Genomic DNA, 55,080 nt, shown 5'->3' on the forward strand with positions numbered 1-55,080 from the left:
TCGAACGCTACAGCATCTCGCAGAAACAGTGGCGCGCGAACGTCGGCGACGACGAGTTGGCGAGCGTCGTCGTCGAGCGATAGTCCGGACGACGTTGTAACCCGGACGACGTTACTCGTCGGACGCGCCCGGAACCGCACCGGCGACGACCTCGCCGCCCTTCAGGACGGCCGTCGGATTGTTGAGCAGCGTCAGGTCGTCGGTCACGTCGCCCTCGACGAGGAGCAGGTCGGCGTAGGTTCCCGCTTCGAGGGTCCCCGAGCCGTCCAGGCCGACGACCGCGGCGGCCGTCTCGGTCATCGCGCGGATGGCTTCGGCGGGGGCCATCCCGTAGTTAGCCATGAACTCGACCTCGGAGGCGTTCGCGCCGTGGTAGTTGAACGGCGTCCCGGCGTCGGTGCCTCCGGCGATACGGACCCCTGCGTCGAGTGCTTTCTCGAACGACTGGATGTGCCGCTCGTAGACGTGGCGGGTCTTTCGCGCGCTCTCCTCGGTCGCCATCTCCATGTTGCGGACGATGTAGTACGGCGCGGAGAGCGTCGGGACGAGCGTCACGTCGTGCTCCAAGAACAGTTCGACGGCCTCGTCGTCAAGGAAGGTGCCGTGTTCGACGGTGTCGACTCCGGCTCGAATCGCGGCTTTCGCCCCCTCGGCACCGTGGACGTGGGTCGCCGCGTGGACGCCTTGGCGGTGGGCCTCGTCGACGAGCGCGTCGATTTCGGCGTAGGTCATCGCGACCGCGTCCGGGTCGGTCCCGGGCGTCGTCACCCCGCCGGTCGTCATGAACTTGATGAACTCCGCCCCCCGTTTGGTCTGCTCGCGGACCGCCCGGCGGGCGTCGTTCGGGCCGGTGATCTCCCGGCCGAGATGGTGGCCGTGGCCCCCGGTGATGGTGATCGAGCGGCAGTTGGCGACCGTCCGCGGGCCGGGAATATCCCCCGCCTCGATGGCGTCTCTGACGTGCGGGTCGACGTCGCGGGCACCCATCGCCCGGACGCCGGTGATACCGGCTTCGAGCGTCTTGCGGGCGTTGCGAGCCTCGGCGAGCGCGAGTTCGGCGTCCGTCATGCCGACGACGTCTTCGACACTGCGCTCGCCGGAGAGCGAGTAGTGGATGTGGGCGTCGACGAGTCCCGGCAGAACAGAGTAGCCCGGCAGAGAGACAGCAGGCCCGTCCGCAGCAGCAGTCACGTCGTCGGCGTCGCCGACGGCCGTAATCGTTCCCGACTCCGTGTCGACGGCGACCGCACCCCTGTGTGCCTCGCCGCCGTCGACCAGCGTCACGTCACGGAGAATCATGGTCGCGTTTTCCACCGCGCGGGCTTGAATCTGTCCGAACGCCCCGAGACGTGTCGGCGAGACGGCCAACGCTTATTTCCACCTGCGCCGACCAACATGAAACATGGCACGCACCGGCAACTCACTCGGCAAGCGGCTCGGAACGGGTGCTGTCGGCGGTATCGCATCGTACGTCGCAGGCTATCTCGTCGTCTACCTGCTGACGGCCAGTGACATCCAGAACTCCTTCGTCGGTCGGCTGTTGGACGCCACCACCGAAGGTTCGGCAGCCTGGAAGGTCGTCGGCTGGGTGTTCTACAACGGCCACTTCGTCAACACGAACGTCCCCGGCATCTTCGGCGGTACGTCCTCCGTGAACCTCATCGCCGAGGTCGACGCGTTCTCGGCGATCATCTACGTCGTCCCGCCGGTCATGCTCCTGCTCGCAGGACTCGCGGCGGCGTGGGTCGCCGACGGTGACGGCCCGGTCGAGGGCGCGAAGACCGGCGCGGGCGTCGCGGTCGGCTACGCCGTCCTCGCCGTCGTCGGGACGTTCCTCTTCGCCATCAGCACGGGCGACGCCGCAATCGCCCCGGACACGGTGACCGGCATCCTCCTCGCCGGACTCGTCTATCCGCTCGTCTTCGGCGCGGTCGGTGGCGCGCTCTCGGGCGTCGTCGGCGACAGCGAGAGCGGGGCAGTCACTGCGTAGAAAACTAACTCAGAGGTCGCGGGCGACTAGCTCGCCCCAGTGTTCGAAGCCGTAGCGGTCGTAGAACGCCTGCGCCCGGTCGTTTTCTCTATCCACGTCGAGTACCAGCCGGTCCAGCGGTAGCTCCATGTCGCGAGCGAGTGCCAATGCCGACTCCATCAGGTCGTCGGCGACGCCGGTCCCGCGGTAGTCGGGCGCGACGTAGACCTCGTTAAGCACGGCTGCATCCCAGATGAACGCCATCGAGGCGGGCAGCACGAAGACGTAGCCGACGAGTTGGCCTTCCTCCCCACCGTCGTCCACCGCGACGGTGACACACCGCTCGTCGTCGGCGACACAGTCGTCGACCCACGCGAGCCACTTCGACCGATACTCGTCGGTCAGCTTCGCCTCGTATTTCGCCTGCTTCTCCTCGCCCCCGGTGCCCGCCCCAAGTCCGAGTTCGAAGCCGCGCTTCAGTTGCCAGAGATCCTCGGCATCGGCGGTGGTGTACGGTCGAACGTCCATGCTCGCTGTTCGACGACAGCCAGTTTCAGTGGTTCGACTCCGACGACCAAAAGAGCCAATACCGAGCCGTGAGCCGAGTCGGCCGTGTCCCTCCGACCCGCCCTCTCGGCCCTCCTCGACCTCGTCCTCGCCACCTTCGGCTACTTCATCGTCCTGTTCGGTCCGGCCGCGGTGGTCGCGTCAGTCACGATGCCACCCGCCCCGTCTGCGCAACGGCCCGTCCTCGCCGTCGTCGGCGTCGCCGCACTCGCGGCCGCCGTGTGGCACGTCCGCGCCGGGAAGTCGCTCGCGCCGCTCGGCGAGTTCTTCTTCACGGTGATGGCACTGCAGGTGCTCTCGATGGTTCCCTTGATTCCGGCCTTTTACCTGTTGCGCTGGCAAGGCGTGTCGGTCGAGCTTCCGACAGAGCTCGGTGCTCTGTACGTCCTCGCGGTCTACGGCGTCACGTACGTCCACGTCTACCGTGACGGCTGGGAGCGACTCAAGACGCGCGTCGCCGGGTCGTAGTCGGATCGCTCGCTCAACTACGGTAGAACTCCCAGAGCCGACTTCCCATCACGACCCCGCCCAGTGTGATGAGCATCAGCTGCCAGCCTGCCATTGCCAAGGGGAAGACGCGCTCGACGGGACCCTGCTCCGCGCCGTGCTGGGGGTCGACGCCGGTCGAGTAGTGGAGCGTCTCGGTCGTCGGCCGTGGCTCGGCCGGCGCGAGGTCGACGAACGTCTGGACGAAGCCCCGCTGGTTCGAGAGCAGTGCCCGCCCGTTGACGGTGTAGAAGCTGTCGTGCAACGGGTAGAAGGCGTTGACGCCGTTGGTGAAGAGGTCCGGAAAGATGCCGCCGAAGGTCAGCCCCGCGACCGCGACCCACGCGACGCGCACCCCGTGGTCGCCCCAGCGACGGCGGAGGAACGAGGCGTCGCCACGGAGGCGGCTGTCGTAGCCGACGAGCGCGACGAGCAGGAGCGGCAAGAGGAGCGTGTGAAAGAGCGAGCGGTGCGCACCCCCGAGATAGAGCCCGACGAACGCATCCGAGTCGATGAACGCGGCGGCGAAGAGAACGACGGCGAGTGCCCGTGGGGTGAACTCCTCGCGCAGGAGGGCGACCCCGACCAGCCCGGCGACGGCGACGTGGACGAGGGTGGACGGCATATCTCGCCCTTCGTCCCCGTGGATTTGAACCCTTCCCTCGTTTGGACCATCCGCTCGGACAGTCGAGAACCCGAGACAGTTCGGCGTCTGTCGAACCCCGTTTTCGATGCGCTTTTGCACCGCTGGCGACAGGACTGTGACATGGACCACCACGTCGACACGACGGGAGGGGTACGCGCGTGACCGCGACGCCGCGCGAGGACCTCGCCCAGCGCGTCGCTGGCGAGATTACCCTCAGCGACGACCCCGGCGCGACCCTGCGGAAGTGGCGAACCGATTTCGACGTCTCACAGACCGAGTTGGCGGGACAGTTGGACGTCTCCTCCTCAGTGGTCTCGGACTACGAGAGCGGCCGCCGCGAGAGTCCCGGTATCGGCGTCGTCAGCCGTATCGTCGACGCACTGCTCGACATCGACGAATCCCGTGGCGGCGGCCGCATCCGCCAGTACGCGCGCGTCCTCTCGGCCGGCTTCGAGAGCGACATCGTCCACGACCTCCGGGAGTATCCGACGAGCGTCCCGATGGACCGCCTCTACGACGCGATGGACGCGACAGAACTCGTCGAAGGCGACAACGACTACGTCAGCGGCCACACCGTCATCAACAGCATCCAGGCCATCACGCGCCTGTCGAGCGACGAGTTCTACCGCCTCTACGGCCAGAGCACGAACCGCGCGCTCGTCTTCACCGGCGTCACGCGCGGGGAGTCGCCACTCGTCGCGATGCGCGTCGTCAACCCGACGCCGAACGCGGTCGTCCTGCACGGCGTCACGGAAGACGACCTCTGGGAACACGCGCCGGCACTTGCGACCATCGACGGCTTCTCGCTCGCGGTCTCGACACGCGACCTCGACGATATGCTCGACGACCTGCGGGAACTCCCCTGACAGAATAGTCGCCGCGACCTGTGGGTCGTCGTCTACGCCTCCGACCCAGCACTGCACTTCTCTACGCCGTCTGCGCGACCGTCGTCTTCACCTTCCGATAGCCCTCGTAGACCCCGGCGAGCAGCCCGCCGACGACCGACCCGACCGCGATGACGAGTGCGGAAACGATGGCGAAGCCGACGACGAGGTCCACGAGCGACGTGTTGACCGACCCGGTACCAAGCGGGCTGACCCCGAGCACGACGGCGACTGTGAGGAGCAGGGCTTCGACCGCGAGGACGCGAGCGACGACCGGGTGGCCCCGTGCGGCGCGTCTGAGCGCGTCCCGTCCCGTCTCGAGTAGCCCGTCTTCAGCGGTCTCGGTCACTGTCGTGTCTCGTCCCGTCGAGTAACTCATTGTCACCCGTCCGTTTCGCTGTCAGTCACTAAAGCGGACAGCAGGACTGCACGCCTCGAAGCGTCGCCGACAGCCATCCGGGTGGATGCTGTGCGCTCGGCACGGACGCGTGCCGTTCGAATCCCGAGGTCGGCTTCACGGACTGAAGTCGCCGCGAACGCGGTCGAGTGGCCAGCTCTCACCGGTGTCTTCATTGAGTGAAGCGTGGCCGTCGCCGACGTGCTGGCCGGACTGCCTTTAGGGGTCGCGTGCGTCGGAGGGCGTGTGACCACCGAGTGGGAGGCCGGGACGCTGTTCGAACTTCTCGGCGACGAACTGGCGCGGAAGATACTCGCGTTGACCAGCGTCGAGCGGCTGTCGGCCGACGCCATCAGCGACCGCTGTGACTCCTCGCAGCCGACCGTCTACCGACGGCTCGACGAACTGCAGGACTACGACCTGCTCGAAGAGTACACCGAGTACGACGCCGACGGCAACCACTACCAGACCTACGGCTGTCGACTCGACGAGGTCGCCGTCGGTATCGAGGAGGGGACGTTCACCGTCGACGTCCGGCTCAGACGGGAGCTCGTCGACGACGAGACACTGGACGCGGTCGGCGACGCGGCTCCCACCGGGAAGTCGGTCGAGAAAAACAGTCCGTCGGCGGCAGGTGGCGACGGAGACGCCGGTGGGCGGTGACTGTCCCGGCTGTACGGACCCCCCGATTCGAGCTTAGTACGTCAGGTCGAGGTTGCCGGTCGTCCGCATGTCGTGGTACGCGTAGGCGACCAGGAAGCCCGCGAGCACGGTGAAGAACGGGACGTAGCCGTTGGGCATGTTCTGATTGTAGACGAACGCGTGGCCAGCCAAGGCGAGAGCGGCAACGGAACCGAGCAACAGCTTCCACTCGCCCAGCACGTCTCTGGCAACCGTCGCCATGCTGGCACTGCGGATGCCGTCGAACTCCGAGTCGTTGTCGATATCGGTACTCTCGTCGTCGACCTCGGCGGGAGCGGTATCCAGCGGCATGGTGATTCCACCTACCTCACCGTTGCGCCCGAAGACTGGTAAAAAACCGTGAGAGTTTGCAGCGAGTGAAGTCGGCGAGACGTCGCGGGAAGCGGGCGTCGTCGCGGTACGTGATCGAACCTCGCCGCGTCCAACGTCGCTCGCGCGCGACGAGTCGGAGGAGTGCGGCTTCTCGTTATTGCGCGATTTCTCGGTTATTCGATGTACTCGTAGTTGCGCTCGCCCATGCGGCCCCACCCCGAGAAGACGAACTCGTTTTCGGGGGCGGTGAACTCCTCGACGTCGGTCTCCTTCTCGTGGTCGTGGACGTCGTGGACGAGTTCGTACTCGTCGAAGCCCAGGTCGTAGCGTGCGGCGAGCTGCTCGTCGATGTTGAGCTGTTCGAGCTCCTCTTCCCAGCCCTCGACGACGGTCTCGGCGTGGATCTCCGCCTGCGCGCCGGAGCCGTAGGAGCCGACGAGCAGTCGGTCGCCCGCGAGGTCGCGGTCGGACTCCAGGGCGTTCTTCAGCGCGGCGGTGCGGGCGATGTGGACCGAGCCGGTGTACCAGTTGCCGACCTGTCGCGAGAGCGACAGCGTCGGGTCGATGGTCCGACCGTACCAGTCGCGGTACTTTTCGGTTCCTTTGAGCTCGTCCATGTAGGCGCGGACGGCCTCCTCGTAGTCCTCCCAGCTCTCGAACTCCGCTTCGCGGGGCTGACGGCCGATCTCCTCGGCGAGTTCGTCCTCGACTTCGGTGTCACGGATCATGTGCCGGTAGCCGAGCAGGCCCGCCTTGCGGACCATGCCGGGGAACGGGGTGTGGAACGGGATGTACGCGAAGTCGTCGGGATGGGTCTTGCCCGCGACGCTCTCGAAGTCTTCGAGCGCCTCGCGCATCCGAGCCAGATAGACCTGCATCGAGCGCTTGCCGTCGACCGACGGGAACTGCTGGTTCGGCTTCAGAAAGTCCGTCTCGTCGGCACTGCCGTAGCCCTGTTCGGTCGAGAGTTCGACGACCGAGGGGTCCTCGGAGATGAGCATCGCGACGGCACCGGCACCCTGCGTCGCCTCGCCCGGGTCACCGCGCTCGTAGAGTGCCGTGTCGGTGGCGATGACGAGTGCCGAGCGGCCACGGTGTCGGCCCGCCTTGATCCAGTTGTAGGCGTCGTCGATGGACTGCGTCCCGGCGACGCAGGCGAACTTCCGCTCGCCCTTGTTGGCGTGGTGGAAGTTGTCCTCGAATACCTGTTCGAGACAGCCCGCGATGTACGTCGAGACGGGCTTGGAGTTGTCGAAGGAGGACTCCGTCGCGACGTCGATGCGGCCGATGTCCTGCGGGGACAGCCCCTTGCGGTCCATCAGTCGCTTGGCGGCGTTGGCACCCATCGTGACGATGTCCTCGTAGACGTCGGGGAACGACGAGTTCTCCAGGCCGAGACCCTTTCGGTACTTGTCGGGGTCCTCTCCCTTCTTCTCGGCGAAGGTGTTCGGCAGGTCCAGTTTGAGCTTCCCGGTCCAGATCTCGATGGCGTCGATGCCGACGGCAGTCATGGCTATCTGTTATAATCACGCGCTATTTGGGTTTGTCGATGGGATGTTCGTCAGCTGTCGAACTCTCGGGGCTACGACGAGTCGGGCGACGTCACGGTGTCGTAGACGACGGAGTTCGTGGGATCGTGGACGAGGAGGATGCGGACCTCGGTATCGGGGTCGAAATCGCTGCCCGACGCGTCGTCGCGGGCGGCCGAGACGTCGACCGACCACGTCTCACCGGGGCCGAAACTGTCGGGGGTCGACCCCGACAACGAGCCTTCTGACCAATCGATTCCTGTGTCAGCCCCGTTTGCGCGGACGACCACCCGCAGGTTGGCGGTGTCGACGATGTCGCCGCCGTCGTGCGTCAGCCGGATTTCTTCGGCGGTGACGTGGCTGTCGACGTTCGTCGTGGGGCCGGGGTTCTGGTCGATGCTCCCGAGGTAGTAGACACCGAACGTGGAGATCGCGAGCGTGACGACGCCGACGAGGAGGATGACGCCGATGGTTTCGGATTGGGCGCGGGAGTTCACGGTTACGAGGCTACGAGCCGCTGATAGTAGACGTACAGATTCTTGTTGTCATTCGACTTAGTGTAGACGACGTACAACTGCCCGTTGTTCTGCACAGAGTTCGTCGCTTGCGTGTTGAGCGAAATCGACGTGGTTGCCGTCGAACCCGTGGGAGTGAGCGACTGGCTCTGAAGCACCGTGCCAGACGAATCCACGATTTGGAGTGTCGCCGCCTTGGCTCCATTCTCATAACCGTGTCTCACTTCAAGCTCGTAGGTCGTGGCACTCGTGTCGACACCGTTCGTCGCGACACCGATGCTCATTTCTTTGTTCTGACTGCCACCAGGCTGAAGTTGCGCATACTGATTGTTGTCGGTCTGCATCTGGCTGAACGCACTCATGATTCCCTGTGGATTGTTCGGTGGAATTGCTGCATCGCCTCCGTTTTGGTCATCGAACTGATCGGGGTACAACGTCTGTGGGCTGTTGCTTCCGCCAGTATCACGAACCGTCACCTGGACGGTGTCACTACTGGTTGCACCGTCGTTGTCCTCCACAGTGAGTTCGACAGTCACCGGTGTGTCGCTGCCGACGTTCGCACTCGACGCATCGAACACCGGAGTCGCCGTGTTCGCATCTCTGAGCGAGACGGAAGCACCGTTGTCGTCCGTGATTGTCCAACTGTAACTGCTGATACTGCCGTCAGGGTCCGAACTCCCGGTCCCGTCGAGTTCAACGGTTTGTCCCTCGTCAACGCCCGTGTTCGGGCCAGCATTCGCCGTCGGTCCCGTGTTACCTCCGCCGCCACCGCCGCCACCCGCTGTCACCTCGATGAGGCGACTGTACGTGTCGAACTCTCCACCGCTGTCTTCCACAGTCAGATTGACCGCATAGGTACCAGCACTGCTGTAGGTATGGCTCGGCTGTGCGCCGGTAGCAGTGGTGCCGTCACCGAACTCCCACGAGTACGAGCGGCTGTCCGTGTCGTCGTCGGTAGTACTCGTCGCGTCGAAGCTGATAGTCTCACTCGATGCCGGTGACGACGGACTGTAACTGAAGTCCGCGTTGATCGGTTCGTCAGTGTCCGTCGGTGCGACGAAGTACGTCGCTGCATCATCATTGTCGTACAGGACGGTGAAGACGAAGAAGTCGCCCTCTTGGACGTCGTACTCGCCGTTGCGGTTTTGGTCGGTGAAGAACCGAAGCGAGAGCGAGTTTTCGTTGTCTCCTTCGACGATTTCGAAGACGTCCTTGAACGCACCTCTAATGTTCAGTGTAGCTTCGCCGTTGTTGAACTCTGCAGTCGTCGGCGGACTGGTTCCGGCTTGTCCCTGGCTGTCCTCGTAGTAGAAGTTGAGTCGAACCTCGTCGATGATGCGGCGCTCGTCGCCCGTGTTCTCCAACGTGACTAAGACTTGGTTCGTATCGGCGATAACAGCTCCTTTCTGTGTGACTGAACCGGGGTCTCCGGGGTTGATGTTGCTGCCACCGTTGCCCCCGCTTCCAGAGTCGTTCGAGTCCTCGACACGTAGAGAGACAGTCACCTTCTCCTCGTCAATCGAGCCGAACCCGACTTCTACTTCCGCTGTTTGCTCGCCGTCGACGTCGTCCGGGGCCGTGTATTCGACGACGACCTGTCCATCGCTGTTCGTCTCGCTAGCACCGGCGAAAGCGACACTGTCGTTACCAGCCTGTGCACTGTTGGTGATCGTCGGTGAGTTCAGTTCGACGCCGCTGAGAGGGTTGTTGAACTGGTCGCGGACTTCGACGACGAACTGTCGGGTCGTCCCCTCTGGAACGACTTGTTCATCGCCACTGACCGTGGTCGCGTAGGCTGGCTCCGGTTCGTCGACGCCGGTCCCGACACCGACCTTCGCGAGGTTGAGGTTGTACTGGTATCCCGGCTCGAAGACGATTTCAACTGCGTTCCCCCCCGTCGGATTCACTTCAGCGACGTACTTGTCCGGGTCGTCGGGCGTGCTCGGGTCGTCGTACTCGTCTGCAAGAAGCGTGTTCTGCCAAACACTCGCATCGAGTGACGTCGGGACGAGGACCGTCACGGGGTCACCGTCGCCTTCGACTGTCACTGTCCGCTGAGAGACGCTTTTCGGCCGAACGTCGACGGCGACAGCACCCAACTGCGACCGTGAGAGTTCACCGTCGATGGCGACGAGGCTGATGGTCCGTCCGTCGACGACTGACTGCTGAGACTGAGCGATGGTCGTCCCGCCGTCGAACTCGTTATAGAGGACGCTCCCTTCGTAGACCGTTGTCGGTGCGTTCTGGTAGACGTTGTAGCTCGGGCTGTATCTGACCGACGTGGTGGTAAACCCCTGTGAAGCACCGTCCCAGTAATCAGACGTCTCGTCGTCGAGTGCCCGGGCGTTCTGTATCTCGACGTCACTGTTGGTGCCGGTCTGCAACGTCCCCGTCGGCGGCGGCGGATTGATGAACAGCGCGCGCTCGGGATACTGAGTCCCGAGGCGGACTGCGACCGACTGCGTCAACCCCACGCCACCCGCGCGAGTGACTGCCGAGCGGAACGACTGCATATCCTCTTGGACGACCTGGTTGTGCTGGAACTCTACCTGTTCGTTCTCGTTGGGAACGACCGTCGTCTGGAAGATAGAAAGCGAAATGACCAGAATACCGAGTAGCAACACCGCCCCGACCTGCACGGTGACGGCACGGTCGTCTCCACGTAATCGCATTGACTCCTACAAGAGAGAGTACACTAAAAAGACTTGCTTGCCCGGCAGACAGTCCACGCGTCGAGGCTATTCGTCTTCTTCGACGACTTCGGGGTCGCTGAGCGCGCTCTGCAGCGAGTCGAGACCGTTGACCCACTCCGAGACGAGCCCGTACTCGATTTCCTCGACGAGAGCCATGTCGAGTTCCTCGCCGTCGATGATGCGCGTCCCGGCCTGCACGAGATAGCCGAGCGCGGCGTCGATGTCTTCTGCGGCCTCGGCGTCGGCGGCGGCGTGGACGTATTCGTCGACGCTGGCCTCCTCAGCGGGGCCGGCAGCGATGTACTCCTCGGCAGCGTAGAAGACGCAGACGAGACTCGTCTGGACGCCGTCGATGAGCATCCGTTTCTCCTCGTCCTCGAACTCGACTTCGGTGAGCACGATGTCGCGGACACCGGCGAGTTCCTCGACGGCGGCCTCCTGGTCGAGTTCGCCCTCGTCGTAGGCCGAGACGATCTTCGCCACGGCGATGGCGGCGTCGTCCTGCAGGTTGAGCAGGAGGCGTGCGGAGTCCTCGTTTTCTGGGTCGAGGTCCTCTTCCTCGACGCGGCTGAGCCAGTTCTGCCAGCGGTCGTTCGTGTAGAACGTCTCCTCAGGTTCGCTCATACCACCACCGACAGGAGCGGAACTCAAATGCCTTTCCTATCGGGTGAAGACCGGCCAGTTTATCTGTCGAGCGCGGCCCGCTTATCCGTCGAGCGTGGCCTGTGTGTCGATTCCATAGACCTGTGCCGGGGTTTCGACGTGGGCGACGGCGACGGCGTCGTCGTGGCCGTTCTCCTGGAGCCACTGGACACGACGGGGGACGGTCTTCGGACCCAGCACCGCACCCGGCCGGTCAGCGTCGTCGACGAAATCCGTCTCCATCAAGAACGGTGCGTCCTCTTCGAGTGCCACTTCGAGATACTCCTTCTCGCTCATCACGCTCGGCGTCCCCCCAACCAACCGACCCGTCGCGTAGTGCTTGACGACGCGCTCGCGCGGCACGTCGCGCGCGGCGGCCCACTGGGCGACGTCCGAGAGGTCCTGAGTCGTCTCGGTGTGCAGTTGGAGCGCGCAGTCACACTCCGCGGCCAAGTCGAGTCCGTGACGGAGCACGTCGTTCGAGGCCTCCCAGACGGCATCGGAGACGTCGTAGTGGGGTCGCCCGGATTTGAGCGCGAGCGCGTCGCCGTCGGCGACGTACTCCGCGGCCACGGAGAGACCGTCCTGCATCAGGTCGCGCGCCTCGTGCGGTTCGAAGCCTCGCTCGTCGGTGAGGCGGGTGACGAGACCGGGGTGGACTCCGAGGACGGGCCACGCACGCCCGCGGAGCACCTCACTCGCCTCTTCGACGAGTGCGATGGTCTCCTCGAACACGGCCCGAAAGTCCTCGCCCGTCTCGGCCTCGACGCCGAGATGCCACGAGGGTTTGTTGACGACGAGGAGATGCGTGCCGCCGAGGCGGTGGAAGTCTTTCACCGCCTCGATGCCCTGGTTCTCGCGGTCGAGATGGAGATGGTTGTCCAGTACGGGAGTCCCGAGGTCGTTCATACCCGCGCTTCGAGCGCGCCGACAAAAGAGTGGCCGGAATCTGCGCGCGAACGTTGAAATACGACGACGGGGCCAGACATCCCGTGACCTGACCGTCGCCACGGGGTGTCTCGCGGTCGTACGACACACCGCTCCGTGTGCTCTCTCGCCGGTGTCGTCTGTTCGTCTCTCTGCTACCAGTCGATGACTTCCTTGTCGCGCCAGAACTTGCCGCTGGGGCTGCCCGGCTTGAACCGACAGAGCCACGTCGGCGTCTCTGCGCCCTTCTCGACCGGGCGGTCCGCCTCCTCGCCACCCATGTCGGTCCGGACCCAGCCCGGACAGACCGAGTTGGCGATGAGCCCCTCGTCGGCGTATTCGCCGTGGAGGTACGCCGTTAGCCCGTTGATGCCCGTCTTCGAGATACGGTAGGACGGCGAGCCGCCGCTTTGGCCCTCTTCGAGCGCGCCCATGCCCGAGGAGAGGTTGACGATACGGCCACCCTCGTGCTGGAGGAGGTACGGCAGCGCGTACTTCGCGGTGAGCATTGGCCCGCGGACGTTCGTCATCATCGTGCGGTCGATGGTCGAGATCGGCTCGTCGACGAGGTCGTCGTCGAACTCGCCGATACCCGCGTTGTTGACCAGGATGTCGATACCGTTGGCCTCGTCGCCGATGTTCTCGACGGTGTCCTGGACTTCGCCCTGCTGGGTTACGTCGAGCAGTACCTTCTCCTGACGGTCGCCGACTTCGTGGTTCATACTCCGGACACCGGCGTAGACGATGACGCCGAGGTCGGTGAGGTTCTCGGCGATCTGCTTGCCGATGCCGCGGTTCGCGCCCGTCACGAGCGCGACCTGCCCGTCGAGGCGGTCGTAAAGCTCCGGTTCCATGGTCTCCCGTTGCCTGTCCCGCCGGAAATCAGTTTTCAAGCCGTCTCATGCCGTGTGAGCAACTGACAGACCGTCGTCGCGCTTTTGTCCTCGCCGAGATCAGGTCCGCCAATGGCCGCGATCTTCGTCGACGTGGACGGTACACTCGTCCAGTTCGACCGCTCGTTCGCTGAGATCTTCGCCGACGCATGCGACCGCGTCGGACTCGCCGTCGGCGACGAACACCAGCGGTACTACACCGAACGGTTCTTCGGGCACTTCGGCGCGTTCGCGGACGATCCGTATCTCAGTGCGTCCCGTGACCTGTGTGAGGCGTACGAACTCGACGTGACTCCACAGACGTTCCATGACGCACGACTCGCCGCGGAGTACGACGCGACGGTCGTCGCCGACGGCGTTCGCGAAGCACTCGGCGTGCTCTCTGACGACCACCGACTCGGCGTCCTCTCGAACGGCGTCGGCGACGTCCAACGCGAGAAACTCCGTCGGCACGACCTGCTCGAGTGCTTTGAGACGGTCGTCGTCTCCCACGACGTCGGTGCGATGAAACCCGACGCTCGCATCTTCGCCGAAGCTGAAGACAGACTGCCTGCCGACCGTCACGTCTACGTCGGCGATAGTGCCGACCACGACGTCGGCGGCGCGGTCGACGCTGGGTGGAACGCTGCTGTGCACGTCGTCGCCGACGAGGCCGACTGCTCGGATTGTCACGCCAGGGCCCACGTCACGCCCGACGAGTTCGACCGGCTCGCTACGCTCGTTTGAGTCGCGGAGACGTTTTAGTCGCTCACTTACCGTCGACGACGTCCAGTGGCTCGAACTCCTCGCCCGTCCAGTGCCATGCGCGAATCGTGTCCTGGCTCGGCGAGACGATACAGTAGACGTAGCCGACCCACGTCGCCTGTGCTCGGTCCGTCGCGCTCGGCTGTGCGGGACTCTCGGGATGGGAGTGATAGAAGCCGACGACGTCGAGTCCACGTGCTTCGACGTCTTCGATAGTGGCCAGCGTCTCCGCGGGGCCGAGTTCGTAAGCCGTCCGTGGATTCTCGGCGACGTTCGCGATCCGGTGGTGTTCGGTCACGTGTTCGATGTCGTCGCCACGGTTGCCGGCGAGGACGCCACAGACCTCTCTCGGACCGTCGGCAACGCCCGAACGGGCGTGAGAGAAGAGTGCCGAGCGAACGGCGGGAGAGAGAACGAGCTTACTCGAAGTCACGGCGCATGGCGATCTCGAACCACGGGCAGAGACGCAGTTGGCGGTACCACCTGGGGTGGTCGTGGAGATGTTCGTAGTCCACCCAGAGCAGACCGGCGATCTCGTCCTCGTCGGGGTCGAGCGTGGTGTCGTCGAGCGTGACCTTCAGCACGGCACAGACCTCCCACTCGACGCCGTCGTTCATGTAGTAGCGTTTGTACTCGAAGCGGTCGGTCAGTTCGACGTCGTCGTACTGGTCGGGCGTGATGCCGAGCTCCTCTTCGAGCCGCTGGCGGGTCGCTTCTTCCTGACTCTGTCCCTCGACGGGGTGGGAGGCGACGGTTCCGTCCCAGCAGGTGTCCCAGAGACGCTTGCTCGGAGCGCGCTGGCCGAGGAGGATTCGGCCCTCGTCGTCGAAGACGAGACACGTGAACGCGCGGTGGCGGATACCGTCACCGGTGTGGGCGTCGAGACGGTTGACCAGCCCTTCCTCGTTGTCGTCGGGGTCGACGGCGATGACGTCCTGTCGGGCGTTCTTGTGAAGCTCGGTCTCCGCGGCGGCCTCCTCCGAGTCGGCCGTCGAAGCGTCGTTCGTACTCATGGGAGATTCATCGGTGAGGGGGGTGAAGGACTCTTCGATGCGGGTTCGGTCGGGACGCCGGCCGCTTACCGGTCCGCGCGAGTCTCTTCGGGTGTGGGCTGGTAGCTCTCGCCGACCGCAAACCGCATCGCGCCCTGCCGCGCATCGGCTTCGAGATGGCGACGCTCGACCATCTCTCCGTCGAGGCTGAACTGCCGCGGTTTCGACGCGTCCACGACGAGATGGGGGACCTTCACTCGCGTGAGATGTGACGCGCCACGTCGGAGGAGCTTGTCCGCGGCCCCCTTCGAGAGGTAGTCGATGGCCGGGACGTCCTCGATGATGACGACGTTCAGCAGGCCGTCCTCCATGTTCGCCTGCCGACGCGCCTCGCCGGGAAACCGTCGGCCGTTGCCGACGAGCAGCATCACTGCCTCGCCCTGCCAGACGGGGTCGCGGTTCTCCCCGGCGCGCACGTCGAGTTGGAGTCCCTCGAACCCGCGGCTGTGTTGCATCGTCGAGAGGACGTAGGCGACGACGCCGAGGCGTTTCTTCAGGTCCGGCCTGGTCCGGGTGCTCGCCTCGGCGGTCAGCCCGCAGACGCAGGAGTTGAGAAAGGGGCGGGGTCGCTCGTCGACGTCCGTCCGGCCGCTCGACGTCCGCACCATTCCCATGTCGAGCCGTCGCTCCCGGCCGGAGTCGAGTACTTTGAAGGCGTGCTCGACGCTGCGGATGCCGACGTTGTCGGCGAAGTCGTTGCCGGTCCCGGCGGGGACCACGCCGAGCGTCGTCCGGCCGAGTCCGTCGGCCTCGTCGACGCCGCGGACGACCTCGTTGAGGGTGCCGTCGCCGCCGCAGGCGACGACGGCCGCTGCTCCCTCCTCGGCCGCTTCGCGGGCGAGTGTCAACGTCTCGCCGGGGGCGGTGCTGTTGCGGACGTCGAAGCCCCGTTTCTCGGCGAGTTCCTTCGCGCGGAGGCTGCGTTTTCGGTCGCCGCTGTGGGGATTGCGGACGAGGACACGAGTCATTGCGCAGTGGACTGAGGGGAAGAACAAAGTCCTACCGCCGAGTGGGTGGGTCGTGTACGCCGTCGACCTCCACAGCCACAGTCGCTTCTTCCACGCCTGGCCGGGCCGAACGACACGCTACGACCCGTTCGGGCTGACGCTCAACACGTTCGCGGCCCGTCTCCGTGGTCTCGACGCGCTCGCCGTGACGAACCACGACTACAGCTACTCCGCGGAGGTCGGCTTCCCCACCATCCCCGGCATCGAGGTCTCGACGGCCGACGGCCACGTCGTCGTTGTCGGTCCCGACCCGCCGACGCGGACGACACCCGGCGAACTGTCCGCCGCCGAGACAGTCGACCGCGCTCACGACCGCGGCTGTGCGGCCATCCTCGCTCACCCCTACCGCAACAGCAACGCCCGCGACTCGGGCGCGGACTTCGACGCGGTCGAGATCAACGGCAAGAACCCCGAACACATCGCCCAGACCAAAGACCTCGCCAAGCGGCTCGGCCTGCCACTCGTCGGCGGCAGCGACGCGCACTACCTCGTCGAGGTGGGGCGCGCCTACACCCGTCTCGACATCGACGAACTGACGCCGACGGCCGTCGCCGACGCTATCCGAGACGGCCGGGTGGCGGCGATGACACACTTCGGCACGCTGGACAAGGTCATCGACCGCGCCTACACAAAGATTCACACCGAGAAGGACTGGCTGGAGACCGAGGAGTCCGACGAGACGGCCGGTGACCGTCGTTGAGAGCGGCGTCAGCGCAACCGGCCGCCCGTGTTCGTCGCTCACGTGCCGACAGAGTCCCCGCGACGTGCAAAAACAAACGAACTTTCATTAGGACAAATATGATTTATACAGGGAGACTGTCTTCTCGACACGATGGTCACAGCGCACGCGGACGTGACACTCCTCGAATCGTACACCGAGATGACGCAGATACTGATGCCGAACGACACGAACAACATGGGCCGGGCACTCGGTGGGTCGATTCTCCACTGGATGGATATCTGTGGAGCGGTCACCGGCCGGAGATTCGCCCACAACCAGGTCGTGACGGCGTCGATGGACCACGTCGACTTCACTGGTGCAATCGACCTCGGCGACATCGTCCGTATCGAGGGATACGTCTTCGACACTGGAGAGACGAGCCTCGATATCAGAGTCGACGTCGTCACGGAGGTCCCCGAGACGGGGGCGCGCCGCGACACAGCGAGTTCGTTCTTCACGTTCGTCGCCATCGACGAAGACGAGCAGCCGACGGCGGTTCCGAACCTCGCCTGCCCGACGTCCGAGGAACGGTCGCTCCGACAGTACGCGCTCGACGAGCGGGCGTCGCGTCGGCGGGAACTGGTCGAGAAAGTCCAGGTCGCAGACGACTGAGCCGTGTTCAGCCGAGCCGTTCGTCCAGAATCAGCCGCGTCTTCGTCCGTTTGACTTCCTCCAACTCGCGGGCCTGCGTGATGAGTTCGTTGACGCCGCGGGTGTCCGCGCAGTCGACGACGAGCACGATGTCCTCCTCGCCGCTGACCTGCCACGCGAAGTCGACCTCTTCCCACTCGGCCATCTCGTCGCAGACGCCGGTCGTGTCGACGTCGACCGCGACGGAGACCTCGATCATCGCCTTGACGTTCCCGGTCCGGGTGGCGACGGTGAACCGTTCGATGACGCCGTCGTCGGTGAGCCGTTCGACACGGTTACGCACCGTGCCCTCGGAGGTGCCGACACGCTCTGCGATCTCCGTGTACGGCGTTCTGGCATCCCGTCGGAGGATGTTCAGGATGCGTCGGTCGAGGTCGTCCATACACGGACGTAACAGCCACCGGTGATAGGGATTACGAAATTCGTAACTCAGCTACGAAAGCAACACTTATGAGTGCGGTTCGATATGTATCTCGTAATGTCGGACGCCTACATCGCACTGGAAGACGGCCGCGTCGTCGAGGCGCGTGGCCGTGTTCCGGGGCGTACACGTGGCGAACTGGTTTTCACAACAGCCTACACGGGCTACGAAGAGAGTCTGACCGACCCTTCCTACGAGGAGCAGGTCCTGACCTTCTCGTACCCGCTCATCGGGAACTACGGCGTCCGAGACGAGCGATTCGAGTCCGACCGTATCCACCCGCGTGCGGCCGTCGCCCGCGAGTTCACCGAAGAGGTCGTCGAATGGCTCGCCAGCGAGGACGTTCCCGCCATCGACCACATCGACACGCGCGACCTCGTGACCTCCATCCGCGAGGAGGGCGCGATGAAGTGCGGTATCGCCGTCGGCGACGGCGTCACGCCCGAGGACGCTCGCGAGGAACTCGCGCAGTGTAAGGGCATGAGCGAACACGTCGATATCGGCAAGCAGGTCTCGGTCGACGAACCCGAGTTCTACGAGGGGAGCGGCGTCGCCGACGTCGCACTCATCGACTGCGGGGCGAAAGGCTCGATCACGTCCTCGCTCGTCGAGCGCGGCGCGGACGTTCACGTCCTGCCCTACGACACGACGGTCTCGGAGGTCGCGGAACTCGACCCGGACATCCTGTTCATCTCGAACGGGCCGGGCGACCCGGCCAACTTCGAGCAGGCCGCGACGCTCGTCGAGGAGTTCGTCGGCGAGATTCCCATCGCGGGCATCTGTCTCGGCCAGCAGGTCGTCGCCCGCGCACTCGGCGGCACCACCGAGAAGATGGCCTTCGGCCACCGCGGCGTCAACCAGCCGGTCCAGGACCTCCAGACGGGCAAGGTCGTCATGACCACCCAGAACCACGGCTACACGGTCGAGGAACCCGGCGACCAGCTGACCGTCACCCAGCGCAACGTCAACGACGACACCGCCGAAGGGCTGGCCAACGAGGAACTGGACGTCATCACGCGGCAGTACCACCCCGAGGCCAACCCCGGCCCGCACGACACCCTCGGTTTCTTCGACGACGTACTCGCGATGGTCGGCTACGAGGGCGACACGACCCACACCGCCGTCGCAGACGACTGAGCGGACGAACGACTGACCACCACCGCCGACTGACCCTCGGCACACCAACCCGGCGCGGCACCACACCACTGTCCTCCACACGTTTTCACCGCCGAGCAGCTGCTCTGTGCTACAGCCGCTCGACGTCTGCCGTTCGCTCGCTCTCGACGTTGCCCGTGTTCCGTGTCTCGGCCGGCTCGAAGAGAATCACGTCGGCCTCGGGCAGCGCGACCGGCCGGTGTTCGACGCCACGCGGGACGACCACGAACTCGCCCTCGGTGAGATGGATGTCCTCGCGCTCGCGGAGTTCGATGCGGAGCTCGCCGCTCGTCACGAAGAACAGTTCGTCAGCGTCATCGTGGTGGTGCCAGACGAACTCGCCGTCGAGTTTGGCGAACTTGACCGCTTGGCCGTTCAACTCGGCGGCGAGTCGCGGCGACCACGTCTCGTCGAAGGAGTCGAACCCGTCGGCGACGTTTACTTTCTCCATACCTCACCGAGGGGCCGGGGAAAGAAAGCTACCGCGACAGCGGCGACAGCCGGTAGAGCGCGCGTGCCCCGCGGAGCGCGCCGGTCTTGGCGAACCGGCCGCCGTAGAGCGCGCCGAGTTTAGCGTAGGAGGCACTCTTGAGCGCGCCGACCTTCGCGTAGTAGCCGCTCTTGCGGGCCGCGCCGATGCCGTAGTGTCTGGTCGAGGCGGCGAGAGGGGTGCGTCGACCTTGTACCTGCGTGTGGCCGTTGCGGATGGCGTCGAGGATCATGTCCGCGTCGACGTTCGCGCGGTGGGTGTCCTCGAAGGTGATGTCGGTGTAGGCGCGGCCGACGAACTGGAGATGGTGGGCGTCACTGGCGGCGACGCTCGGATAGCCGTTGCCGTCGGCGAACCGCTGGGCACGGCGGTTCTTGTAGCCCGTGAAGAGCCACGAGTTGTAGGTCTCGACGGCGTCACAGTCGGTGAGGTTCTTCTTGCGGACGCCGTGGCGACTCCGCTGGAAGGGGTGGGGGACGATGGCGACGCCACCGTGGTCGCGGACCCACTGGACGGTCTCGTCCATCGGCTGGCGGCGAGGAGGCATCTCCTCGACGCCGATGGCCAGCAGATGGCCGTGGGCGGTCGAGACCTCGACGCCCGGGATACCGATGAGGCCGTAGAGCGGGGCCAAGTCGGCGGCGCGGAGGGACTCGTGGATGACGTCGTGGTCCGTGATGACGACCGCGTCCAGCCCGATCTCGGCGGCCTGCTCCAGGATAAGTTCGATGGAGTCGTGGCCGTCGTAGGAAGCGTCGGAGTGGACGTGCGGGTCGATTCGGACGGTCAAATCGTCGGACACGTTCGACCGTAGTTTGGACTCGAAGGGTAAAAGCATGATTGCCCGACTCTCCCGATTCCTTACAAAAACGCACTCCAGGGAACGGTTTTGTACAGTCCGGTGGTAACACGTGTCATGAGCGTACCCGACAACAGGTTCGTCGAAGCGGTCCCGCTCTCAGACCTCCAATCCGAGGGGCGACAGCTCCGCACACTCGACGGCGTCCAGGTCGCCCTCTTCGACCACGAGGGCGAGGTCCGTGCCGTCGACAACCGGTGTCCCCACATGGGCTTTCCGCTGACCGAGGGCAGCGTCGACGACGGGATTCTCACCTGTCACTGGCACCACGCGCGGTTCGAACTCTCCTGCGGCGACACCTTCGACCCGTGGGCCGACGACGTGCAAGCCTACCCGGTCGAGGTCCACGACGGGACCGTCTACGTCGACCCGCATCCCGAACCGGACGAGTCGCCCGAAGAGCACTGGGCCAACCGCCTCGACGTCGGCCTCGAACAGAACCTCCGACTCGTCACCGCGAAGGCGGCCATCGGTCTCGTCGACGCGGATGTCGACCCCGCCGAGCAGGTCGAACGGGGCGTCCTGTTCGGGACGCGCTACCGCGAGGGCGGCTGGAGTTCCGGGCTGACCATCCTGAGTCTGCTCGCCAACGTCCTCGACGACCTCCGTGTGGAGGACAGAAAGCGCGCGCTCTACCAGGGCAACGTCCACGTCGCGTCCGACTGTGCGGGCCAGCCGCCGAAGTTCGACCAAGACGCCTTCGACGCGCGGGACCTCTCGGCAGAGAGATTAAAATCGTGGTTCCGCGACACGGTCGAGGTCCGAGACCCCGACGGCGCGGAGCGCTGTCTCCGCACGGCCATCGCGAACGACTGCTCGCAGTCGGCGTTGGCGGGGATGCTCGTCGCCGCCGCGACGGACCACCGCTACCTCGATACGGGCCACACGATGGACTTCGTCAACAAGGCCTGTGAGGCCCTCGATACCGTCGGCTGGGAGCACGCCGAGCACGTCCTCCCGAGTCTCGTGGAGGGACTGGCCACGGCGGATAGAGCGGAAGAACGCTCTTCGTGGCGACAGCCCGTCGACCTCGCGAGCCGACTCGACGAGACGTTCGCCCGCCTCGACGACCTCGTCGCCGCGGGCGCGGGCGAGGAGTGGACGGAGCCGGACGACTTCACCGACACGCTCCACAGCGACGACTCGGAGGTCGTCGTCACGGCACTCGAAGAAGCCATCTCGGAGGGCGCGACGGTCGAGGAACTCGCGGGAGCCGTCGCCTTCGCCGCGGGCAAGCGCGTCGCACAGTTCGCCACGGCCAACGAGTTCTCCGACTGGAACACCGTCCACCACACCTTCACCTACGCCAACGCGGTCCACCAGTTGAGCCAGCGGACGGACGCGCGGGAGCTGTATCGTGGTGTCTTCGACGCCGCGGTCAACGTCTACCTCGACCGCTTCCTGAACACCCCGCCCGCGCCGCTGCCGGACGCCGGAGAGTCCGACGCCGACGCCGAGCAGCTCTTGGATGACTTGCTGGCGACGTTCGACCGAGAGGGACAGGTCAACGAAGCCGGACGGCTCGCCGCACAGTTCCTCGACGCCGGTGGCGACCCCGGTCGGTTGCGCCAGAAACTGGGGGAGGGCCTGCTGCGCGAGGATGCGGGGTTCCACACCTACCAAGCACTGGAGGCGGGCTTCGCACAGTACGACGAGACCGCGGACCACGAGCGCAAGCGGACGCTCATGGTCGCCGTCGCGCGCTATCTCGCCGCGCACTTCCCGACGCGGCGCGAGCGCGAGCAGACGTTCACGATTGCCGCGCGGTTACAGCGGGGGGAAGCGATTCACGAGGAATGAGTATACGGGTGACGTGCGGTTGTGAGTGATGGTTCGGTCGGCAGCGACACTGTGAACACCTCGAAAGCCCCGGCCCGCTGGACTCGGGGGCCTCGCCGCGCTCCTCGGCCTTCGGCCTGCGGTGCTTGCGTCGGCCGCCTTCGCCCAGCGGGCCGCCCCTTTCTGTCCCACCCGCGACAGCCACACCCTCCCCAGCCGACTGCGCTCCTCAGTCGCTTCGCTCCCTGCGGTGCTCATCCCTCGCGTGCGTGTCACGCGGCCATGGAAGGCCGCGAAGCCACGCGCCACGACCAGTTAACCAAACCACGTGGGATTTTCGAGCTGTCCCCGACTGCACCCCGCGAAGCACCGACAAACGAAACCGACTCTACAAGGAACCAACAGTCCCCGAAGCCGAGAGATGCGGAGACGAAGACCCACTACGAAGCCCTTACCCGCCACCGCACCACACGTCACCGTATGAACGAAGACACGCACGTCGAGTGGCGCGAGTGGGGGCCGGAGGCCTTCGCGGAGGCCGACCGGACCAACAAACCGGTCCTGCTCTCGCTGTCGGCGACGTGGTGTGCCGGCTGTCACGAGATGGACACTGAGACGTACAGCGAACCCCGCATCGCGGCCAACGTCAACGACGGCTTCGTGCCGGTCCGCGTCGACGTCGACCGCCAGCCTCGCGTCCGCGAACGGTACAACATGGGCGGCTTCCCGACGACGGCCTTCCTGACGCCCGAGGGCAAGCTCCTGACGGGCGCGATGTATCTCGGTCCCGACGGGATGCGGCAGGTGCTCGACCGGGTGCGCGAGATGTGGGACGCGAAAGGCAACGAGGCCGGTCGCGTGCCGCGCGCGCTCGCTGGCAACCCGACGCCCGCCGGTGCCGTCACGCCCGCCATCGAGGAGCATCTCGCGGGGCAGTTGGGCGAGAAGTACGACGAGCGGTTCGCCGGCTGGGGCAACGACGCCAAGTTCCCGATGCCCCGAACCGTCGAGTTCGCGCTGAAGCGTGAGCGTGACCAAGCCCTGCGGACCCTCGACGCCGTCCGCGACCATCTGCTCGACGACGTCGCTGGCGGCTTCTTCCGCTACGCGGGCGACCGCGGCTGGGGCGACGTCCACCACGAGAAGCTGCTGGACACCAACGCCGCGCTGGTCCGTGCCTTCGCCAACGCCTACCTCTACACCGGCGAAGACGTCTACCGCGAACCGGCCGAGCAGACCATCGACTACCTCACAGACGAGCTCTGGACGGGGCTGGGCATCGGCGGCAGCCAGGGTCCCGCGGAGGGCAGCGACTACTACCTGCTCGACGCCGACGAGCGCGCGGAGACGACGAAGCCCCGGACTGACCTGACGGTCTTCGCCGGTGGCAACGCGCTGGCCGCCGACGCCTTCCTGACCTACCACGCCTACACCGACGACGAGACGGCCCGCGAGTACGCCCGTCGGCTACTCGACACGCTCCGGACGGATCTGGTCGACGAACACGGGGTCGTCACCCACTTCGCGGGCGACGAGGCCAGCGAGTCGCTCCTGCTCGAAGACCACGCCCGCGTCGTCGCGGCCTTCTGTCGCGCACAGCAGGTGCTCGGCGAGGGTGTCGACGTCGCCCGCGCCGTCGCCGACGCCGCCATCGACGAACTCTACGACGAGGAGTCGTTCCGCGACGGTCCCGCCGAGGGAACGGGGATGCTCGACAAACCTCTCAGACCAATCGACGCCAACGTCGAGATGGCCGACGCGCTCCTCGACCTGGCCGTGCTCACGGGTGACGACGAGTACCGCGAGATCGCCCGCGAGACGATTGGTGCCTTTGCTGGCGCGGCCGACCGCATCGGCGTCCAGGTCGCGAGCTACGGAGCCGTGGCGGGACGGCTCTGCCGCGACCCGCTCGTCGTCGCCGTCGCCGACGAGGTCGGCTCGGACCTCCACCGCGCCGCGCTCCGCATCGCCGACCACGAGAAACTCGTCGTTCCCGAGGCGACGGGCGACGAGTACGAGCGCGGGAAGGCATATCTGCTGGACGGCGACGAGGCGTACGCCGCCGAGACGCCGAGCGAACTGATGGAGACGGTCGCCGAACGCGCGCAGCTCTAACCCCGAGCGGGGAAAACTTTCCAACGGGTGAACGGTGTAAACCGCCGATGCGTTTTTGTCGGTGGCTTTCTATGTACGTCCATGGCAAACCTCCGTGACCTCGGTCTCTCCGAGTACGAGGCTCGCGCCTACCGGGCACTGTTGCGAACCGGCCCGACAACAGCGAAGGAGTTGTCGCGGGCGAGCGACGTCCCGATGGGGCGCGTCTACGACGTTCTCAACAGTCTCGAACAGTACAACCTCGTCCGGAGTCAGGCGGCGAGTCGGCCGAAGAAGTACGTCGCCGTCGAACCCGACACCGCCCTCGACCGCCTCTTGGAGGACAAACACCAGGAGTTAGAGGAGAAAGCCCGCCAGTACGAGGGCATCGTCGACGAGCTCGTTGACGAACTCGACGCCGCCGAGCCGGTTCAGGGGCAGTTCTGGACGGCCGCCGTCGGTCCCGACGAGACGGTCGACCTCCTGCTCGAACGGCTCTCGGCGGCCGACGACCACATCGTCGTCGTCGCCGGCTCTTCGTCCGTGCAGTTCGACCTCGGCGAGGTCGGCGACCTCGTCGTCGAAGAACTCGAAGGCGCGTTGAACCGCGGCGTCGACGTGATGGTTCTGCTCTCGCCGGAGATCGTCGAGACGCTCCCGCCGAGCGTCGGCGAGCGGTATCTGGAGCATTTGGCCGACCATCCGCAGTTCGAAGTGCGGACGAGTCAGACCGTCTCGGGCACGTTCAACCTCATCGACGACACGGAGGTCTGTATCGAGGTGCCGAACCCGCTCGACCCCGGCGAGACGTTCGCGATGATCGACCTCAAGGACCCCGAGTTCGCGACCGACGTCCGCGACGTGTTCGAGCCGCGGTGGGAGACGGCCGACGAGCTCAGGCTGTAAGACTGGAAAAACGCAGTCCTTGTTTTCGTTCGGATTTTCGTTCGGGACGACTTCAGCGACGCATCTCCGAGCGGAGCTGCTGCATCGTGACCTCGCGCTCGGCGTGGGCGTTGTGCTGGTGGATGGACTCGTCGTTCGACTGCTTCATGTGGACGACCGCGTTGTCCGCGAGATGGTCGAACTTCTCAACGGTCATCTCGGCGAGTGACCGAACACAGTCCTCGACGAACTTGGCGTTCGCGTGGGCGTGATAGGTCATGTGGTCCTCGTCGGGTCGCTTGGCGAGGTTGTAGATGCGCGCGCTCATCGAGTCGCGAGCGATGTCGATGACGTCGATGAGGTCGACGTCGGGCGACCCGTCGCTGGTGATCGTGAGTGTTGCGTGGCCGCGCTGGGAGTGTCCCGGCTGGGGGACCTTCTCCAAGAACTCGTCGATGGTTTCCTCGTCGACGTCGAGATCCTGCATCACGTCGCGAGCGCGGGAGGCCGACATCCCCTGCGAGCAGGGACAGACGGTCATGCCGACGACCTCGGCACCGATCTCCTCGCGGGTCCCTTCCTCGGTGGCGGTCGCGCTGGCGATGATCTTCGCCGTGCTCTGCGTCTGGAGTTCGCTGGCGGGGGTGTCCTCGCGGAGGATGAGGTCGGCGGTCATGCGGACCTCGGCGGTGCTGGTGTAGTCGTGCTTGGCGAGGAGCCGCTCTGCGGCCTGTCCACAGAGGTCTTCGACGCGGTAGGTCGGCTCGCTGACGGCGTCTTCGAGGATCTCGTCGACGACCTGCATATTGCGGCTCATGTCGATCCCCTTCCGGCCGCCGGGGAGGTCGACGAAGACCTCGAACTCGGCCATCAGGACGAGCGGCCGCTTGCCGTCGCGGGCGACCTTGACGAGTTTCTCGACGCCTGTGACGCCCACTTGACTGAGTCCGACGGAGACGTCGGGTTTCGTTGCCTGAACGTCAGGCAGCTGGTGACTCATTGTCGAGTTAGTAGGGTGCTCACTGATTATGACTTTCGATAGCGGAACCGCTAGAATATGCGGAATTAGGCCGCCTCAGGGCCAGTCGTCGCGGGTCTCCGTCTCGAAGTGGTCCTCGTCGTCCTCGGCATCACCTGCGAGCGTCCAGCCGGCGGCCTCGGCGGCGTCCTCGACGTGCAGGAACTCCCAGCCGGCGTCCTCGGCGACCTGCTCGTCCTCGTCGGTCGTGCCGACGAAGACGTGTCGGTCGGTGTCGAACTGTCGTTTGACGTTCTCCAGGCTCTCCTCGACGCCGCGCGGTCCCGAGAAGAAGTCCTGGCGGACGCGCTCTTTCCGGGTGAAGTTGGTGACGACGTAGGTCGGTTTCTCGCTGACGACGCCGACGTACTCCGTCCAGCCTCGGGCGTCCTCGAAGACGGCGTTGGGGTCGGCGAGTCCCTTCAGTGCCTCCAGCTCGAACGCGAGCGTCATCGTCCCGCTGTTATCCATGTGCTATTTCTGCGTCGGCCGGCGCAAAACGGCTTCGGTCCGGCCGCTCACACGCTCCGGGCTGACGCCGGAGAGCCGGGACGCGTCGCTCGCAGCGAAGGTGACTGGAGAAACGCGTCGCGTGCCGTTTCGGCGCGCTCGGTAGTTCGTTAGCTCACTCGCAGGTACTCGGTGAAGACCACCACGTCGCAGGTGCGGAGGTCTTCGGGGGCGACGCCCGTAACGGTCCGGTCGCGGACCCATCTCGCCACGTAGTCTTGCGCATCCTCGCTGAGTTCGTCGAAATGTCGGACGCTGGCTCCCGGCTGAACGGTGTCGGTCTGGGCGAGGGTGAGCTCTGCTGGCGAAACGGACTGTGACATACGTTACCAATATTCACATTGAGTGATAAAGGTTACTCTGCCGGAACGGAAGGACGGAGAGAAGTCGAGAGAGACGAGTGAGTTACTGCTCTTGGGCCGGGGCGAGTTCGTCGGGGTCGAACTTCTTCTGCATCAGGACGTCCTTCTGGTCGCCGACGACGCGCTCCTCCTTCATGAGACGCTTGTAGGCACTCTGGGGCGCGAGGTCGCCGATGAGGACGCCGCCGACGATCTTGCCGTCCTTGAGTGCGAGGCGGCGGTACTCGGTGTCGGAGTACTTCTTTTCGACCTCGTCGTCGCCGATGGTCGGATGGCCGAACGAGAGGAACGGGAAGTCGAAGTGAGTAATGGAGTACGAGGAGACCCAGCGGAACTCCGCGGACTCGGGGTCGACCATGTTCTTCGCGGCGATGGTACCCTGCTCCTTCGCACTGCCCCACGAGCCGTTCTGGCCGTACTCGCCGAGGATGGTGTCGTAGAAGCGCGTCAGGTCGCCCGCGGCGTAGATGTCGTCGACGCTGGACTGCATATGCTGGTCGACGACGACGCCGTCGTCCTGCTTGACGCCGGTGCCCTGCAGGATTTCGGTGTTGAAGTTCAGGCCGATGGCGACGCCCGCCCAGTCACACTCGAAGCGGTCGCCGTTCGGGTCGACCGCGGCCGTGACGTGGCCGTCGTCGTCGGTCTCGAAGTGGTCGACACCGCTGCCGAAGACCGGCTCGACGCCGATGTCGCGCATCGCGTTGTGCATGATCTCTGCACCTTCCTCCGAGAGCGCGTAGCGCCACCAGGCGTTACCGCGCATCAGGTACTTGGCCTCGATGTCCTGCGCGCCCGAGATGGCCGCGAGGTCGATGCCGAGCAGGCCGGCACCGACGATGACCGCCTTGTCGCCGGACTCGGCGCTCTCCTTGATGTTGCGGGCATCCTGGAACGTCCAGAAGTGGTGGACACCCTCGGCGTCGCTGTTTTCGACCGGCAGCTGCGTCGGCGTGCCGCCCGTTGCGACGAGCAGCTTGTCGTAGTCGATGACGTCGCCCTGGTGGGTCTCGATGGTATGGGCGTCGGGGTCGATGTTCTTGACGTGGGTGTTCAGGCTCAGCTCCACGTCGCGCTCGTCGTACCACGACTCGTCGTGGATGGAGATGGGCGCTTCGGGGAGTTTGCCCTTGGCGAACTCCTTGATGAGAATCCGGTTGTAGAGGGCTTCGCCCTCGTCAGTGATGACGGTGATGTCGGCGTCGGGTGCCTCCTCACGGAGGGTCTCGGCGGCGGAACTCCCTGCGATCCCATCGCCGATAATCACATACGACTCTGTCATGTGCAGGGGGTTTGTATCCGGGGTTAATGTGGGTTGCTATCTCCATCATTCTTCGTCTGAAAGGGATATAAGGTCATAGCGTACCATTTGGTCGCGCCGAGACCGGTCGACGGCACGGGGCCGCCGTTCGGAGGCATTCTCCCTCCAACAGGCTCCGGCGCGCCTCACCGCGAGCGGCCGGAGGGGTCGATGACACCCGGTAGCGTGGCCTTCAAGACGACGCAATCCTTACGACTTTCCGATGAAACTCCGCCAGAACGTTCGACACTTCGCGTTCAAGCAGGCGCTGACCGCCCCCGTCGTCGGCGACAAGGTCACAGAGAAGCTCGTCGACCTCCACGTCCGCGTCTTCGGCGAGAAGGCCGACGAGGACCGCCGCGAGGAGCGCGAACCGCACATGGAGGCGTTCTTCGACTGCACGTTCGACACCTACGTGTCGGCACTCAACGCTGGCTTCACGGAGGCAGAGGCCCGCGAAATCACCCACATCCAGGCCAACTTCGACTTCTACAACCACGGCTGGACGGAGATGATGGAGTTCCCGGTCGACGAACTCGAAGAGCATTACGAGCGCTACGAGAAGTTCTTCGAGACCCACGGCATCACCATCGAGAAACCGCTCGGCGACTTCGAGAACCGGGAGATTCCGGAGGCTCCGACGACGCTCGAAAAGCTCGACGACCCCGACCATCCCCACGCCGAGGGTGGCTTCGCCGACGACGTCTACGTCGAGGACGACGAGGGTGAGATCCACCGCGGCGGTGCCGACCCCGAAGAGAGTTCCGCCTGAAGCGCGCCGCGCGTCACTCGATTTTCACCGCGCAGTCTTCATTTCCCCCGTTCAATCTTCACCGCTCAATTTTCACTTTCACCGCTCAGTCGTCTGCCGGGACCGGTCCCGGCGACTCGACGACGTTGTCCTGCCACGTCCCGCGGAGGAACCACAGGAAGCCGAGGACGGCGGCCGCGACGTTCGAAAAGGCGATGCCCCACCAGACGCCGGTCGGGCCGAAGCCGAACTGCGTGATGAGCACGAGCGCGGCCGGAATCCGCAGCACCCACAGCGAGACGAGCGAGAAGACCATCGCCGTCCGGGTCGAGCCGCTGCCGCGGAACCCGCCGTTGACGACGTTGAAGACGCCGAGGAAGGCGAACGTCGGCGCGATGATGCGGAGATAGTCGACACCGACCGCGATGACGGCCTCCTCGCCGGGGATGAAGACGGCGACGATGGGCCGCGCGAAGAGGTAGGCAACGGCACTGACGCCGACGAGCGCGCCAGCGATGATGCCCGAACTCATGAGTACGGCCTTTTTGGCGCGGTCAGGCTGTTCCGCGCCGAGGTTCTGGCCGACGACCGTGGAGGTCCCCTGCGCCAGCCCGATGGCGGGCAGGAAGACCAGCGAGTTGAGCCGGTTGCCGATCCCGAACGCGGCGACGACGGCCTCGGTGTCGACGCCGACGGCCTGCGCGCCCGCGAAGGCGACGATGGCCGTCAGGACGGTCACGCCGAGCGCGCGCGTCGACTGCTCGATGCTGGACGGCCCGCCGATGCGGACGATCTTCTCGACCGTCTCGCGCTCGGGGATCAGATCACGCGGCGAGAGATGGATGCCGACGCGGCCCGAGAACAGCAGCCCCATCCCGACGACGGCACCGATGCCGCGGGAGACGACCGTGGCGATGGCCGCACCCTGCACGCCCATGCCGGTGAACCCCGTCGCCGCAAAGAGCGACGACTGCAGCCCCGAGAGACCGAGTGCCGAAAAGAGGGGATTGCCCTGGAAGCCGAGGATGAGAAGCGGGTCGATGACGACGTTGATGAGGACACCGAAGGCCATCAGATACATCGGCGTCTTCGTGTCGCCCCAGCCGCGGAGGAGTGCCTGGAACATGAAGAAGCCGAACATGAAGGAGACGCCGAGGAAGATGGTCCGGGTGTAGTCGACCGCGAGCGTGTGGACCTCGCTGCCGGGCGTCGTGCCGATGAGCGGCAGCAGTATCGGCGTGACGACGTAGCCGATGGCCGAAAAGAGCACGGACAGCAGGACGACGAAGCCGATGGTCTGGCCGGCGACGTGGTCGACCTGGTCGTCGTTGCCCGCGCCCTTGTTCTGGGCGACGAGGACGGTGCCGGCAACGGTGAAGCCGCCGCCGATGGAGATCATCAGGAAGACGATGGGCCACGAGAAGGAGAGCGCGCTCACGGCTTCGGAGCCGACGCGGCCGACCCAGAAGGTGTCGGCGAGGTTGTACCCGACCTGCATCAGTTGCGAGAGGACGATGGGCACCGAGAGCACCAACATCGGCTTCAGCAGGTCGCCGTCGACGAGGTTGACGTCGCGACCGGCGGCACTCATTCGGTTGCCTCCGTGTCGTCTACCTCCTCGTCGGCTGTGCTGTCCGCCTCGGCCGTGCTGTCTCCCTCGGTCGCGCCTCCGTCGTCGACCCGCAGCGACGACAGCACGAACTCCTCCAGCCCGGCGCGGACGGCTGGTGGGTCCTCGGTGTCGTCGAGCGCGACGGCGGCGTTGCGGGCACCGTCGAGCGAGGCGAGGATAAAGCGGGCCGTCGTCTCGGGGTCGACGTCGCGGAACTCCCCGCGCTCGATGCCGTCGGCGACGATGTCGGCGACGATGGCCTGAATCGACTCCTTGTTCTCACGGAGCTGTTCGCGGTAGGCCTCCCGGTAGGGAGCCTGCGCGCGGAGTTCGAGGAGCGCGCGGTAGAACTCCGTGCGGTCCTCGCCGTTGGTGGCGTCGCCGTCGTCGCCGTCGTCGTCAGCGGTGTCACCATTGGAGTCGTCGGCACGGACGTCGTTCTCACTGTCGCCACCGTCCCACCCTCGGTCGGGACTGAGGCGGCCGAAGAGACAGCGGAGCCGCTCGGTGGCGGAGCTTCCCTCCATGCCGGCGAACTGCTCGTCGAACCGGCCGAGGACGTAGGCCAGGAAGGCCACGAGCAGGTTCTCCTTCGTCTCGTAGTGGTAGTGCAACACTGCGGTACTCTTGTCGGCCTCGTCGGCGATGTCCTGCATCGTCAACGCGGCGAAGCCGTGGCGACAGAGGGCGCGGTACGTCGCCCGCATGACCTCCTCGTGGACGTCGGGCGGGGCTGTGGGGACGCTATCTGAACTCACTGACTGATTAGTCAGTCAGGAACGGTGAAGGGCGTTTCGGTTCGAAGGAGTTCCACGGAAAAACAGCCGAGGACGTCGGGGACGGGGTCAGTCCTGCACGCCCGCCTTCTTCGTCACACGGAAATCCTCGGGCGGGTCGAGCAGGCCGAGCGTCGTCCCGAAGGAGTGGACGAGCGCGACGAGCGGCGTCAGCGGGACGACGAGCACCCACTTGAGCGCGCTCGTCCCGTAGTAGGCCACGCCCATGAGGAACCACAGCGCGGTGAACGCGGCGAGACCGAGCGAGACGAGGAGGAACAGCCCCCCGTAGACGACCGTGACGCCCAAGAGCGACAGCGGGACGGCGACGAGCGTCACGACCGGCGAGAGTGCCCACGCGTAGTTGCGGACGCGGGTGAGCAGCCGGTAGCGACGCGGCAGCATCTCGGCGGCCTGGTGGTTGCCCGCGGCCCAGCGACGACGCTGTTGGACGATCTCGGTCAGCGACGGCGGGGCCTCGTTGCGGCAGGTGAGATCCGCGAGCGCGAAGTCGATGTCGAACTCGCGGGCGGCCGCCCAGACGAAGGCGGTGTCCTCGACGAGCGTCTCGCGGTTCCACGTCACCTCGTTTTCCAGTTCGGTGCGGACCGCGATACCGCCACCCCACGCGAACAGCGGAATCCGCAGGCGGGCGAAGGCACGCTGTTCGAGCTGGACGCCCATGCGGTACATATCCGCGAGATACGAGAGCGTCGAGCCGGTGCGACGTGGCTTCTCGCGCAGTTGGACGACGTCGGCGTCGGGCATCCCGTCGAACTCTTCGAGGAGGCTGTCCTCGTCGAGATAGAGGACGAACTCGCGGTCGGTGTCGAGGGTCCGACGCGCCCACTCGATTGCGCGGCCCTTCCGGACCGCCGCACAGTCGAAGCTGTCCGGGACGGCGTGGACCGTCGCGCCGTCGACCGAAATGTCTTCCTCGGCGACGACGCGGACGTCGTCCAGTGTGTCGGGGAGCGCGTCGACCGTCGACTGGACCACGTCGGCCGCGTCGATGGTCATGATGCGCACCTGCACGTCCTCGGGCCCGTACACCGGCTCGGGGGACTCGTAGTTCGCGCCGACGACGTAGGTCAGGACGACCCACAGCAGCGCGGTCGCCGCGAACAGGATCGCGGTCCCCCACAGCGCGAGTTCCAGCAGCGTCGCCCCACCGAACGGGAGGGCGAGTCCGTCGAGCGGCAATGCGAAACCGCCGCCCGTGCTGCCGGCACCCTGTGCCGCGCCTGTCCCTGTCGCTGGCGACCCTGCCCCTCCGGCACCTCCGGCTCCGCCGGAGCGGCCGGGACCAGTCGGCCTGCCGAGGACGAACGCGACCCCTGCGAGTACGAGCGCCACGACGGCGACGCCGAGTCGTTCGAGTTTCATCGTGGTCGACAGGGTGGACGCTCCGTACTTCAACCGGGCCGACGGTTCGGTCTCGTTCGGAAGCTCCACGCCGTTCAGAACCGTTTAACCGCCGGACAGCGGCGGGATATCGTCGTTCTGAAACCTCGTCTCGGCGTGACACGAAACCGGCCGTTTCGACACCGGCCACAACGCATTACAGGCTGAGCGGCGAACGGACGGCCATGCCCGGTCTGCTCTCACAGGTCGAGCAACTGCTCGCGCCAGCGCGACAGATACTGACGCCGGTGCTCTCGGACCCGACAGTGCTCGTCGCCTGGGCCGCGGTCGTGGCCGTTGCACTCGGCGTGCTGTGGTGGGACATCCGCGCCCGCAACGAGGCGATTCCGTCGCTGATGAAGTTCGTCTGGACGCTCGTGGTTCTCTACTCCGGCCCGTTCGGCCTCGCCATCTACTGGTACTCCGGCCGGACGCAGATATCGGGCGACTCGCTGTGGCGACGCGGCCTGCGGTCGACGGCGCACTGCTACTCGGGCTGTGGCGCGGGTGAGGTCGTCGGCTTCGTCCTCCTCGCCGGTGTGCTCGCGCTCGATAGCTCGCTCGTCGTCACCGCGGGGACGTTCGGCTTCGCGTATCTGTTCGGCTACGCGCTCACTGTCGGCCCGCTCATGCAGGAGGGGGTCGGCTTCGGCGAGGCGATGTTCGACGCGCTCTACAGCGAGACGCCGAGCATCACCGTGATGGAGGTCACCGCAATCGGCACCGACCTGCTGCTCGCGGGCGAGGCGACGATCACGGAGCCGCTGTTCTGGGGCGCGCTCATCTTCTCGCTCTCGGTCGGCTACCTCGCGGCGTTCCCGGTCAACGTGTTGCTCGTGGAGTTCGGCGTCAAAGAGGGGATGAAGAACCCCGCCGAGATGGGGAGCTAAGACTTTTCGTCGATACGGTCGGCACACTCGTAGCCCGCGACGATGCCGCCGTTGAGGCTGCGTTCGGGATACTGCGCGCGACTCGCCATCCCGGCGTAGTAGACGCCCTCGACCGTTTCTTGACCCAGATCGTACGGGACGACGAGATCAAGGTAGCCGCGTTCGTAGACCGGCGCGGCACGGGGGTTGCGGGCGATACGGACTTCCTGCACGGAGTCACGGTCGAACTCCGGAAACATATCGCCGATGTGTGAGAGCCACCGATCTTCGACTTCCTCGTCGTCGGCCTGCCAGAGCCACTCGTCGTAGTCCTGGATGTAGCTCGCGACGTAGAGGAGATGTTGGCCGCCGTAGCGTCGCGGCGGGACGAAGTTCGTGTGCTCGATGAGCGCGCCGAAGGGTGCCTCGTGGCCGATGTTGAGCCAGTAGGTGTCCGTGAGCGGCTCGTCCATCGTGACGACCGCACAGACCGCCCCTTGGAAGTCGATGTCGCACTCGTAGCCGACGAGGTCCTCCAAGACATTTGGCATCGCGGCGACGACCACCGAGTCTGTGTCGTGGGTCTGGGTTTCCGAATCGGTCTCGACGGTGACCGCGGAGACCGCGCCGTCGTCGACGTCGACCTCGCTCACGCGTGCGTCCGTGGTGATGTTTTCGCGGCCGACGGCGTCGACCAGCGCGTCGAGCAGCGGCCGAAAGCCGCCACGGAAGTAGCCGAGATACTCGCCCTTGAGCAGGTCGCGCTCCCCGCGAAACTTGATGCGGCCCAGCAGCCACGCGGCGCTCACGTCGTCCATCCGGCTGCCGAACTTCGCGCGCAAGAGTGGTTCGAAGAAGTTCTCGTAGACGCCGCGGGTGGTGTGGTCGAGCAGGAACTGCTTGATGGGGACGTCCTCGTAGGCTTCGAGGTCGTCGTAGGTGTCGAACTTGGGTTTGCCGCCGCGGACGTCGATCTCCATCGTGAGCATCCCGAGACGGAACTTGTCGTAGACGCTCATGTGCGGGTAGGCGAGGATCTCCCACGGCTTGTCCAGCGGATGGACCACGCCGTCGACGTAGTAGGCGTTCTTGCCGATACGCCACTCCAGACGGTCTGCGACGCCCAGCTCCTCAGCCAACTCGACGATGGTCTCCTCGGACTTCGAGAGATGGTGGTAGAACTTCTCGATGGGGTCTCCGGGCGTCTCGTAGAGGGCGGCGAGTCCCCCGACCTGGTCGGAGGCTTCGAAGACCTGGACCTCGTGGCCCTGCTGTTGGAGGCGGTAGGCGGCGGCGAGTCCGGCGATTCCGCCACCGACGACTGCGATCATGGGGAGAAATCCGCAACCTCCTCGTAAGGCCCTTGTGGAAGACAGATGGCTGATTCGTTTCGAGTGGGTCCGACGAGTCAGTGCAGACTACTCAGCAAAGCCCTCGTGCTCTCGGGGTTCCCGCGACTCGCTGTGCTCCTCGTCTCGCTCCGCTCGACTGCGGTGCTTACGTCGCCGTGCTTCCCCGAGAACACTCGCCCTTTGAATCGCTCACTGAGCGAAGCTCGGTGGCGCCGCAGAACGCGCAGCGTTCTGTGGGCCACCAGGACCGCACCGCGCCGACCCTTCCCCATGAGACCGCGCACGAGGCGCGGTCAGTGCCCGTGGGCTGCTCAGCCGGTACGGCGCGTGGCTTCGCGGCGACGGCCGCGAGACACGCACGCGAGGGATGAGTGAACGAAGTGAGCGAGTCGGCTGGGGAGGGTGTGGCTGTGGCAGTTGCGGTGGGGTGGGACTGAAAGGGGACGCGCTCTGAACGAACCTCCGCGACGTAAGCACCACAGGAACGAGTGACACGAGTGACGAGGAGCGCAGCGAGCGGCGGGAGTTCAGAGCGTGTGGGCTTTCTAGATGTTCCAATTCTCGGTAGCAACGTTCTCAAAATCACGAGCGTCATCAACACAGTCTACCTCCCGAGAACGCGACGTTTAAACGACCCAAACCACAAACGGAATCCATGGCAGAACCGCGCGTGCCGGGTGCAGGCGGCGAGACGCTCGAACTCCCCTGTGGCGAGGAGAAACACATCCGCGACCTCGACATGGGGATGCGGGAGTTCGAGTGTGCCTGCGGCGAGAGCCACGCCGTAGTCATGGACATCCACCCCCCGGACCGCTTCATCCCCGACTTCCTCGTCGAGGTCCTCCGCGAGGCCATCGAGACGACGAGCGAGGAGATGCCCGAGTTCGACACGCCCCATATGCTCGGCATCGTCCTCGAAGAGTTCCCCCAGCAGGTCGTCTCCGAGGACGTCACCGAGGACCACGACGTCGGCTTCTCGATGATCTGGGTGACAGATTTCGACTCGCGACGCCTCCACGAGATTATCGTCGAGTTGGTCATCGAGCTGATGGAACACGCCGTCAGCCACGCCAACGACCCGAACGCGACCGCCGAGTTCGAAGAACAGATGCTGGACTTCGACGTGGGCGAGTTCGTCGAGCAGTACCGCGACCAGCGGGACCTCAGTGCCGACGACGTCTACGTCTGAGGCGAGCGAGAGCGCGTAGGCCGCGTAGGCCGTCTCGTCAGGTGAGGCCTCGCAGACCGTTTCGTCCGATAAGAGAGCCGAAATCCGAAGTAAACTAAGAAGCGTCGCCAGCGGTCACAGCCGTCAGTCGAGTTGGTCGCTGCACTCCCGAAGGAAGTTCGAGAGACCCGACCCCACACTCCGTTCGACCGAGAAGATCACGTCGTACTCGTTCTCCGTCAGCAGGTGAATCAGGATACCGCCGTCGAAGTAGTGGACCGAGGCGTGGATGTTGCCGAACCCGGCGTCCAACGTGTCGGAGTCGAAGACCCGCTTTTCGGACTCGTAGATGTGTTTCGAGACCCGCATCCGTCGACTCGCCTGTTGCGGTGTGATATCCGACCGGACGTAGCTCGTCTCGATTCCGTCGTCGTCGTAGCGTGCGAACGACCGCAGCTGGCGACCGACTTGCTTCTTCAGGTGGTGAAGGAGCTGACTCGGTGGTGTAACGTTTCGAGTCATTGTACTCGGACGCAACGCTCGTCACCTAAATATCTCGTGGCCCATTTCTCCGGGACGTTTCAACAATAGTCTCTGAAGTGTTACTATTTTCAGATTTTGAGGCCGACACACCGACTATGAGAGGAATTCTCACTCGCACTCGACGTGTGCGAGGTTTCGTCGTACTCCGGGCGGCAGCCGACCCGTTGCGTCTATGCAAGCGACTATCACCCACAGCCGTCGTACCACTCAGTGACGACGCTCCGGGGCTTTCTCGCCGATCCACTGCAAGAATTACGAAATTCGCAAAACTGCTTCGCACCTCGTAACCTTTCGCCGGGCTTATTACGATGTGCGGATTTTCACTCGATAATGCCCGACGAGGAACCCTCAGAAGAGAGAACGATTCTACTCATCGGTAGTGGCCCAATCCAGATCGGACAGGCAGCGGAGTTCGACTACTCCGGCGCGCAGGCCTGTCGCGCACTGCAGGAGGAGGGGGCCCGAGTCGTCCTCGTCAACTCCAATCCGGCGACCATCATGACCGACCCGGAGATGGCCGACCGTGTCTACATCGAGCCAATCACGACCGAGGCCATCTCGGAGATCATCGAGAAGGAACGCCCCGACGGCGTCATCGCCGGTCTCGGCGGTCAGACCGGGCTGAACGTCACCGCCGAACTGGCCGAGGAAGGCGTCCTCGACGAGTTCGACGTCGACATCATGGGGACGCCGCTCGACACCATCTACGCGACGGAGGACCGCGACCTCTTCCGCAAGCGCATGGAGAACATCGGCCAGCCCGTCCCGCAGTCGACGACCATCTCGCTCGACGAGGGCGAGTCGGTCCAGGAGATGAACGAAGAGACGCTCGTCGACCGCGTCGAAGCCGCCGTCGACGACGTCGGTGGTCTCCCCGTCATCTCGCGGACGACCTACACGCTCGGCGGCTCCGGCTCCGGCGTCGTCCACGAGATGGACGAACTCATCGAGCGCGTCCGCAAGGGCCTGCGCCTCTCGCGCAACAGCGAGGTGCTCATCACCGAGTCCATCGCGGGCTGGGTCGAACTCGAGTACGAGGTGATGCGCGACGCCGACGACTCGTGTATCATCATCTGCAACATGGAGAACATCGACCCGATGGGCATCCACACCGGCGAGTCGACGGTCGTGACGCCCTCGCAGGTCATCCCCGACGACGGCCACCAGGAGATGCGTACGGCCGCGCTCGACGTCATCCGCGAACTCGGCATTCAGGGGGGCTGTAACATCCAGTTCGCGTGGCACGACGACGGCACCCCCGGCGGTGAATACCGCGTTGTCGAGGTCAACCCGCGTGTCTCCCGTTCCTCCGCGCTCGCCTCGAAGGCGACCGGCTACCCCATCGCCCGCGTGACAGCCAAAGTCGCCCTCGGCAAGCGACTCCACGAGATTACGAACGAGATCACCGGCGAGACGACCGCCGCCTTCGAGCCCGCAATCGACTACGTGGTTACGAAGGTCCCGCGGTGGCCGAAGGACAAGTTCGGCGACGTCGACTTCGAACTCGGCACCGCGATGAAGTCGACAGGTGAGGCGATGGCCATCGGCCGCACCTTCGAGGAGTCGCTCCTGAAGTCCCTCAGGTCGTCCGAATACGACCCCGCCGCCGACTGGGCGGAGGTCGACGACGAAGAGTTAGAAAACGAGTATCTCGTCAAGCCGACGCCCGACCGCCCCTACGCGATGTTCGAGGCGTTCGAGCGCGGCTACACGGTCGAGGAAGTCATCGAACTTACCGGTATCAAGGAGTGGTACGTCGAACGGTTCAAGCGCGTCGCCGACTCCTCGGTCGCCGCCCAGGACGGCAACTTCACCGAGGCCGCGACGGCCGGCTTCACGAACGCCCAGATCGCTGCATCGACCGGCGAGACCGTCGACACGGTCGAACAGAACGTCCCCGGCCGCACGTACAAGCAGGTCGACACCTGCGCGGGCGAGTTCGCAGCCCAGACGCCGTACTACTACTCCTCGCGCAAGCCCGAGTTCTTCACCGGGCCGTACAAGGGTGAGTCGGCTGGTGGCGAACTCCGCGTCAACCGCGACATGGAGAGCGTCGTCGTCGTCGGCGGCGGTCCCATCCGTATCGGCCAGGGCGTCGAGTTCGACTACTGTTCGGTTCATGCTGTCCGGGCACTCCGCGAGATGGGCATCGAGGCCCACGTCGTCAACAACAACCCCGAGACAGTCTCGACGGACTACGACACCTCCGACGGCCTGTTCTTCGAACCCATCACGGCCGAAGAAGTCGCCGACGTCGTCGAGGCGACCGGCGCGGACGGCGTGATGGTCCAGTTCGGCGGCCAGACCTCAGTCAATATCGGCGAACCGCTCGAAGACGAGATCCAGCGCCGTGGTCTCGACTGCGACGTCATGGGGACGACCGTCGAGGCGATGGACCTCGCGGAGGACCGCGACCGGTTCAACGCGCTGATGGACGAGCTGGGAATCAAACAGCCGAAGGGTGGCACCGCGACCAGCGAGGAGGAGGCCCTCGACCTCGCCGGAGAGCTCGGCTATCCCGTGCTCGTCCGCCCGTCGTATGTCCTCGGTGGCCGTGCGATGCAGGTCGTCTACGACGACGAGGACCTGAAGGAGTACATCGAGGAAGCCGTCCGCGTCTCGCCGGACAAGCCCATCCTCGTCGACCAGTTCCTCGGCGGTGCGGTCGAACTCGACGTCGACGCCGTCTCCGACGGCGAGCGCATCCTCATCGGCGGCGTGATGGAACACGTCGAGACCGCCGGCGTCCACTCCGGCGACTCGGCGTGTATGATTCCGCCGCGCTCGCTGGACGAGGAGACGCTGGGTCGCGTCCGCGAAGTCACCGAAGACATCGCGACGGCGCTCGACACGGTCGGGCTGATGAACGTCCAGCTCGCCGTGAAGGACGGCGAGGTCTACGTGCTGGAGGCCAACCCGCGCTCCTCGCGGACGGTCCCGTACGTCTCGAAGGCGACCGGCGTCCCCATCGCCAAGCTGGCCGCGAAGGTCATGGCCGGGTCGACGCTCGACGAACTCGAAGCCGAAGAGCAGATTCCCGAGCAGGTAAGTGTGAAGGAAGTCGTCCTGCCGTTCGACCGTCTGCCGGGCAGTGACCCGCGGCTCGGCCCGGAGATGAAGTCCACGGGCGAGGTCATGGGCACAGCCTCCACGTTCGGCAAGGCCTACGAGAAGGCCCAGTCGGCGACGGGCAAGGCCATCCCGGCCGGTGGCACCGCAGTCGTCGACCTCTCGGCCGACGAGTTCCCGGACGTCGGCAGCGACGAGGCGACCGCACTCGTCGACGGCTACAGCGAGTTCTTCGAGCTGGCGGAGTTCGACGACCTCCGGCAGGCACTCCGCGAGGGCAAGGTCGACCTCGTCGTCTCGCGCAACCGCGAGGCTCTCGAAGTTGCTGTCGAGGAGGACGTGACCTACTTCTCCACGCACGCGAGTGCGAAGGCCGCCCTCGAAGGTCTCCGCGCCCGCGACGAACCCATCGACGTGCAGGCCGTCTCGGACCGCCCGACGACGACCGCCGAGTGGGGCAAGTAGGCCGACGCGTCGCTCCGTCGTTTCGAATAGCAGACGAACGAACCCGCTGTTTTTCGGTCAGTCCAGTTCGGTCAGTTCAGTTTGTTCAGTGCCTGGAAGAAGTCCGAGGCCGGTCCGGCGAGTCGCACGGGCGGGTCGGTCTGGGCGATGCGGACTTCGGCGGGTGCTTCGACTTCGTGTTTATCCCGGCCGTCGCTGACGACGACCGCCTCGCCACCGTTGACGACGACCGTCACTTCGCTATCCGGCGGGGCGACGAGCGGGGGCATCCCCTCCGCAGCGCACATCTCGGTGACGATGAGGCCGCCGACCTCCGGGTGGACGAGCGGGCCGCCCTCGCTGAGGTTGTAGGCGGTCGACCCCGTCGGCGTCGCGATGAGGACGCCGTCCGCGTGGCCGCTGGAGTAGAGCGAGCCGTCGACGCGGACCTCGACGTCGACGCCGCCGCCGCGGCCGCGACGCGGTCCCTGCACGACTACCTCGTTGACGGCGGCCTGGCTCGTCCAGCCGTCGACGCTGGCGGCGAGTCGGGGGACCTCCCGCGGTTCGAGGTCGCCCGCGCGGAGCAGTTCGACCTCTTCCATGACCATCTCGACGGCGTCGTCGGGCGAGACAGCGTTCAGGAAGCCGACCTCGCCGAGGTTGACGCCGAGGATGGGGGTGTCCTGCGCGCCGCGCGCCGTGAAGAGGAAGGTACCGTCGCCGCCGATACTGACGACGAGGTCGCAGGCGGCGAACTCGCTCACGTCGACGCCCGCCGTGTCCAACGCATCGGCCGTCTCTTCGTCGAACCGTACCCCGACGTCCGCCTCGGTAAGCCGCTCGCGGAGGTCGGCCGCGAGCCGCGCTGCTCGGCGGTTGCCCCGCTGTGCGACGATGCCGACGTTCATGTCCGGCGGTTCTCGTCGGGTCGACAAAAGGCCTCCGTACAGCCGACCCACGGGCAACATTCATGAGACAGGACACCGACAATCCGATGATGACAGGCCGTACGTCCTCGCGAGGTAGGCCCTACCAGCGGCCACGGGGGAGAATTCGTGGCTGACGACGACGACTGGTTCGAGCGCGCGCTCCGCGAACTGGACGAAGAGGAGGCCGCAGAGGCCAGGGAGACGGCAAACGGGGAGGGAGAGGGGCCGGAGCTGTCCGAGGAACCGGACCACACCGAGGCCGAGGCCGACGACACCCAGGCCGACGACGCCGACGACCACTCCCGTTCGGGCGACACCTTCGACTCCACGGTCTCGGAGGACTCTGAAGGCTCCGAAGGCTCTGAAGGCTCTGAAGCCCCCGAGACAGTCGACCCGGACGGTGACTTGGCGGAGGCCTTCGGCAGTGATCGCCCGGGAGACGGCGACACCGCGGGCAACGAGGGTCGCGAGGACGATACGGCCGACGCTGGCGACGACGGTTCCGGTACCGGTGACGACCCGTTCGCCGAGGACTTCACGACCGCCTTAGACAACGCGCCCAGCCCCGCGGGGACGGGCGGCGAGAACGGTGGCAGTGACGAGGACTTCGGCTTCGGTGACTTCGGTGGCGGTGGAGCCGGTGGCGGTGGAGCCGGTGGCGGTGGAGCCGGTGGCGGTGGAGCCGGTGGCGACTTCGATGAGAGAGCCGGCGGGAGCTTCGGTGGCGGCGGCGGTGACGAAGACTTCGGGTTCGGCGATTTCGGCGGCGGTGGCGGCGACGGCGACGACGACTTCGGCTTCAGCGGCAACTCGTTCGACGAGGAGGAGTTCGAGTCCGACATCGACCGCATCCGCATCGGTATCGAAGGTCTCGACGAGATGATCCTCGGCGGCGTCCCCAAGCGGTCGCTGATGGTCGCCATCGGCAGTGCCGGGACCGGGAAGACGACCTTCGGCCTCCAGTTCCTGCAGGAGGCACTGGAGAACGGCGAGAGCGCGGTCTACATCACGCTCGAAGAGAGCCGCGAGGCAATCCTCTCGACGGCCGAAGAGAAGGGCTGGCCCTTCCGCAAATACGACCGAGAGGGCCGACTGGCGATCATCGCGCTCGACCCCATCGAGATGGCGAACAGCCTCGCGAGCATCCGGAACGACCTCCCACGGCTCATCGACGACTTCGGGGCCTCGCGGCTCGTCCTCGACTCGGTGTCGCTCCTGGAGATGATGTACGACCATCCGTCGAAACGCCGCAGCGAGGTCTTCGACTTCACGCGCTCGCTGAAAGAGGTCGGCGTGACGACGATGCTCACCTCCGAGGCGAGCGAGGAGAGTCCCTACGCCTCCCGACACGGTATCGTCGAGTATCTCACCGACGCCGTGTTCGTCCTCCAGTACGTCCGCCCGTCGGACTTCCGCGAGACGCGGCTGGCCGTCGAGATTCAGAAGATACGGGACGCCAACCACTCCCGCGAGACGAAGCCCTACGAGATCACGAACGAGGGTATCAGCGTCTACCGGCAGGCGAACATCTTCTGACGAGGCGTCTTCGGCACTTTATCGCCGACAGAACGGCTGAGACAGCCGCCCGCGTCGTCCGCCGTGCGACAAAAGGGCTATGAAGGCGCGAGCGGAACGGACGAACATGAAACCGCGCTACCTGATAGCGCTCTTGCTACTCATCCCGTTGGCGGACTCGCTCGTCCTGGTCGCGCTCGCGGCCTCCGACGTCCTCGCGTGGCCGGCCATCGTCGCACTCGTCGTCCTCACCGGGTTGGTGGGGATGTTGCTCGTGCGCGCCGAAGGCCGACATACGCTGCGGCAGTTCGAGCGTCGGCTCTCGATGGGCGAGCTGCCGACGAACGAGGCGATGGACGGCGGCCTGCTCATCGCCGCTGGCGCGTTCCTGCTCACGCCGGGGCTCGTCACCGACACCATCGGCTTCCTGCTCGCGGTGCCCGTCACTCGCTATCCGATTCGCGAAGTGCTCAAACGCTACGTGGTCAAACCGTATCTGGACAAACGCGCCGGCGGGTTCGTCACCGGCGGCGTCTGGACCGGTGGCTTCCCCAACAGCGAGAGCAGCGACGCCTACGATCTGGACCCCGAATCGTACCGCTTCGAAGACGACAACTGACCCCGATTTGAACCCTGCGAACACGTCGCAGTCGGGCGAAAAACCGACAGACACAAAGGGCAAATCAAAGGGGAATCTTTAAACAGTAATCCGGACAAGCAATAGACGCGCTAACCTGGGCCAATAGCTCAGTCAGGTTGAGCGCTCGGCTGATAACCGGGAGGTCCGCGGTTCAAATCCGCGTTGGCCCATCCTGAAATTAAGTCCGTTTTCACGGGCTTGATTGTTAGGGGTCAGGGAAAACTCCCCAGCCACCTAATCTCGTTACAACAACACCGAGAGAGACTTCTGGTCTCTGGAGGTGTGTTCTGATGCCGACTCGACTGCTCGCGAGCAGCAGGAGTCGGTGTCTTCACTGCGATTCTCACGTCACGCGGAGCTTCCGCCGTACCTTCGGCGACGACGACAACCGCGCGCACCGCTGCAACGAGTGTGACACGCTCATTCGCCTCTCGCACGGGAGCGGTGCCGGTCTCGACGTCGACATCCCCGACCCAGAGACGTCTCTCGGCCGCCACGGAGGTGAGCCAGCGTGACGTTCGTCCGCGCGAGCGAGCTGTACCACGTCTCGACTCGGACGACTGTCGCGCACCCGGCGACGCAGGCGACTGACGACGACGTGCGTCACGCCTTCGAGGAGCAGCCGTGAGCGACTGGGAGAACCCAGGCGCGCAGGAGGACATCTTCGACGCGCTCGAGGGAGCAAAAGCCGTTCGCTCCGATGAAGATGACTCGCTCACCGCCAGTGTCGAGACCACGAGCGACGAGGCGGACCTTGACGCCGGGAGAGACATCCCGCTCCCAGAGATGGGTCCAAGGACGAACACCAACAGAGACGAGCACGAGCGACGTGAGGAACGTCGCGAGCGAGTCCGTGAGTCACTCGAGGGCCCAGTCCCAACAATTCGGCCACAAGTCCACGAACTCGGTGCACATCTCTTGTTCACCGAGGAAGACCACGGACTGTTCGAGGACGACGTGAGCGACCTGGAAGACGGGCAAGTCGTCGCGCGGCACAACCAGAAGGCAATGATGCCGTTCTTCGCGCTGGTGTCACAGTACGAGCCGGACCTCTCCGAGACGGTCGACCCGTTCGGCTTCGACGGTCACGCATGGCGTATCCTCCCGTCCGACGTGAAAGGTGGGACACGCCACTGGCAGGGGAAGATTGCGGCTCGCGGCGAGAGCTACGAGCAGTACATGGAGTTCCAGATCGGCCTCGAGGCGGGTGACGCCGCTGGTGAGCGAAAGGTCACGTTCCAGTTCCGGCCGTCACTCCCGTGCGCGACGCACCACGAGACCGGCGACCGAATCGGTTCGATGCCGCGCGACCTCCCCTACGGTGTGCGCGTCCAGGTACACTCGTCGAACGTCCATCCTGACAAAATCGTCCCGCTGCTCCAGAAGCTGTGTGACGAGATTGACGTCAACTCCGGCTACTTCGGTGCTGAACGCGTGCATCCGAACAGCCGCGTCTACAACCTCGCGCAGTACGTCCGCGTCGATCGGACCTACGGCGAGAGACATCTCGTTTCCCGTAACGGCTTCCTCGACCAGCTCGCGGACTTCGCGAAGGTCTCTGGCGGCCGTGGCGAGTACAAGTGGAACAACGAGGAGGTCGTCGGTCATCGCAACGCGGTGGTTCTCGACGACGAATCCTGGCAGAAGCTGTTGCCGGGGATGCAGGCCGGTGCTCGAGCGAAGTACTACCATCCGAAGCTAGTCCGAAGCGAAGAGACCTCACCCGACGAGGATGCTCTTCGCGACCCGAAGTACGAGCTGCAGTTCACGCCGAAATACAGCGAGTTCGACTCGGTGCCGTGGCGCGCCGATGACTATGACAAGGACGACCTTCTCGCCGATCTCGACAGCGCGCTGGTGAACTCGCTCCACTGGTCGGGTATCCCGACGTCGTCGAGCGAGCCGTTCACCGCGGACGAATACTTCCAGGCCGAGGTCGACCATCGCGATGTCCCGATTTACGACAACCCGATGGACGACCTCCGCGACCAGGAGGAAGACGTCGCGCTGCAGAACTTCGCTCGCAACGATGCCACCGAGAAGCGGAAGGCGGTCGTCGCGGCCGTCCTGGAGGGCGGCGACGGTCAGCACATCGACGACATCACCGAACAGACGGGTGTCTCTCGCCAGACCGTCTACCGCGCCGCGGAGACGTTCAGCGACGTCTTCGAGGTCGTTGGTGGGAAAGCCTCATTCACGGACGGCATCGTTCGTGACCGCTTCGAGGAGTTGCTCTCGACCTTCGAGAGTGCGACCTCGTGGGTCAACAATCAGGTTCGGTCTCTCGTCGAGAGAGACAACCGTGACCTCGCCGAGACAGCTCTGGGTCAGTGGGCTCGGAAGAACATGACGACCGTCTCGCAGTCCGCTGACGGCCTGCTCGTGAAGGTTCACGACGGCCGCCCGCTGGACCGCTTCGAGCTGACGAAGCTCCTCCGCGAAGGCTACGAAGCCGCTCGGAGCGAGGGCTTCCAGACCGCTCTCGAGTTCGTCGAGAAGTCGACCGTCGTCTGGTCCGACTACGAGGGCAACCGCCACGAGTCGAGTGGCATCATCCGCACGTCGAACGCGTGGGTCTCGGTCAACGGTCAGCACGTCGCGCCGCTCCGCTGACGCGGTCCAGCGGAGAGGCATCACTATCCTGCGAGTCTGTTCTTTATGTACCCTACCGCGCACCAGTACCTGCTTTGCTGCTTTTCGTCCGAGAGCTGTGGCTGGTCTTTGCGATCTACGTGGAGAGGTGCGGGGGTGCGTTCCGGTGGTTGGGACAACCCCCCTTAGTCCGTGTGCCTAACGGCACAACAAGAAAAAAACCGCGGCGGTTGCTCGCGCGAAAATTTCCAGTTGATCCACTCGAAAGAGGGGGACGTGTTTATCAAACGGCGCGACTTCAAATCGACTTAACACGCCCGTAGTCGGGCTCATACACATACCCCGACATGAGGAGATCATGGATAGTCTCTTCAATTACCTCACGGTGGATTCCCACCTGTTCTCCCCACCGGTAGATCGCATCGTACTTTGCTCCAGAACCGTCGTCAAGTTCGTCAATGAGCTTGACTAGGACGTCAGTTAGATCGTCATCTTCAGAAGCAAAATCAAGGTTGAGATCGGATACGGCTGGGATTAAGTCCTCGCGCAGTTCCGTGTGGATGTCTGTTATTGTCGCTGCGACAATCATTAGTGTCCTACGGGCTTCCTGAGCACTGGGTGAACGTTCAGGGTGACTCACTTCGTTTCTTTTCTCTTTCAAATAGTACAGGTTGGATAGAACTGGTGGAAGGTCGCTCAATTGAGTGAGAACGGTATCATTCTTCTTTTCTTCCTCTGCATATTCCTGCATCAGTTGATCCAGAACCTGACCCCAAGCACCGGCCTCCAAATCTTCGTTTTGATGCTCGTACCACTGTCGAAGGCAGTGCTCAACTGCACGTAATGACAACATTACAGAAGATGTAGAACAGTCCACAACAATGGTCTTACAGGCTTCACGGAGGTCATTTTGTGGTCGTTCATCGAGCCAGCTCCAGACATACGTGTCAAATAATTCCTCAGGAGAGTTCAGCAAACGGTTGGGATCTAATAGTCCCGATGATGAGACAGGAATCCGCTGTTCGTGCGAGAGTTCGCGCCGTAATAGATGCTGCCAAGTACCTGCATTTTGGCCGAGTTCGTTCCGATCCTCATCCGAGATCGTGTCCTCTGGCGAGTCATATTTTGCTTCCAACTTCGTCCTGAATTCCACAATTTGACCTGTGACTGGGGTCTCAATCGTACTATCCCTAAGTCTGTTTTCCAATTGGTATAGCCCACCCAACACCTTGCTGTCTTCCTGAGTTCCGATTTGAGGATTCTGGTCACTTACGTCGATGTACCTGAAGTACTCTAGAATAATTCCTAGATCAAAAGCATCTGTGAGAGAAATGTGACCGCCCTCATATGCTGAAGCCCCCAAGTAGAATTCATGCTGTCCTTCTATATCTGGCATTGGCAAGAATTCATATTCAGTGAACATAAACTTTTGACAGAGTCTTGTGACGCACTGATTTTGATTTGATGACGTTATCACTATCTAACAATTTCCTCAAAGCGTATCCGAGCTTTAGCAGATTGTCGCTGTTGGTGGTTTGTGTTCGACCATGTCAGCGGCGGCAGATTACTCGAATGGACCATCCGCTCTTTCAATATTCGAATCCCACGGCCAACTGGCTTGTATACGACGAACCCGTACCACCCGTTGTGATTCCGTAGCTCGTTATGGTACTTCTCGTAGATCTGCCAGTATCCAGTTGACACCATCCCAGCCTTGATCTCGACCGGCGTGCCATTCTTGAACTCCGCGTCACACCAGCTGGTGTGCTTCCCCTCTCGAATCAGTCCACGCGACTCACAGAGTTTTCGCTCTGCCAGCGAGCCGTATCGGTTCGCGTTGCTCGAGCGGTTCACGCGTGCGCCTCGCGTATATTATATATATCTCGGCGGCCGGTGGTCCGCACAGTCATGGCGAACCGAGCGAAGCGAGGGGGTCCGGTATGACCACTGTCCCGTCTACAGACCGCGGGGTGTCCCGGGACACGGACACCGAAGAAAGTCGACGCTGTCACGCGAATACCTCGTTAACGGTGTCCCGCGTTTCAGTGTAGGCGTCGCCGTCTTGGTAGTCCGACCAGATGCGACCGACCTGAGACTTGCTGAACGGCACGTATTTGGCCGTTTCACGGTGGGACAGTCCCTGCTCTTTGCAGTTGATGACGGTCCAAATAGCCATCTCACGGTAGCTCTTCTCGGCGTCGACACCCTGCTCCTCGCCCTCCTGCCAGCTCCACGGCGCGAGGTCGTTCGTGTTCGGCTGCCAGCTCTTGTCCGGGAGCGGGATTCCCTGCAGTGGCTCGGTGAGCGGGTTGCGTCCCTTCCGGTTCTTGACGTCGCGGTAGAACTGTGCGGTCTTCTTCCCGGTCTTGTGGCACGCCGTACAGAGTTCGCGGACTGCTGGGGCGACGTCCTTCCCGTCGTGACCGATGATGATGATCGAACCGCCGTACTTGCGGATTCGGTAGACCATCGTCGCGAGCTTCGTGCTTGCATCCCAGCCGTCGCGACCGCGACCGGACGCCGTACTCGAAGCTTCGTCGAAGACGAACAGCTTCGGCGTCTGGTTGCCGGCGAGGACGGTCTGCTCGTCTTCAACCATCCACTCTTCGAGGTCCGCCCAGGTACAGATCCACTCGTCGGCCGCCTCGAGCGTGCGGATGTTCGTTCCCACCTGGGCGTTCTCACCGTGCATCCCGTGCCAGAGTTCCGCGAGGAGACACGCGAAGAACGTCTTGCCGTTGCCCATGTGGCCGTAGAGGTAGAGCATAGCCGCGTCGCGGCCGATGAGTTCCTCGAGGGTGCGGAGGACACGAATACCAGAGACGTCGGGCTCGTCCTGCTGGCTGCCGACGTAGTGGCGAATCCCGGCCGCGTCGCCAGCCGCGAGACGGTCGCTGAACCCTTCCGTCGCGTGGTAGCCCATCCGTTGCTTGTATGCCACTGTCTTCTCGAACTGAGCGGGCCAGCCAGATTCGAGCCAGCCTCGTCGATACGCTCGCTCGTAGGCTGCCTTGAGAATCGAGAGGTGCCGACGAGAGTTCCGGTTCCGTACTTCGCCCGCGTGAGCGTAGACGTGCTCGTTGTCTCGTCGGTGCCGTCCGTCCTTCCAGTCCTTTGACTCCGAAGCGGCCCATTCGCCGCCGTTTCCTTGTTCGTCACTCATTGTTGCCTCCGTCGGCTGCTACCGGTCGTTCGCTGTGTCCGTTCGTCTCCTCGCGGAGCAGGTCGGTGTCATAGTCATCGCTGAACCAGTCGTCCGGTCGGCCGTTGTCGACACCCCTGCGTCGCTGGTGTTGCGTCCGACCGTCGGGCTCCGGTGCGTCCGGGAGGTCCTCGATCTCGTCCTCCATCTCTTCGATCATGCTGGTGACGCTGACACCAGGTGCGAGCGTGGCGTCTTCCTGCTCCGCCATCTCTTTCATCAGTGTGAGGTCGTGGATCTCGGTCCCACGCCGGAGGACCGTCGCCTTGAGTTGCGAGTAGGCGCGCCGAACGGCGTGGTGGTGTGCGTATAGTTCGTCGACTCGCGAAGCGTTCTCCCACGCCAGTCCCGGCTCGAGGTCGGCCTGTTCACAACCACGGACTTCCAGCTCGCCAATGTCGTCGTACCAGTTGAACCGAGTGACGACGTAGTCGACGCCGTCCTCGGGCTGGAACGGGGGTGCGCCAACGACAGTCTTGGACTCCCAGACTTCCGGGAGGACCGTCACGACTCGGTACATGGATTCCGTACCAGGGTCCGCAATCCCGACCTCGATTCGTTCGGGACCAGGGAAGAGGTAACTCGAGATCGCGTTGCCGAACATATAGGTCGGGAGTGCAAGGACGAACGAGGCGAGTGCGAACGCGGCGACGGATTGCGGGACGTCGGGAAGCTGTGGACTTGCGTAGACAGCCCACACACCTGCGGCGAGGACCATCACCGAGAGCGGAATTTTGTACTCGCCGAGGAGGTAGACCGCTCGGTCCTTGTTGTTCCGGAACGTCGGCAGCGGTTCGCTCATTCGAGTCCCTCCACCGGGTCGTGTTCCTTGTGCTTGCGTCGGTAGGCCGCGACAGTGACCATGAGGCCGGTGACTGTGACGCCGCCTAACCAGCCAGCCGTCGACGTCGTCTGCTCGAAGGGCGAGGGACCGCCCTTCTGACCAGTCGAGACGTAGCCACAGCTTCCTGCAGCGATACACTGTGACGTGGTGATGCTCACGACGGCGGCACCGTCGTTCTTGGCCGCGTTGACCTCGAGCATCGTCCGCCCGCGCGGGACGTTGACCGTCTTGATGTTGAACGAGCCCGCCCCTCGAGAGACGTCAGGTGACTCCGAGAGGGTGACTCGGTTCGGAATCTTCGACTCTACGAGGAGATAGAACCGGCCGTCCCGATAGTCCCAGTCGACGAGCTTCGTGACCGGCCCGATCTCGGCAGCGTAGGTGGTCGCGTTCCGGTCGACATCCGGGGTCGACGGCTCTGGTGTTGGTGTGGAGGTCGACGTTCCCGAGGTCTTCGGCGAGGTCGTGGTGTTCCGCGTCTCGTTGATGTAGTCCCTCGTGACATTCACCAGCTCGTCGGTAGCGGCGGTCGTGTTCGTCTGGTTAGTGAGCGGTTCGTCGGTGGCCGTCTGGTTCCCGGTCGGTGTCGGCGTCGACGTGGCCTGCTCGAGGCCAGCGACTCCGCTGGTCATAGTCATAGCGACGACTGCCAGCACCGCGAGAACCCGAAAAATGTGGTTCATAAGCGTATTACGGTCGGAATAGTGCGACGACAAGGAGGGCGACAACGACGCCGAGGGTGGCGAACTGCGTGCCTCCGATGTTGATACCGAAACCACCTCCCCCTTCATTCTCTGCTGCCTCGACCTGCTCGCGGATTTCGAGAGCGCGTTCAATCTCCTGTTGAAGGCGGTTGGTGTCGTACGTTTCGTAGACGTACTTTTGAACAGTCGTGTTCTGTTGTGTCTCGCCCGTCTTCGGATTCGTAATCTCGTTCACCTGCCACGACTCGTCCAGTTGGACGACGCGCGAGGCGTTGCCGTCTTGGACGGCCATGTACGTCGTTCCCGACAGGTTCGCCGGGTCGTACGTCTGGTTTGCTTCAAAGCTGCTCACGTCTTCGCCGCTGTAGAACAGCGTGCCGTTGTAAGTCGTGCCGTTCGACGTGACGGAGAACGAGGAGTTGAAGTTGCTAGAGAGGCCGTACTTGGCGAGTTCGGCGGCTGCATAGCCGTAGTAGCCGGTGGAGCTACTGTTAGTGCCCCCCTCGTGTGCGAGGGTACAGGCATCGTTGAGTGCGGTCGCGTTCAAGTCACCCGATTGGTACGAACCATAGACGCCGTCGACGAGAGCGTTCACATTGTCCTGCACGCGCTGGCTTTGGGAGGCCGACTGGTCGAGCAGGTTGTAGTAGTCGGTGATGTCGACAATCTCGAACTCGGTCAAGTCTTGGCTGGCCCCACCCTGATAGACTCCGCCGTCTTGGTAGACGTGGTAGGAGTCTGTGGGTGCGGTGCCAGAGACGTTGTAGACGTTCGGTGTTCCGGTCCCGTCGTCGGCTTGGTCACGAGGCTCCCAGACGCGTTGTTGAGTGCCAATGTCGTAGACCGGTAGACGCCACTTGTGTTGAGTGCCGTTGTTGAGGGAGACGTTCGTGGTAGCCCACCCGACGATGGGCGCGGTTGGTTCGGTAGAGTGTTCTTTTGTGTACAGGGACGAGTTGTTTTGAGACCACTGGTACTCCAGAGAGTACATCGCCGCGTTCCAGTTTTCGAGAGAGTTGATTTGCTGGCGAGTGGTGTAATCGCGGACCGTGACGTTCGCCTCTGATTTTACGACTGCCGACGTGTTCCCGTCGTTCAGCCCCTCGATGACGCGTGCCTTCGCCTTGCACATGAGGACCGGCTCGATGTCGTTCGCGAGGTTATTGGAGGTCGTCATGTAGCTGTCCGTCTGAGACCCGATAGCCTGCGAGGATTGGTAGAAGTCGATGTTCGACGTGGCGTCACTGTCGGCAGTGAAGAATCCGCATTCGTTCTTCAGGTCGGCCATGTCGTAGAGCAGCCACAGTGGATTCACGACACCGCGTGAGAGGTCGCACTGTTCCACGCTGATGCTGGTCTGAGCCTCTGCCTGTCCGATTCCGCCGCCGACGCCGCCGAGGACCGCACTCGAGACGATAACGAACGCGAGGGTTAGCCGCGCAATCTTACGCAGCATCAGCGACCTCCTCGAGGACGGTCACGGAACCGCTCCTATCGCGGCTATCGTAATCAGGCTGTACGAGATGATGCACACGAACGCCCAGAGAAGCAGTAGAACGAGACACTGCCACTGTGGGAGTGCGAGACGGTACATCACTCATCCACCATCACCACGCCATCCGGCAGATCGTCGATGTCCTTGCTCGCGAGGTACTTGTCGTAAGCCACGACTGCGAGAGCCAGGAGCGCGGGGGCGGCGAAGACCACCCCGACAGCACCGTCCGTGAGGACGTCGAGGCCGTACGTGACCGTCGAGAAGCCCGCTGCCATGACTATGACAAGGCGATTCACCAGCTCGGTTCGGGTCTGTTCGATTCGGCTCATCGAATCACTCCACGTAGCTCACGAAGATTGCGGAGGCCGACTGCACGAGGACCAGCACGAAGCTGATGATGTCGCTCGAGTCGACGAAGTCCTGGACGAACGGGATGAACATATACGCCGGAACGATACCGAAGGCGACGATGATGACCCCGTACTGCCACTGCTCGTACTCCGAGCCGTCCAGCTCGTTGGTGACGACGATCCACGCGATGCCGGCAAGCGTCAGCAGCGACGCCCAGGAGATGCTCACTCCAGAACCGGACCAAACGACGTCGTTGAACGAGAAGTTGGTCAGCAGGTTCACCTGGAGGCTGATAGTGCCGAGTGCGATGGCACCCATGAAGGGTACCAAGATCAGTGCTGCAAGGTCGATTGGGTCGATTTCGTTTTCTGCCATAACGTCACCGCTGAAATCACCCGTCTAGACTTATCTGTCCGCAAAATAGGAGGTATCTTGACTGATTGCTAGTAGGAAAGGGCACCCTCTGCCGACGGTCTGGGACGAACGGTCTCTAATCTATCAAGAGGGGGTACTGTTAAGTGCAATCGGGTGGCCGCCCGTTCTGAGCATGGGATTCAGAAAACTCGTCGAACGCGACGGCTCTGGAACGGTGACGCTGAACAAGGACGACCTCCGACTGGACGGAATGGTCGACGCCGAGGGGAACATCCGCGAGCAGGAGATGCACGTCCAGCGACTCTCTCGTGGCGCGTACCTCGTGCGCGCGGTCGAGAACGGGACCGTCCCTGAGATTCAGAAGCTCCTCCGGTGCGATGACTAAGCGAACCAGCCTGAAGCTCACCGACGAACGCCAGCTGCTCCTCAAGCGCGCCAGCGAGATCGTCGCCCGGGACGACCTCGACGACCCACCGATGTCGGTGGTCCTCGACGCGGCACTCACGCACCTGGTCGAATCACGCGAGAATCTCGAGGACGTCCGAGATCAGTACCCACCACAGACGGTGAAGGACTGCTGTAACACGTCAGTGTTGGGACTACGGTATCGGACGGCGATTGAGAGTAAGTGGCGGTAGGTCGGTCGGAGAGAATTACGAAGAGGTGTTTTCTGAGCTCTGGTGATCGTCCAAGCTGAGCGAAAAGCTTCCGAGCAGATAGAGGACGGAGACAGATCCGAGGATAAGAGGCAGAATAGAGATCAGACCCATGTATTCTATCTCGGTCAGCATCTGCATGATGATACTCAATTGGAAGACGATAACGGCCGTCACTCGTCGAATCGTTCGCTGGAGGGCTTCGGTCGCCATACTCTATCCGACAGTGGGTTGATAAAGTCGGTTTCGATACCCGTGGATGGGTGTCTTTGAGCGCGACCCCACGGGGTTCGGCGTAGATGTATACGGTCGCCTTGATGTATGCACCTTTTCGGCGGTCATGGTCATCGGGAGTGCATAGAAAGCGAGCAGAATCCCGTGTGTGCTGAAGCGGGTGCAGCGAGTCTCATGGCGTGGTTAATAAAGAACGACTGGTCAGTCAGTGTAGATTCACGCAATCAGACCCCCCGTGCATATATTGATTGATATGGGATACAGAAGGGAGAGGTCCTCACGGGGTACCGATTGTTGGTTGGGGACTTGGTGGTGCTTCTACGAGTTCGATGTGGACAATCGAACCGCACTGTGGACAACTGAAATCGTGATACGTCCACTGTCCATCTTTTCTGACTCCAAAGTCCCAGTTCTGCTCTCCCGTAGGCTCATAGTCGCAACTCTCGCACTCGAGTAAGGAGTGCTTCGACTCTTCGTCTGCTACTTGGATAAATGCGATCGTCGTAGCGATTTTTGGGTCGTCAGTGTCGGAGAAATACGTGTCAACAGTCACTCGACAATCCATCTGGGATAGCTTCCCGTCGTACCTGTCGATGAGAGCACCAGCGATTACTTCCTCACTTGTGATGGGAACTGATTCGAGACTCTCATGAATCGAACTGGGATCAACGTCGTCTGTGTAACTCCCAGGCCCGTCTGCTGCATCGACTGAGCATAATGCGCCTGTTTCGGTGTTCCATCGAACTTTGACCATAGCATGGACTCAACGCGGAGTCATTTCTAGCTTCGGGCAGGTCGTCAAAAAAGGAGTACTGAACTGATACCAAAGAGCCTGTGTGTTTCGATGGGCTCTGACAGCCGCGTTAGAGCAGCTCGTCGGCGATGATCTCGTACCCTGCCTCGCGCAGGCGGTACTCGTTCGGCATCGAGGCGATGCGAAGCACTCGATGACCGACAGCAGCGTTCACTCGCCGCGTGACCAGACTCCACCGGACGATCTCGTCGTCGGTGAAGCTGACCGACACGCCGTGTCGGTTACACACCTGGCTAACGATGGTTCGAATCTCACTGGGCGTAACTGCGGTGACTTTCTCGCCCTTGTCCTCGTCTGCTTCGTCGTCGAGGATGAAACTCGTCTCACCGCCCTGCTGGGTCTTCTTGAGGTAACCGTCCTCTTCGACGATTTTGTTGAGGAGCGAGGTCGTCGTCTGGAGCGTGTCCTCTTCCTCGTCGTCGTCCTCGTCGATGTGTTCGCTCACGTCGTTGTAGTAGAGGTGAGCGTTCAGCTGGCTGCGTGCGAACTCGGTGTTCGGAAGGTCGGCCGCGATGACCTTCAGCAGCT

At 64.0% G+C, this 55,080-nt stretch carries 58 protein-coding genes and 1 tRNA gene (2 of these 59 cut by a window edge); 23 read left to right on the forward strand and 36 right to left on the reverse strand.

What is annotated here, in order from left to right:
- Positions 1-83, forward strand: the end of a protein-coding gene (locus BLR57_RS08800) for a GNAT family N-acetyltransferase (RefSeq protein ID WP_089696846.1). Its footprint begins 553 nt before the window's first position; 83 of the gene's 636 nt are visible here — the last part of the coding sequence; the start codon falls outside the window, past its left edge; its stop codon occupies positions 81-83.
- Positions 84-111: 28 nt separating this feature from the next.
- On the opposite strand, the gene BLR57_RS08805 is transcribed toward BLR57_RS08800, so the two are convergent.
- Positions 112-1,299 carry a metal-dependent hydrolase family protein gene (locus BLR57_RS08805; RefSeq protein WP_089696850.1) on the reverse strand — a complete coding sequence of 396 codons (1,188 nt, stop codon included), beginning with the start codon at positions 1,297-1,299 and terminating at the stop codon, positions 112-114.
- Positions 1,300-1,402: 103 nt separating this feature from the next.
- On the opposite strand from BLR57_RS08805, the gene BLR57_RS08810 reads away from it, so the two are divergent.
- A complete protein-coding gene (locus BLR57_RS08810; protein WP_089696853.1) occupies positions 1,403-1,990 on the forward strand; it encodes a DUF7978 family protein in 588 nt (195 codons plus the stop codon).
- Positions 1,991-1,999: 9 nt separating this feature from the next.
- On the opposite strand, the gene BLR57_RS08815 is transcribed toward BLR57_RS08810, so the two are convergent.
- Positions 2,000-2,497, reverse strand: a complete 498-nt coding sequence (locus BLR57_RS08815; RefSeq protein WP_089696856.1) for a GNAT family N-acetyltransferase — start codon at positions 2,495-2,497, stop codon at positions 2,000-2,002.
- 84 nt (positions 2,498-2,581) lie between these two features.
- On the opposite strand from BLR57_RS08815, the gene BLR57_RS08820 reads away from it, so the two are divergent.
- A complete protein-coding gene (locus BLR57_RS08820) occupies positions 2,582-3,004 on the forward strand; it encodes a hypothetical protein (protein ID WP_089696859.1) in 423 nt (140 codons plus the stop codon).
- A gap of 13 nt (positions 3,005-3,017) precedes the next feature.
- Here BLR57_RS08820 and BLR57_RS08825 read toward each other — a convergent pair whose 3' ends face one another.
- Positions 3,018-3,647 carry a metal-dependent hydrolase gene (locus tag BLR57_RS08825; RefSeq protein ID WP_089696862.1) on the reverse strand — a complete coding sequence of 210 codons (630 nt, stop codon included), beginning with the start codon at positions 3,645-3,647 and terminating at the stop codon, positions 3,018-3,020.
- A gap of 179 nt (positions 3,648-3,826) precedes the next feature.
- On the opposite strand from BLR57_RS08825, the gene BLR57_RS08830 reads away from it, so the two are divergent.
- A complete protein-coding gene (locus BLR57_RS08830) occupies positions 3,827-4,534 on the forward strand; it encodes a helix-turn-helix domain-containing protein (RefSeq protein ID WP_089696865.1) in 708 nt (235 codons plus the stop codon).
- Positions 4,535-4,595: 61 nt separating this feature from the next.
- Here the strand turns inward: BLR57_RS08830 and BLR57_RS08835 are convergent, their stop codons facing one another.
- Positions 4,596-4,931 (reverse strand): hypothetical protein, encoded by a 336-nt coding sequence (locus BLR57_RS08835; RefSeq protein ID WP_089696867.1) that lies wholly within the window; start codon positions 4,929-4,931, stop codon positions 4,596-4,598.
- Between the two features lie 264 nt (positions 4,932-5,195).
- Between BLR57_RS08835 and BLR57_RS08840 the strand changes: the two genes are divergently transcribed.
- The gene (locus BLR57_RS08840; protein WP_089696870.1) at positions 5,196-5,612 is read left to right on the forward strand and encodes a winged helix-turn-helix domain-containing protein; all 417 of its coding nucleotides are present in this window, start codon (positions 5,196-5,198) and stop codon (positions 5,610-5,612) included.
- Positions 5,613-5,645: 33 nt separating this feature from the next.
- Here BLR57_RS08840 and BLR57_RS08845 read toward each other — a convergent pair whose 3' ends face one another.
- From BLR57_RS08845 to BLR57_RS08875, 7 genes are all read right to left on the reverse strand, one after another.
- Complete coding sequence (locus BLR57_RS08845; protein ID WP_089696872.1) at positions 5,646-5,942, reverse strand: hypothetical protein; 297 nt, start codon at positions 5,940-5,942, stop codon at positions 5,646-5,648.
- A gap of 194 nt (positions 5,943-6,136) precedes the next feature.
- Positions 6,137-7,474, reverse strand: a complete 1,338-nt coding sequence (gene hmgB / locus BLR57_RS08850; protein ID WP_089696875.1) for a hydroxymethylglutaryl-CoA synthase — start codon at positions 7,472-7,474, stop codon at positions 6,137-6,139.
- Positions 7,475-7,545: 71 nt separating this feature from the next.
- On the reverse strand, positions 7,546-7,989 hold the full coding sequence (locus BLR57_RS08855; RefSeq protein ID WP_089696878.1) for a type IV pilin N-terminal domain-containing protein: 444 nt from the start codon (positions 7,987-7,989) through the stop codon (positions 7,546-7,548).
- Between the two features lie 2 nt (positions 7,990-7,991).
- Complete coding sequence (locus tag BLR57_RS08860; RefSeq protein ID WP_089696881.1) at positions 7,992-10,679, reverse strand: PKD domain-containing protein; 2,688 nt, start codon at positions 10,677-10,679, stop codon at positions 7,992-7,994.
- A gap of 66 nt (positions 10,680-10,745) precedes the next feature.
- Positions 10,746-11,324, reverse strand: coding sequence for a DUF2150 family protein (locus BLR57_RS08865; RefSeq protein ID WP_089696884.1), 579 nt, complete (start codon positions 11,322-11,324; stop codon positions 10,746-10,748).
- An 81-nt stretch (positions 11,325-11,405) separates the two neighbouring features.
- Positions 11,406-12,251, reverse strand: a complete 846-nt coding sequence (locus BLR57_RS08870; RefSeq protein WP_089696887.1) for a TatD family hydrolase — start codon at positions 12,249-12,251, stop codon at positions 11,406-11,408.
- A 173-nt stretch (positions 12,252-12,424) separates the two neighbouring features.
- Positions 12,425-13,123, reverse strand: a complete 699-nt coding sequence (locus tag BLR57_RS08875) for an SDR family NAD(P)-dependent oxidoreductase (protein WP_089696890.1) — start codon at positions 13,121-13,123, stop codon at positions 12,425-12,427.
- 111 nt (positions 13,124-13,234) lie between these two features.
- Here BLR57_RS08875 and BLR57_RS08880 point away from each other — a divergent pair, with 111 nt between their 5' ends.
- Positions 13,235-13,888, forward strand: a complete 654-nt coding sequence (locus BLR57_RS08880; RefSeq protein ID WP_089696893.1) for an HAD family hydrolase — start codon at positions 13,235-13,237, stop codon at positions 13,886-13,888.
- Positions 13,889-13,910: 22 nt separating this feature from the next.
- Here the strand turns inward: BLR57_RS08880 and BLR57_RS08885 are convergent, their stop codons facing one another.
- From BLR57_RS08885 to BLR57_RS08895, 3 genes are all read right to left on the reverse strand, one after another.
- Positions 13,911-14,339, reverse strand: coding sequence for a desampylase (locus tag BLR57_RS08885; protein ID WP_089696896.1), 429 nt, complete (start codon positions 14,337-14,339; stop codon positions 13,911-13,913).
- Positions 14,326-14,919 carry an NUDIX hydrolase gene (locus BLR57_RS08890; RefSeq protein ID WP_089696899.1) on the reverse strand — a complete coding sequence of 198 codons (594 nt, stop codon included), beginning with the start codon at positions 14,917-14,919 and terminating at the stop codon, positions 14,326-14,328. The genes BLR57_RS08885 and BLR57_RS08890 overlap by 14 nt, the downstream gene beginning before the upstream one ends.
- Positions 14,920-14,984: 65 nt before the next feature.
- Complete coding sequence (locus BLR57_RS08895) at positions 14,985-15,926, reverse strand: diacylglycerol/lipid kinase family protein (RefSeq protein WP_089696902.1); 942 nt, start codon at positions 15,924-15,926, stop codon at positions 14,985-14,987.
- A 52-nt stretch (positions 15,927-15,978) separates the two neighbouring features.
- Here BLR57_RS08895 and BLR57_RS08900 point away from each other — a divergent pair, with 52 nt between their 5' ends.
- Both BLR57_RS08900 and BLR57_RS08905 read left to right on the forward strand, forming a co-directional pair.
- A complete protein-coding gene (locus BLR57_RS08900) occupies positions 15,979-16,665 on the forward strand; it encodes a PHP domain-containing protein (protein WP_089696905.1) in 687 nt (228 codons plus the stop codon).
- 132 nt (positions 16,666-16,797) lie between these two features.
- Positions 16,798-17,298 carry an acyl-CoA thioesterase gene (locus tag BLR57_RS08905; protein ID WP_089696906.1) on the forward strand — a complete coding sequence of 167 codons (501 nt, stop codon included), beginning with the start codon at positions 16,798-16,800 and terminating at the stop codon, positions 17,296-17,298.
- 7 nt (positions 17,299-17,305) lie between these two features.
- Here the strand turns inward: BLR57_RS08905 and BLR57_RS08910 are convergent, their stop codons facing one another.
- A complete protein-coding gene (locus BLR57_RS08910; RefSeq protein WP_089696909.1) occupies positions 17,306-17,719 on the reverse strand; it encodes an Lrp/AsnC family transcriptional regulator in 414 nt (137 codons plus the stop codon).
- A 96-nt stretch (positions 17,720-17,815) separates the two neighbouring features.
- On the opposite strand from BLR57_RS08910, the gene carA reads away from it, so the two are divergent.
- The gene (gene carA / locus BLR57_RS08915) at positions 17,816-18,895 is read left to right on the forward strand and encodes a glutamine-hydrolyzing carbamoyl-phosphate synthase small subunit (protein WP_089696912.1); all 1,080 of its coding nucleotides are present in this window, start codon (positions 17,816-17,818) and stop codon (positions 18,893-18,895) included.
- A 109-nt stretch (positions 18,896-19,004) separates the two neighbouring features.
- Here carA and BLR57_RS08920 read toward each other — a convergent pair whose 3' ends face one another.
- Complete coding sequence (locus BLR57_RS08920) at positions 19,005-19,364, reverse strand: cupin domain-containing protein (RefSeq protein WP_089696915.1); 360 nt, start codon at positions 19,362-19,364, stop codon at positions 19,005-19,007.
- A 28-nt stretch (positions 19,365-19,392) separates the two neighbouring features.
- Complete coding sequence (locus BLR57_RS08925; RefSeq protein ID WP_089696918.1) at positions 19,393-20,241, reverse strand: CehA/McbA family metallohydrolase; 849 nt, start codon at positions 20,239-20,241, stop codon at positions 19,393-19,395.
- 78 nt (positions 20,242-20,319) lie between these two features.
- On the opposite strand from BLR57_RS08925, the gene BLR57_RS08930 reads away from it, so the two are divergent.
- The 3 genes from BLR57_RS08930 to BLR57_RS08940 all read left to right on the forward strand — a co-directional run bounded on the left by BLR57_RS08930 (position 20,320) and on the right by BLR57_RS08940 (position 25,041).
- Positions 20,320-22,062 carry a Rieske (2Fe-2S) protein gene (locus tag BLR57_RS08930; protein WP_089696921.1) on the forward strand — a complete coding sequence of 581 codons (1,743 nt, stop codon included), beginning with the start codon at positions 20,320-20,322 and terminating at the stop codon, positions 22,060-22,062.
- Positions 22,063-22,521: 459 nt separating this feature from the next.
- Positions 22,522-24,156: a DUF255 domain-containing protein gene (locus BLR57_RS08935; RefSeq protein ID WP_089696924.1), complete on the forward strand. Its 1,635-nt coding sequence runs from the start codon at positions 22,522-22,524 to the stop codon at positions 24,154-24,156.
- Positions 24,157-24,237: 81 nt separating this feature from the next.
- The gene (locus BLR57_RS08940) at positions 24,238-25,041 is read left to right on the forward strand and encodes a TrmB family transcriptional regulator (RefSeq protein WP_089696928.1); all 804 of its coding nucleotides are present in this window, start codon (positions 24,238-24,240) and stop codon (positions 25,039-25,041) included.
- Positions 25,042-25,093: 52 nt separating this feature from the next.
- Here BLR57_RS08940 and mptA read toward each other — a convergent pair whose 3' ends face one another.
- The 4 genes from mptA to BLR57_RS08960 form a co-directional block, all read right to left on the reverse strand.
- Positions 25,094-26,020, reverse strand: a complete 927-nt coding sequence (mptA, locus tag BLR57_RS08945; RefSeq protein ID WP_089696931.1) for a GTP cyclohydrolase MptA — start codon at positions 26,018-26,020, stop codon at positions 25,094-25,096.
- Between the two features lie 75 nt (positions 26,021-26,095).
- Complete coding sequence (locus BLR57_RS08950; RefSeq protein WP_089696933.1) at positions 26,096-26,509, reverse strand: DUF7124 domain-containing protein; 414 nt, start codon at positions 26,507-26,509, stop codon at positions 26,096-26,098.
- Positions 26,510-26,658: 149 nt separating this feature from the next.
- Positions 26,659-26,871 (reverse strand): DUF7979 domain-containing protein, encoded by a 213-nt coding sequence (locus BLR57_RS08955; protein ID WP_089696936.1) that lies wholly within the window; start codon positions 26,869-26,871, stop codon positions 26,659-26,661.
- Between the two features lie 82 nt (positions 26,872-26,953).
- Entirely contained in the window at positions 26,954-28,192 is a 1,239-nt protein-coding gene (locus BLR57_RS08960) for an NAD(P)/FAD-dependent oxidoreductase (RefSeq protein WP_089696940.1), read from the reverse strand.
- A 241-nt stretch (positions 28,193-28,433) separates the two neighbouring features.
- Here BLR57_RS08960 and BLR57_RS08965 point away from each other — a divergent pair, with 241 nt between their 5' ends.
- A complete protein-coding gene (locus tag BLR57_RS08965; RefSeq protein WP_089696942.1) occupies positions 28,434-28,982 on the forward strand; it encodes a DUF6149 family protein in 549 nt (182 codons plus the stop codon).
- An 85-nt stretch (positions 28,983-29,067) separates the two neighbouring features.
- Here BLR57_RS08965 and BLR57_RS08970 read toward each other — a convergent pair whose 3' ends face one another.
- The 3 genes from BLR57_RS08970 to BLR57_RS08980 form a co-directional block, all read right to left on the reverse strand.
- Positions 29,068-30,552: an MATE family efflux transporter gene (locus BLR57_RS08970; RefSeq protein ID WP_089696946.1), complete on the reverse strand. Its 1,485-nt coding sequence runs from the start codon at positions 30,550-30,552 to the stop codon at positions 29,068-29,070.
- Positions 30,549-31,331, reverse strand: a complete 783-nt coding sequence (locus BLR57_RS08975) for a TetR/AcrR family transcriptional regulator (protein WP_170830596.1) — start codon at positions 31,329-31,331, stop codon at positions 30,549-30,551. The genes BLR57_RS08970 and BLR57_RS08975 overlap by 4 nt, the downstream gene beginning before the upstream one ends.
- Before the next feature lie 87 nt (positions 31,332-31,418).
- On the reverse strand, positions 31,419-32,735 hold the full coding sequence (locus BLR57_RS08980) for a glycosyltransferase family 2 protein (protein WP_089697636.1): 1,317 nt from the start codon (positions 32,733-32,735) through the stop codon (positions 31,419-31,421).
- Between the two features lie 203 nt (positions 32,736-32,938).
- On the opposite strand from BLR57_RS08980, the gene BLR57_RS08985 reads away from it, so the two are divergent.
- Positions 32,939-33,643 carry a DUF4396 domain-containing protein gene (locus BLR57_RS08985; protein WP_089696949.1) on the forward strand — a complete coding sequence of 235 codons (705 nt, stop codon included), beginning with the start codon at positions 32,939-32,941 and terminating at the stop codon, positions 33,641-33,643.
- Here BLR57_RS08985 and BLR57_RS08990 read toward each other — a convergent pair.
- Positions 33,640-34,953, reverse strand: a complete 1,314-nt coding sequence (locus BLR57_RS08990; protein WP_089696952.1) for an NAD(P)/FAD-dependent oxidoreductase — start codon at positions 34,951-34,953, stop codon at positions 33,640-33,642. The two genes, BLR57_RS08985 and BLR57_RS08990, sit on opposite strands and share 4 nt — an antisense overlap.
- Before the next feature lie 676 nt (positions 34,954-35,629).
- Between BLR57_RS08990 and BLR57_RS08995 the strand changes: the two genes are divergently transcribed.
- Complete coding sequence (locus tag BLR57_RS08995; protein WP_089696955.1) at positions 35,630-36,163, forward strand: DUF5815 family protein; 534 nt, start codon at positions 35,630-35,632, stop codon at positions 36,161-36,163.
- Between the two features lie 123 nt (positions 36,164-36,286).
- Here the strand turns inward: BLR57_RS08995 and BLR57_RS09000 are convergent, their stop codons facing one another.
- The gene (locus tag BLR57_RS09000) at positions 36,287-36,664 is read right to left on the reverse strand and encodes a DUF7522 family protein (protein WP_089696957.1); all 378 of its coding nucleotides are present in this window, start codon (positions 36,662-36,664) and stop codon (positions 36,287-36,289) included.
- 351 nt (positions 36,665-37,015) lie between these two features.
- Between BLR57_RS09000 and carB the strand changes: the two genes are divergently transcribed.
- Positions 37,016-40,219, forward strand: coding sequence for a carbamoyl-phosphate synthase large subunit (carB, locus tag BLR57_RS09005; RefSeq protein WP_089696960.1), 3,204 nt, complete (start codon positions 37,016-37,018; stop codon positions 40,217-40,219).
- A gap of 71 nt (positions 40,220-40,290) precedes the next feature.
- Here the strand turns inward: carB and BLR57_RS09010 are convergent, their stop codons facing one another.
- On the reverse strand, positions 40,291-41,109 hold the full coding sequence (locus BLR57_RS09010) for an NAD(+)/NADH kinase (RefSeq protein WP_089696963.1): 819 nt from the start codon (positions 41,107-41,109) through the stop codon (positions 40,291-40,293).
- 147 nt (positions 41,110-41,256) lie between these two features.
- Here BLR57_RS09010 and BLR57_RS09015 point away from each other — a divergent pair, with 147 nt between their 5' ends.
- The 5 genes from BLR57_RS09015 to BLR57_RS09035 all read left to right on the forward strand — a co-directional run bounded on the left by BLR57_RS09015 (position 41,257) and on the right by BLR57_RS09035 (position 45,898).
- Positions 41,257-42,666: a KaiC domain-containing protein gene (locus tag BLR57_RS09015; RefSeq protein ID WP_089696966.1), complete on the forward strand. Its 1,410-nt coding sequence runs from the start codon at positions 41,257-41,259 to the stop codon at positions 42,664-42,666.
- 106 nt (positions 42,667-42,772) lie between these two features.
- Positions 42,773-43,264, forward strand: coding sequence for an FxsA family protein (locus BLR57_RS09020; protein WP_089697637.1), 492 nt, complete (start codon positions 42,773-42,775; stop codon positions 43,262-43,264).
- 117 nt (positions 43,265-43,381) lie between these two features.
- Positions 43,382-43,455 (forward strand) — tRNA-Ile (locus tag BLR57_RS09025).
- A 120-nt stretch (positions 43,456-43,575) separates the two neighbouring features.
- Positions 43,576-43,800 carry a DUF7563 family protein gene (locus BLR57_RS09030; RefSeq protein WP_089696969.1) on the forward strand — a complete coding sequence of 75 codons (225 nt, stop codon included), beginning with the start codon at positions 43,576-43,578 and terminating at the stop codon, positions 43,798-43,800.
- Between the two features lie 109 nt (positions 43,801-43,909).
- Complete coding sequence (locus tag BLR57_RS09035) at positions 43,910-45,898, forward strand: DUF7845 domain-containing protein (RefSeq protein WP_089696974.1); 1,989 nt, start codon at positions 43,910-43,912, stop codon at positions 45,896-45,898.
- A 277-nt stretch (positions 45,899-46,175) separates the two neighbouring features.
- Here BLR57_RS09035 and BLR57_RS18910 read toward each other — a convergent pair whose 3' ends face one another.
- The 7 genes from BLR57_RS18910 to BLR57_RS09075 form a co-directional block, all read right to left on the reverse strand.
- A complete protein-coding gene (locus BLR57_RS18910; protein ID WP_139173305.1) occupies positions 46,176-47,273 on the reverse strand; it encodes a hypothetical protein in 1,098 nt (365 codons plus the stop codon).
- Between the two features lie 612 nt (positions 47,274-47,885).
- Complete coding sequence (locus tag BLR57_RS09050; RefSeq protein WP_089696982.1) at positions 47,886-49,040, reverse strand: ATP-binding protein; 1,155 nt, start codon at positions 49,038-49,040, stop codon at positions 47,886-47,888.
- Positions 49,033-49,881 (reverse strand): hypothetical protein, encoded by an 849-nt coding sequence (locus BLR57_RS09055; protein WP_089696985.1) that lies wholly within the window; start codon positions 49,879-49,881, stop codon positions 49,033-49,035. Before BLR57_RS09055 ends, BLR57_RS09050 begins: the two co-directional genes overlap by 8 nt.
- Positions 49,878-50,561: a DUF8063 family protein gene (locus BLR57_RS09060; protein ID WP_139173307.1), complete on the reverse strand. Its 684-nt coding sequence runs from the start codon at positions 50,559-50,561 to the stop codon at positions 49,878-49,880. Before BLR57_RS09060 ends, BLR57_RS09055 begins: the two co-directional genes overlap by 4 nt.
- 52 nt (positions 50,562-50,613) lie before the next feature.
- Entirely contained in the window at positions 50,614-52,083 is a 1,470-nt protein-coding gene (locus tag BLR57_RS09065) for an Env/VP5 family phage fusion protein (protein ID WP_089696989.1), read from the reverse strand.
- 137 nt (positions 52,084-52,220) lie between these two features.
- Positions 52,221-52,451 carry a hypothetical protein gene (locus BLR57_RS09070; RefSeq protein WP_089696992.1) on the reverse strand — a complete coding sequence of 77 codons (231 nt, stop codon included), beginning with the start codon at positions 52,449-52,451 and terminating at the stop codon, positions 52,221-52,223.
- Positions 52,452-52,455: 4 nt separating this feature from the next.
- On the reverse strand, positions 52,456-52,848 hold the full coding sequence (locus BLR57_RS09075; protein WP_089696995.1) for a DUF8023 family protein: 393 nt from the start codon (positions 52,846-52,848) through the stop codon (positions 52,456-52,458).
- Positions 52,849-53,020: 172 nt separating this feature from the next.
- Here BLR57_RS09075 and BLR57_RS09080 point away from each other — a divergent pair, with 172 nt between their 5' ends.
- Complete coding sequence (locus BLR57_RS09080; protein WP_089696998.1) at positions 53,021-53,233, forward strand: DUF8053 family protein; 213 nt, start codon at positions 53,021-53,023, stop codon at positions 53,231-53,233.
- Complete coding sequence (locus BLR57_RS09085) at positions 53,226-53,486, forward strand: DUF7386 family protein (protein WP_089697002.1); 261 nt, start codon at positions 53,226-53,228, stop codon at positions 53,484-53,486. Before BLR57_RS09080 ends, BLR57_RS09085 begins: the two co-directional genes overlap by 8 nt.
- 529 nt (positions 53,487-54,015) lie before the next feature.
- Here the strand turns inward: BLR57_RS09085 and BLR57_RS18915 are convergent.
- A complete protein-coding gene (locus tag BLR57_RS18915; RefSeq protein ID WP_139173309.1) occupies positions 54,016-54,492 on the reverse strand; it encodes a hypothetical protein in 477 nt (158 codons plus the stop codon).
- Positions 54,493-54,601: 109 nt separating this feature from the next.
- Positions 54,602-55,080, reverse strand: partial view of a hypothetical protein gene (locus BLR57_RS09095; protein ID WP_089697008.1) — the 3' portion only. The gene runs 49 nt beyond the window's last position; 479 of the gene's 528 nt are visible here — the last part of the coding sequence; the start codon falls outside the window, past its right edge; it ends in the stop codon at positions 54,602-54,604.

The organism is Halogranum gelatinilyticum (genome assembly GCF_900103715.1).
GTDB classification, from domain to species: Archaea; Halobacteriota; Halobacteria; order Halobacteriales; family Haloferacaceae; genus Halogranum; species Halogranum gelatinilyticum.

Bases quoted from the DNA above. Each gene is read 5' to 3' on its own strand.
- BLR57_RS09065 (WP_089696989.1), bottom strand. From the start codon at position 52,083: ATGCTGCGTAAGATTGCGCGGCTAACCCTCGCGTTCGTTATCGTCTCG.
- BLR57_RS09000 (WP_089696957.1), bottom strand. From the start codon at position 36,664: ATGACTCGAAACGTTACACCACCGAGTCAGCTCCTTCACCACCTGAAG.
- BLR57_RS08960 (WP_089696940.1), bottom strand. From the start codon at position 28,192: ATGACAGAGTCGTATGTGATTATCGGCGATGGGATCGCAGGGAGTTCC.
- BLR57_RS08890 (WP_089696899.1), bottom strand. From the start codon at position 14,919: ATGAGTACGAACGACGCTTCGACGGCCGACTCGGAGGAGGCCGCCGCG.
- BLR57_RS18915 (WP_139173309.1), bottom strand. From the start codon at position 54,492: ATGGTCAAAGTTCGATGGAACACCGAAACAGGCGCATTATGCTCAGTC.
- BLR57_RS08935 (WP_089696924.1), top strand. From the start codon at position 22,522: ATGAACGAAGACACGCACGTCGAGTGGCGCGAGTGGGGGCCGGAGGCC.
- BLR57_RS09080 (WP_089696998.1), top strand. From the start codon at position 53,021: ATGGGATTCAGAAAACTCGTCGAACGCGACGGCTCTGGAACGGTGACG.
- BLR57_RS09030 (WP_089696969.1), top strand. From the start codon at position 43,576: ATGCCGACTCGACTGCTCGCGAGCAGCAGGAGTCGGTGTCTTCACTGC.
- BLR57_RS08995 (WP_089696955.1), top strand. From the start codon at position 35,630: ATGGCAGAACCGCGCGTGCCGGGTGCAGGCGGCGAGACGCTCGAACTC.
- BLR57_RS09010 (WP_089696963.1), bottom strand. From the start codon at position 41,109: ATGAACGTCGGCATCGTCGCACAGCGGGGCAACCGCCGAGCAGCGCGG.
- BLR57_RS08980 (WP_089697636.1), bottom strand. From the start codon at position 32,735: ATGAAACTCGAACGACTCGGCGTCGCCGTCGTGGCGCTCGTACTCGCA.
- BLR57_RS08940 (WP_089696928.1), top strand. From the start codon at position 24,238: ATGGCAAACCTCCGTGACCTCGGTCTCTCCGAGTACGAGGCTCGCGCC.
- BLR57_RS08815 (WP_089696856.1), bottom strand. From the start codon at position 2,497: ATGGACGTTCGACCGTACACCACCGCCGATGCCGAGGATCTCTGGCAA.
- carB (WP_089696960.1), top strand. From the start codon at position 37,016: ATGCCCGACGAGGAACCCTCAGAAGAGAGAACGATTCTACTCATCGGT.
- BLR57_RS08950 (WP_089696933.1), bottom strand. From the start codon at position 26,509: ATGGATAACAGCGGGACGATGACGCTCGCGTTCGAGCTGGAGGCACTG.
- BLR57_RS09070 (WP_089696992.1), bottom strand. From the start codon at position 52,451: ATGAGCCGAATCGAACAGACCCGAACCGAGCTGGTGAATCGCCTTGTC.
- BLR57_RS09020 (WP_089697637.1), top strand. From the start codon at position 42,773: ATGAAACCGCGCTACCTGATAGCGCTCTTGCTACTCATCCCGTTGGCG.
- BLR57_RS08875 (WP_089696890.1), bottom strand. From the start codon at position 13,123: ATGGAACCGGAGCTTTACGACCGCCTCGACGGGCAGGTCGCGCTCGTG.
- BLR57_RS08985 (WP_089696949.1), top strand. From the start codon at position 32,939: ATGCCCGGTCTGCTCTCACAGGTCGAGCAACTGCTCGCGCCAGCGCGA.
- BLR57_RS08920 (WP_089696915.1), bottom strand. From the start codon at position 19,364: ATGGAGAAAGTAAACGTCGCCGACGGGTTCGACTCCTTCGACGAGACG.
- BLR57_RS09050 (WP_089696982.1), bottom strand. From the start codon at position 49,040: ATGAGTGACGAACAAGGAAACGGCGGCGAATGGGCCGCTTCGGAGTCA.
- BLR57_RS09075 (WP_089696995.1), bottom strand. From the start codon at position 52,848: ATGGCAGAAAACGAAATCGACCCAATCGACCTTGCAGCACTGATCTTG.
- hmgB (WP_089696875.1), bottom strand. From the start codon at position 7,474: ATGACTGCCGTCGGCATCGACGCCATCGAGATCTGGACCGGGAAGCTC.
- BLR57_RS08925 (WP_089696918.1), bottom strand. From the start codon at position 20,241: ATGCTTTTACCCTTCGAGTCCAAACTACGGTCGAACGTGTCCGACGAT.
- BLR57_RS08860 (WP_089696881.1), bottom strand. From the start codon at position 10,679: ATGCGATTACGTGGAGACGACCGTGCCGTCACCGTGCAGGTCGGGGCG.
- BLR57_RS08965 (WP_089696942.1), top strand. From the start codon at position 28,434: ATGAAACTCCGCCAGAACGTTCGACACTTCGCGTTCAAGCAGGCGCTG.
- BLR57_RS08910 (WP_089696909.1), bottom strand. From the start codon at position 17,719: ATGGACGACCTCGACCGACGCATCCTGAACATCCTCCGACGGGATGCC.
- BLR57_RS18910 (WP_139173305.1), bottom strand. From the start codon at position 47,273: ATGCCAGATATAGAAGGACAGCATGAATTCTACTTGGGGGCTTCAGCA.
- BLR57_RS08870 (WP_089696887.1), bottom strand. From the start codon at position 12,251: ATGAACGACCTCGGGACTCCCGTACTGGACAACCATCTCCATCTCGAC.
- BLR57_RS08930 (WP_089696921.1), top strand. From the start codon at position 20,320: ATGAGCGTACCCGACAACAGGTTCGTCGAAGCGGTCCCGCTCTCAGAC.
- BLR57_RS09055 (WP_089696985.1), bottom strand. From the start codon at position 49,881: ATGAGCGAACCGCTGCCGACGTTCCGGAACAACAAGGACCGAGCGGTC.
- BLR57_RS08810 (WP_089696853.1), top strand. From the start codon at position 1,403: ATGGCACGCACCGGCAACTCACTCGGCAAGCGGCTCGGAACGGGTGCT.
- BLR57_RS08905 (WP_089696906.1), top strand. From the start codon at position 16,798: ATGGTCACAGCGCACGCGGACGTGACACTCCTCGAATCGTACACCGAG.
- carA (WP_089696912.1), top strand. From the start codon at position 17,816: ATGTCGGACGCCTACATCGCACTGGAAGACGGCCGCGTCGTCGAGGCG.
- BLR57_RS08895 (WP_089696902.1), bottom strand. From the start codon at position 15,926: ATGACTCGTGTCCTCGTCCGCAATCCCCACAGCGGCGACCGAAAACGC.
- BLR57_RS08880 (WP_089696893.1), top strand. From the start codon at position 13,235: ATGGCCGCGATCTTCGTCGACGTGGACGGTACACTCGTCCAGTTCGAC.
- BLR57_RS08835 (WP_089696867.1), bottom strand. From the start codon at position 4,931: ATGAGTTACTCGACGGGACGAGACACGACAGTGACCGAGACCGCTGAA.
- mptA (WP_089696931.1), bottom strand. From the start codon at position 26,020: ATGAGTCACCAGCTGCCTGACGTTCAGGCAACGAAACCCGACGTCTCC.
- BLR57_RS08845 (WP_089696872.1), bottom strand. From the start codon at position 5,942: ATGCCGCTGGATACCGCTCCCGCCGAGGTCGACGACGAGAGTACCGAT.
- BLR57_RS09085 (WP_089697002.1), top strand. From the start codon at position 53,226: ATGACTAAGCGAACCAGCCTGAAGCTCACCGACGAACGCCAGCTGCTC.
- BLR57_RS08805 (WP_089696850.1), bottom strand. From the start codon at position 1,299: ATGATTCTCCGTGACGTGACGCTGGTCGACGGCGGCGAGGCACACAGG.
- BLR57_RS09060 (WP_139173307.1), bottom strand. From the start codon at position 50,561: ATGACTATGACCAGCGGAGTCGCTGGCCTCGAGCAGGCCACGTCGACG.
- BLR57_RS08955 (WP_089696936.1), bottom strand. From the start codon at position 26,871: ATGTCACAGTCCGTTTCGCCAGCAGAGCTCACCCTCGCCCAGACCGAC.
- BLR57_RS08970 (WP_089696946.1), bottom strand. From the start codon at position 30,552: ATGAGTGCCGCCGGTCGCGACGTCAACCTCGTCGACGGCGACCTGCTG.
- BLR57_RS08865 (WP_089696884.1), bottom strand. From the start codon at position 11,324: ATGAGCGAACCTGAGGAGACGTTCTACACGAACGACCGCTGGCAGAAC.
- BLR57_RS08990 (WP_089696952.1), bottom strand. From the start codon at position 34,953: ATGATCGCAGTCGTCGGTGGCGGAATCGCCGGACTCGCCGCCGCCTAC.
- BLR57_RS08825 (WP_089696862.1), bottom strand. From the start codon at position 3,647: ATGCCGTCCACCCTCGTCCACGTCGCCGTCGCCGGGCTGGTCGGGGTC.